At 66.9% G+C, this 55,591-nt stretch carries 51 protein-coding genes and 1 pseudogene (1 of these 52 cut by a window edge); 29 read left to right on the top strand and 23 right to left on the bottom strand.

The window, feature by feature from the left end:
• The 4 genes in view from QM682_RS03955 to QM682_RS03940 are tightly spaced (at most 60 nt apart) and all read left to right on the top strand, a layout consistent with a single transcriptional unit that may run on beyond the window.
• Positions 1-360: the 3' end of an ABC transporter permease gene (locus tag QM682_RS03955; protein ID WP_415127321.1), read on the top strand. 639 nt of this gene lie to the left of the window's left edge; the window shows 360 of its 999 coding nt (coding positions 640-999); the start codon falls outside the window, past its left edge; the stop codon is at positions 358-360.
• A gap of 26 nt (positions 361-386) precedes the next feature.
• The gene (locus tag QM682_RS03950; protein ID WP_415127319.1) at positions 387-1,331 is read left to right on the top strand and encodes an ABC transporter substrate-binding protein; all 945 of its coding nucleotides are present in this window, start codon (positions 387-389) and stop codon (positions 1,329-1,331) included.
• 60 nt (positions 1,332-1,391) lie between these two features.
• Positions 1,392-2,669, top strand: a complete 1,278-nt coding sequence (locus QM682_RS03945; RefSeq protein ID WP_415127317.1) for an L-fuconate dehydratase — start codon at positions 1,392-1,394, stop codon at positions 2,667-2,669.
• On the top strand, positions 2,669-3,439 hold the full coding sequence (locus QM682_RS03940) for an SDR family oxidoreductase (protein WP_415127315.1): 771 nt from the start codon (positions 2,669-2,671) through the stop codon (positions 3,437-3,439). Before QM682_RS03945 ends, QM682_RS03940 begins: the two co-directional genes overlap by 1 nt.
• 4 nt (positions 3,440-3,443) lie before the next feature.
• On the opposite strand, the gene QM682_RS03935 is transcribed toward QM682_RS03940, so the two are convergent.
• A complete protein-coding gene (locus QM682_RS03935) occupies positions 3,444-4,004 on the bottom strand; it encodes a TetR/AcrR family transcriptional regulator (RefSeq protein ID WP_415127313.1) in 561 nt (186 codons plus the stop codon).
• Positions 4,005-4,084: 80 nt separating this feature from the next.
• On the opposite strand from QM682_RS03935, the gene QM682_RS03930 reads away from it, so the two are divergent.
• The 4 genes from QM682_RS03930 (at position 4,085) to QM682_RS03915 (ending at position 7,954) form a co-directional block, all read left to right on the top strand.
• The gene (locus QM682_RS03930) at positions 4,085-5,560 is read left to right on the top strand and encodes an MFS transporter (protein WP_415127311.1); all 1,476 of its coding nucleotides are present in this window, start codon (positions 4,085-4,087) and stop codon (positions 5,558-5,560) included.
• A 334-nt stretch (positions 5,561-5,894) separates the two neighbouring features.
• Positions 5,895-6,272, top strand: a complete 378-nt coding sequence (locus QM682_RS03925; protein WP_415127309.1) for a hypothetical protein — start codon at positions 5,895-5,897, stop codon at positions 6,270-6,272.
• 71 nt (positions 6,273-6,343) lie between these two features.
• A complete protein-coding gene (locus QM682_RS03920; protein ID WP_415127307.1) occupies positions 6,344-7,318 on the top strand; it encodes a copper chaperone PCu(A)C in 975 nt (324 codons plus the stop codon).
• A 108-nt stretch (positions 7,319-7,426) separates the two neighbouring features.
• Complete coding sequence (locus QM682_RS03915) at positions 7,427-7,954, top strand: cell wall hydrolase (RefSeq protein WP_415127305.1); 528 nt, start codon at positions 7,427-7,429, stop codon at positions 7,952-7,954.
• Here QM682_RS03915 and QM682_RS03910 read toward each other — a convergent pair.
• Together QM682_RS03910 and QM682_RS03905 are read right to left on the bottom strand one after the other, a co-directional pair.
• Positions 7,951-8,922, bottom strand: coding sequence for a bile acid:sodium symporter family protein (locus QM682_RS03910; protein ID WP_415127303.1), 972 nt, complete (start codon positions 8,920-8,922; stop codon positions 7,951-7,953). The genes QM682_RS03915 and QM682_RS03910 overlap by 4 nt on opposite strands.
• A gap of 382 nt (positions 8,923-9,304) precedes the next feature.
• The gene (locus QM682_RS03905; RefSeq protein ID WP_415127301.1) at positions 9,305-9,655 is read right to left on the bottom strand and encodes a DMT family protein; all 351 of its coding nucleotides are present in this window, start codon (positions 9,653-9,655) and stop codon (positions 9,305-9,307) included.
• Between the two features lie 130 nt (positions 9,656-9,785).
• Between QM682_RS03905 and QM682_RS03900 the strand changes: the two genes are divergently transcribed.
• Positions 9,786-10,772, top strand: coding sequence for a helix-turn-helix domain-containing protein (locus QM682_RS03900; protein ID WP_415127299.1), 987 nt, complete (start codon positions 9,786-9,788; stop codon positions 10,770-10,772).
• Between the two features lie 94 nt (positions 10,773-10,866).
• Here the strand turns inward: QM682_RS03900 and QM682_RS03895 are convergent, their stop codons facing one another.
• The gene (locus tag QM682_RS03895; protein WP_415127297.1) at positions 10,867-11,817 is read right to left on the bottom strand and encodes a nucleoside hydrolase; all 951 of its coding nucleotides are present in this window, start codon (positions 11,815-11,817) and stop codon (positions 10,867-10,869) included.
• Between the two features lie 86 nt (positions 11,818-11,903).
• A complete protein-coding gene (locus tag QM682_RS03890) occupies positions 11,904-12,641 on the bottom strand; it encodes a copper homeostasis protein CutC (RefSeq protein ID WP_415127295.1) in 738 nt (245 codons plus the stop codon).
• A 122-nt stretch (positions 12,642-12,763) separates the two neighbouring features.
• Between QM682_RS03890 and QM682_RS03885 the strand changes: the two genes are divergently transcribed.
• From QM682_RS03885 to QM682_RS03865, 5 genes are read left to right on the top strand one after another with little or no spacing between them, the layout of a single operon-like run.
• On the top strand, positions 12,764-13,690 hold the full coding sequence (locus tag QM682_RS03885; protein WP_415127293.1) for an ROK family protein: 927 nt from the start codon (positions 12,764-12,766) through the stop codon (positions 13,688-13,690).
• On the top strand, positions 13,687-14,922 hold the full coding sequence (locus QM682_RS03880; RefSeq protein WP_415127291.1) for a class II D-tagatose-bisphosphate aldolase non-catalytic subunit: 1,236 nt from the start codon (positions 13,687-13,689) through the stop codon (positions 14,920-14,922). The genes QM682_RS03885 and QM682_RS03880 overlap by 4 nt, the downstream gene beginning before the upstream one ends.
• Positions 14,916-16,019 carry an N-acetylglucosamine-6-phosphate deacetylase gene (locus tag QM682_RS03875; protein ID WP_415127289.1) on the top strand — a complete coding sequence of 368 codons (1,104 nt, stop codon included), beginning with the start codon at positions 14,916-14,918 and terminating at the stop codon, positions 16,017-16,019. Before QM682_RS03880 ends, QM682_RS03875 begins: the two co-directional genes overlap by 7 nt.
• Positions 16,016-17,014, top strand: a complete 999-nt coding sequence (locus QM682_RS03870; protein ID WP_415127287.1) for a CobW family GTP-binding protein — start codon at positions 16,016-16,018, stop codon at positions 17,012-17,014. The genes QM682_RS03875 and QM682_RS03870 overlap by 4 nt, the downstream gene beginning before the upstream one ends.
• Before the next feature lie 53 nt (positions 17,015-17,067).
• A complete protein-coding gene (locus QM682_RS03865; protein WP_415127285.1) occupies positions 17,068-18,351 on the top strand; it encodes a lytic murein transglycosylase in 1,284 nt (427 codons plus the stop codon).
• Positions 18,352-18,370: 19 nt separating this feature from the next.
• Here the strand turns inward: QM682_RS03865 and QM682_RS03860 are convergent, their stop codons facing one another.
• The 3 genes from QM682_RS03860 to QM682_RS03850 all read right to left on the bottom strand — a co-directional run bounded on the left by QM682_RS03860 (position 18,371) and on the right by QM682_RS03850 (position 21,804).
• The gene (locus QM682_RS03860) at positions 18,371-18,754 is read right to left on the bottom strand and encodes an acyl-CoA thioesterase (protein ID WP_415127283.1); all 384 of its coding nucleotides are present in this window, start codon (positions 18,752-18,754) and stop codon (positions 18,371-18,373) included.
• Between the two features lie 118 nt (positions 18,755-18,872).
• Positions 18,873-20,261, bottom strand: coding sequence for an L-cystine transporter (locus QM682_RS03855; RefSeq protein WP_415127281.1), 1,389 nt, complete (start codon positions 20,259-20,261; stop codon positions 18,873-18,875).
• A 232-nt stretch (positions 20,262-20,493) separates the two neighbouring features.
• Positions 20,494-21,804, bottom strand: coding sequence for an MFS transporter (locus QM682_RS03850; protein WP_415127279.1), 1,311 nt, complete (start codon positions 21,802-21,804; stop codon positions 20,494-20,496).
• Between the two features lie 202 nt (positions 21,805-22,006).
• Between QM682_RS03850 and cyoA the strand changes: the two genes are divergently transcribed.
• From cyoA to QM682_RS03825, 5 genes are read left to right on the top strand one after another with little or no spacing between them, the layout of a single operon-like run.
• Entirely contained in the window at positions 22,007-23,215 is a 1,209-nt protein-coding gene (gene cyoA, locus QM682_RS03845) for a ubiquinol oxidase subunit II (RefSeq protein WP_415127277.1), read from the top strand.
• 13 nt (positions 23,216-23,228) lie between these two features.
• Complete coding sequence (gene cyoB / locus QM682_RS03840) at positions 23,229-25,238, top strand: cytochrome o ubiquinol oxidase subunit I (RefSeq protein WP_415127275.1); 2,010 nt, start codon at positions 23,229-23,231, stop codon at positions 25,236-25,238.
• A 4-nt stretch (positions 25,239-25,242) separates the two neighbouring features.
• The gene (gene cyoC, locus QM682_RS03835) at positions 25,243-25,860 is read left to right on the top strand and encodes a cytochrome o ubiquinol oxidase subunit III (RefSeq protein WP_415127273.1); all 618 of its coding nucleotides are present in this window, start codon (positions 25,243-25,245) and stop codon (positions 25,858-25,860) included.
• Positions 25,860-26,240, top strand: coding sequence for a cytochrome o ubiquinol oxidase subunit IV (gene cyoD, locus QM682_RS03830; protein WP_415127271.1), 381 nt, complete (start codon positions 25,860-25,862; stop codon positions 26,238-26,240). The genes cyoC and cyoD overlap by 1 nt, the downstream gene beginning before the upstream one ends.
• Positions 26,237-26,968, top strand: coding sequence for an SURF1 family protein (locus QM682_RS03825; protein ID WP_415127269.1), 732 nt, complete (start codon positions 26,237-26,239; stop codon positions 26,966-26,968). The genes cyoD and QM682_RS03825 overlap by 4 nt, the downstream gene beginning before the upstream one ends.
• Here QM682_RS03825 and QM682_RS03820 read toward each other — a convergent pair.
• The 3 genes from QM682_RS03820 to otsB are packed head-to-tail and all read right to left on the bottom strand — an operon-like array spanning position 26,965 to position 30,862.
• Complete coding sequence (locus tag QM682_RS03820) at positions 26,965-28,332, bottom strand: alpha,alpha-trehalose-phosphate synthase (UDP-forming) (protein WP_415127267.1); 1,368 nt, start codon at positions 28,330-28,332, stop codon at positions 26,965-26,967. The genes QM682_RS03825 and QM682_RS03820 overlap by 4 nt on opposite strands.
• Positions 28,329-30,116 (bottom strand): glycoside hydrolase family 15 protein, encoded by a 1,788-nt coding sequence (locus QM682_RS03815; protein ID WP_415127265.1) that lies wholly within the window; start codon positions 30,114-30,116, stop codon positions 28,329-28,331. The genes QM682_RS03820 and QM682_RS03815 overlap by 4 nt, the downstream gene beginning before the upstream one ends.
• Positions 30,113-30,862, bottom strand: a complete 750-nt coding sequence (otsB, locus tag QM682_RS03810; protein ID WP_415127263.1) for a trehalose-phosphatase — start codon at positions 30,860-30,862, stop codon at positions 30,113-30,115. Before otsB ends, QM682_RS03815 begins: the two co-directional genes overlap by 4 nt.
• A gap of 220 nt (positions 30,863-31,082) precedes the next feature.
• Between otsB and ada the strand changes: the two genes are divergently transcribed.
• Positions 31,083-32,156 carry a bifunctional DNA-binding transcriptional regulator/O6-methylguanine-DNA methyltransferase Ada gene (gene ada, locus QM682_RS03805; RefSeq protein ID WP_415127261.1) on the top strand — a complete coding sequence of 358 codons (1,074 nt, stop codon included), beginning with the start codon at positions 31,083-31,085 and terminating at the stop codon, positions 32,154-32,156.
• Here ada and QM682_RS03800 read toward each other — a convergent pair.
• Positions 32,153-32,332 (bottom strand): hypothetical protein, encoded by a 180-nt coding sequence (locus QM682_RS03800; protein WP_415127259.1) that lies wholly within the window; start codon positions 32,330-32,332, stop codon positions 32,153-32,155. The genes ada and QM682_RS03800 overlap by 4 nt on opposite strands.
• A gap of 169 nt (positions 32,333-32,501) precedes the next feature.
• Between QM682_RS03800 and QM682_RS03795 the strand changes: the two genes are divergently transcribed.
• The 3 genes from QM682_RS03795 to QM682_RS03785 all read left to right on the top strand — a co-directional run bounded on the left by QM682_RS03795 (position 32,502) and on the right by QM682_RS03785 (position 36,459).
• Positions 32,502-32,750 carry a YetF domain-containing protein gene (locus tag QM682_RS03795; protein WP_415127257.1) on the top strand — a complete coding sequence of 83 codons (249 nt, stop codon included), beginning with the start codon at positions 32,502-32,504 and terminating at the stop codon, positions 32,748-32,750.
• A 142-nt stretch (positions 32,751-32,892) separates the two neighbouring features.
• On the top strand, positions 32,893-35,109 hold the full coding sequence (gene katG / locus QM682_RS03790; protein ID WP_415127255.1) for a catalase/peroxidase HPI: 2,217 nt from the start codon (positions 32,893-32,895) through the stop codon (positions 35,107-35,109).
• An 84-nt stretch (positions 35,110-35,193) separates the two neighbouring features.
• Positions 35,194-36,459 (top strand): glycerate kinase type-2 family protein, encoded by a 1,266-nt coding sequence (locus tag QM682_RS03785; RefSeq protein ID WP_415127253.1) that lies wholly within the window; start codon positions 35,194-35,196, stop codon positions 36,457-36,459.
• 340 nt (positions 36,460-36,799) lie between these two features.
• Here the strand turns inward: QM682_RS03785 and QM682_RS03780 are convergent, their stop codons facing one another.
• The 3 genes from QM682_RS03780 to QM682_RS03770 form a co-directional block, all read right to left on the bottom strand.
• Positions 36,800-37,645, bottom strand: a complete 846-nt coding sequence (locus QM682_RS03780) for an aldo/keto reductase (RefSeq protein WP_415127251.1) — start codon at positions 37,643-37,645, stop codon at positions 36,800-36,802.
• Positions 37,646-37,794: 149 nt separating this feature from the next.
• A complete protein-coding gene (ilvD, locus tag QM682_RS03775; protein WP_415127249.1) occupies positions 37,795-39,630 on the bottom strand; it encodes a dihydroxy-acid dehydratase in 1,836 nt (611 codons plus the stop codon).
• A gap of 231 nt (positions 39,631-39,861) precedes the next feature.
• A complete protein-coding gene (locus QM682_RS03770) occupies positions 39,862-40,491 on the bottom strand; it encodes a hypothetical protein (protein ID WP_415127247.1) in 630 nt (209 codons plus the stop codon).
• Positions 40,492-40,746: 255 nt separating this feature from the next.
• Here QM682_RS03770 and QM682_RS03765 point away from each other — a divergent pair, with 255 nt between their 5' ends.
• Positions 40,747-40,995, top strand: a complete 249-nt coding sequence (locus tag QM682_RS03765; RefSeq protein WP_415127245.1) for a hypothetical protein — start codon at positions 40,747-40,749, stop codon at positions 40,993-40,995.
• Here the strand turns inward: QM682_RS03765 and QM682_RS03760 are convergent.
• On the bottom strand, positions 40,992-41,861 hold the full coding sequence (locus tag QM682_RS03760; RefSeq protein ID WP_415127243.1) for an oxidoreductase: 870 nt from the start codon (positions 41,859-41,861) through the stop codon (positions 40,992-40,994). The genes QM682_RS03765 and QM682_RS03760 overlap by 4 nt on opposite strands.
• 140 nt (positions 41,862-42,001) lie before the next feature.
• Positions 42,002-42,133 carry a hypothetical protein gene (locus tag QM682_RS03755; protein WP_415127241.1) on the bottom strand — a complete coding sequence of 44 codons (132 nt, stop codon included), beginning with the start codon at positions 42,131-42,133 and terminating at the stop codon, positions 42,002-42,004.
• A 339-nt stretch (positions 42,134-42,472) separates the two neighbouring features.
• On the opposite strand from QM682_RS03755, the gene QM682_RS03750 reads away from it, so the two are divergent.
• Positions 42,473-44,761, top strand: coding sequence for an Orn/Lys/Arg decarboxylase N-terminal domain-containing protein (locus QM682_RS03750; RefSeq protein WP_415127239.1), 2,289 nt, complete (start codon positions 42,473-42,475; stop codon positions 44,759-44,761).
• Positions 44,762-44,806: 45 nt separating this feature from the next.
• Here the strand turns inward: QM682_RS03750 and QM682_RS03745 are convergent, their stop codons facing one another.
• Entirely contained in the window at positions 44,807-46,360 is a 1,554-nt protein-coding gene (locus QM682_RS03745) for an MDR family MFS transporter (RefSeq protein WP_415127237.1), read from the bottom strand.
• A gap of 131 nt (positions 46,361-46,491) precedes the next feature.
• On the opposite strand from QM682_RS03745, the gene QM682_RS03740 reads away from it, so the two are divergent.
• Together QM682_RS03740 and QM682_RS03735 are read left to right on the top strand one after the other, a co-directional pair.
• Positions 46,492-47,007 (top strand): MarR family winged helix-turn-helix transcriptional regulator, encoded by a 516-nt coding sequence (locus tag QM682_RS03740; protein ID WP_415127235.1) that lies wholly within the window; start codon positions 46,492-46,494, stop codon positions 47,005-47,007.
• Positions 47,008-47,426: 419 nt separating this feature from the next.
• The gene (locus QM682_RS03735; protein ID WP_415127233.1) at positions 47,427-49,391 is read left to right on the top strand and encodes a bifunctional 2',3'-cyclic-nucleotide 2'-phosphodiesterase/3'-nucleotidase; all 1,965 of its coding nucleotides are present in this window, start codon (positions 47,427-47,429) and stop codon (positions 49,389-49,391) included.
• A 13-nt stretch (positions 49,392-49,404) separates the two neighbouring features.
• On the opposite strand, the gene QM682_RS03730 is transcribed toward QM682_RS03735, so the two are convergent.
• The 5 genes from QM682_RS03730 to rocF all read right to left on the bottom strand — a co-directional run bounded on the left by QM682_RS03730 (position 49,405) and on the right by rocF (position 54,451).
• Positions 49,405-50,379: a TerC family protein gene (locus tag QM682_RS03730; RefSeq protein ID WP_415127231.1), complete on the bottom strand. Its 975-nt coding sequence runs from the start codon at positions 50,377-50,379 to the stop codon at positions 49,405-49,407.
• A gap of 160 nt (positions 50,380-50,539) precedes the next feature.
• Complete coding sequence (locus QM682_RS03725; protein WP_415127229.1) at positions 50,540-51,274, bottom strand: GNAT family N-acetyltransferase; 735 nt, start codon at positions 51,272-51,274, stop codon at positions 50,540-50,542.
• Positions 51,271-52,398 carry an o-succinylbenzoate synthase gene (gene menC, locus QM682_RS03720; protein ID WP_415127227.1) on the bottom strand — a complete coding sequence of 376 codons (1,128 nt, stop codon included), beginning with the start codon at positions 52,396-52,398 and terminating at the stop codon, positions 51,271-51,273. Before menC ends, QM682_RS03725 begins: the two co-directional genes overlap by 4 nt.
• 66 nt (positions 52,399-52,464) lie before the next feature.
• Entirely contained in the window at positions 52,465-53,514 is a 1,050-nt protein-coding gene (locus QM682_RS03715; RefSeq protein ID WP_415127225.1) for an ornithine cyclodeaminase, read from the bottom strand.
• A 10-nt stretch (positions 53,515-53,524) separates the two neighbouring features.
• Positions 53,525-54,451: an arginase gene (rocF, locus tag QM682_RS03710; RefSeq protein ID WP_415127223.1), complete on the bottom strand. Its 927-nt coding sequence runs from the start codon at positions 54,449-54,451 to the stop codon at positions 53,525-53,527.
• 110 nt (positions 54,452-54,561) lie between these two features.
• Here rocF and QM682_RS03705 point away from each other — a divergent pair, with 110 nt between their 5' ends.
• Entirely contained in the window at positions 54,562-54,999 is a 438-nt protein-coding gene (locus QM682_RS03705) for an Lrp/AsnC family transcriptional regulator (RefSeq protein ID WP_415127221.1), read from the top strand.
• A 144-nt stretch (positions 55,000-55,143) separates the two neighbouring features.
• Positions 55,144-55,591 (top strand): annotated as a pseudogene (locus QM682_RS03700) (IS5 family transposase); the annotation flags it as partial.

The raw sequence follows: 55,591 nt of genomic DNA, 5'->3' as shown, positions 1-55,591 counted from the left end.
GAGGCCGTGCGCCTGTCCGGCGTCGACACCGACCGCTGGAAGATGGCGATCTATGCGCTGGCGGGCGGCATCTGCGGCATCGCGGGCCTGCTGATCAGCAGCCGGCTCAACTCGGCGCAGCCGGCGCTGGGGCTGGGCTATGAGCTTGAGGCGATCGCGGCGGTGGTGATCGGCGGCACCTCGCTTTCCGGCGGGCGCGGCACCATCCTCGGCACGCTGATCGGCGCGCTGATCATGTCGGTCCTGACCAACGGGCTGCGCGTCATGTCGGTCGCGCCGGAATGGCAGACGGTCGTTACCGGCTTCATCATCATCGTCGCGGTCTATGCCGACCAGCTTCGGCGCCGCGGCGCGCAATGACCACCGTGAACATCAGGGAGGAACACATGTTCACAAGACGCGCGTTGATGGGGGCGGTCGCGGCCCTTTCCCTGCTGGGCGGGGGGCAGTCGGCTTTCGCCCAGGACAGGATGTATGTGGCGCTGATCTCCAAGGGATTCCAGCATCAGTTCTGGCAGGCGGTCAAGCAGGGCGCCGACAGGGCCGGCACGGATCTGGGCGTCGAGGTCAGCTTCGACGGCCCCGACAACGAAACCCAGGTGGACAAGCAGATGGACATGCTGGCCGCCGCGCTGGCCAAGAAGCCCGCCGCCATCGGCCTGGCCGCGCTGGACAGCCAGGCGCTGATCCCGCAACTGAAACAGGCCCAGGCCGCCAAGATCCCCGTCATCGCCTTCGACTCGGGCGTCGAGGGCGATATTCCCGTGGCCACCGCCTCGACCGACAATCTGGCGGCCTCGGCGCTGGCGGCGGACAGGATGGCCGAACTGCTGGGCGGCGAGGGCCGGATCGCCGTCATCGGCCACAGCCAGACCTCGACCACCGGCATCGACCGCCGCGACGGCTTCCTGAACCGGATCAATGAGAAATATCCCCAGATCGAGGTGGTCGCGACCGAATACGGCGATGGCGACCAGTTGAAATCGACCGAGATCACCAAGGCCATCCTGGCCGCCAATCCCGACATCAAGGGGATTTTCGGCACCAATGAAGGCTCGGCCATCGGCGTGCTGAACGGCGTGCGCGAGATGGGCGCGAAGATCGTGGTGATCGGCTTCGATTCCGGCAAGGCGCAGAAGGACGCGATCCGCGATGGCGTGATGGCGGGCGCGATCACCCAGAACCCGGTGGGCATCGGCTATGAGACGGTCAAGGCCGCCGTCGCCGCCGCCAGGGGCGAGGCCGTGCCGAAGCGGATCGATACCGGCTTTTACTGGTATGACAAAAGCAACATCGACGATCCGAAGATCGCCGCCGTGCTTTACGACTGATGACCTGCCCGCCCCGGTCATGGCGCCGGGGCGGGCGCAACCGATTGGCAAGGCGAGGCAATGACCAAGATCACCGATCTGCGCACGGTGGATGTGCGCTTTCCGACCAGCGCGCAACTGGATGGCTCGGACGCGATGAACCCCGACCCGGATTATTCCGCCGCTTATGTCATCCTGGAGACGGACGGGCCGCACCGGGGCCACGGGCTGACCTTCACCATCGGGCGCGGCAACGAGATCTGCGTCGCGGCCATCGAGGCGCTGCGGCCTCTGGTCGTGGGGCTGGACCTTGGCTGGATCGCCGAGGACATGGGCCGGTTCTGGCGCCACATCACCGCCGACAGCCAGTTGCGCTGGATCGGCCCGGACAAGGGCGCGATCCATCTGGCGACGGGCGCGGTGGTGAACGCGGTCTGGGATCTTTGGGCCAAGTCCCAGGGCAAGCCGGTCTGGCAACTGGTGGCCGAGATGTCGCCCGCCGAACTGGTGCGCTGCATCGACTTTCGCTATCTGACCGACTGCATCACCCCCGAGTGGGCGCTGGATTTCCTGACCGAACAGGCCGGGGACAAGGCCGCGCGCATCGAGACGCTGAAGGCCGAGGGCTATCCCTGCTACACGACCAGCGCGGGCTGGCTCGGCTATGGCGACGACAAGCTGCGCCGCCTGTGCCGCGAGGCGGTCGATGCCGGTTTCCGCCACGTCAAGATGAAGGTCGGCCGCGACCTTGAGGACGACATCCGCCGCCTGACCATCGCGCGCGAAACGGTCGGCCCCGATGTCGCGCTGATGATCGACGCGAACCAGGTCTGGGAGGTCGATCAGGCCATCGACTGGGTCAGGCGGCTGGCCTTCGTGAACCCCTGGTTCATCGAAGAGCCGACCAGCCCCGACGACATCGCCGGCCATCGCAGGATCCGCGAGGGCGTGGCCCCGGTCCAGGTCGCGACCGGCGAGATGTGCCAGAACCGCATCATGTTCAAGCAGTTCATCATGGAGGGCGCGATCGACGTGGTGCAGATCGACAGTTGCCGCATGGGCGGGCTGAACGAGGTGCTGGCCGTGATGCTGATGGCCGCGAAGCACGGGCTGAAGGTCTGCCCCCATGCCGGGGGCGTGGGCCTGTGCGAATATGTCCAGCACATGTCGATGATCGACTATCTGTGCATCGCCGGCACGCGCGAGGGCCGCGTGATCGAATATGTCGATCACCTGCACGAGCATTTCCTGGACCCCTGCACCATCATCGACGCGGCCTATATGCCGCCGTCCATGCCGGGCTTTTCCATCGAGATGCGGCCCGAAAGCCTGGAAACCTATCGCTTCCGGGGCGCGTGATGGACCTGCATCTGCAAGGCCGGGTGGTGGTGGTGACGGGCGGCGGCTCGGGCATCGGGGCGGGGATCGTCGATGTCCTGGCCGAAGAGGGTGCGCGCCCCGTCATCCTTGCCCGCCATGCGCCGGATCCCGGCTGGCTGGGCCGGGTGGGCGCGGATTTCGTCCAGGCGGAACTCTCGGACGAGGGCCAGTGCAAGGCGGCCGTGGCCCGGATCCGCGCCCGGCACGGCGCGGTGCATGGGCTGGTCAACAACGCGGGCGCCAATGACGGCGTGGGGCTGGGCAAGGGGCCGGCGGCCTTTCGCGCGAGCCTGGACCAGAATCTGGTCCATTACTTCACCATGGTCGAGCTTCTGGCCGAGGATCTGAAATCCAGCCGGGGCGCGGTGGTCAACATCACCTCGAAGACGGCGCTGACCGGGCAGGGGGGCACCTCGGCCTATGTCGCGGCCAAGGCGGCGCAACTGGGCCTGACGCGGGAATGGGCGGTCGAGTTCCTGCCCTATGGCGTGCGTGTCAACGCCATCGTCGTGGCCGAGGTGATGACGCCGCTGTATCGCCGCTGGCTGGACACGCTGCCCGATCCCGAGGCGGCGCTTGCGGCCATCGCCCGCCGCATCCCGCTTGAGGCGCGCATGACCACCGCGCGCGAGATCGCCGATAGCTGCGCCTTCCTGCTTTCGGACCGTGCCAGCCATACCACGGGGCAATGGCTGTTCGCGGATGGCGGCTATACCCATCTGGACCGCGCCATCGGCGGCCTGCGCTGACGGTTCAGCCGCCCTCGCGGGCCGGCTCTTGCGCCAAAGCCAGCATATCGGCGAAAAGCAGCCGCCATTGCCGCGCGTCCAGCTCGACCAGGCCGAAAGCCTTCAGCAGGAACGCCCCCTCTCCGGCCAGGAAGGCCAGGGCGACGCGGCGATCCTGCGGGTCGTCCAGGTCCAGCCCGGCCAGCCGCGCGTTATACCAGTCGCGGCTTTGCGTTACCTCGTCGGGATGTTCCAGCAGCGCCGTCATCATCACCGCCGAGCGCGAATGCTCGGTCTCGTCATGGTCGCGCGTCACGGCCAGATGGCCCCGGATCACCTGGCGCGGCGAAGGATCGGGGCCGGTATGGGCGGCGACCTGGGCATCGAAGCTTTCGCCCCAGCGCAGGATCATGGCCCGGATCAGCTTTTCCTTGGTGCCGAAGCAATATTGCACGCCGCTTTTGGTGATGCCGGCGGCCTTGGCCACGGCGTCGAAGGTCAGCCCGGCGGCGCCGGTCTGCACCACCAGCGCCTCGGCGGCGTCCAGAACCTTGTCGCGATCGATGCTGCGCGGTCTTCCGGCCATCGGCCCTCTTTCATTTCAATACGGATGTATTTATATGGGGGGTGAAATCGCCCACCCCCTGACCCCGAGGTAGCACAGTCATGTCGCCCCGTAACCGTTGGCTTGTCCTTTTCACCGTGTCCAGCGCGCTGTTCCTGATCGTGATCGACATGACGGTGCTTTACACCGCGTTGCCCCGCCTGACCCATGACCTGGCGGCGACGGCGACGCAGAAGCTTTGGATCGTCAATGCCTATCCGCTGGTGGTGGCGGGCCTGCTGCCGGGTTTCGGCACGCTGGGCGACCGGCATGGGCACAAGCGCATGTTCCTGGCCGGGCTTGCGGTCTTTGGCGCGGCTTCGGCGGTGGCGGCCTTCGCGCCCGCGCCCGGAGTGCTGATCGCCGCTCGCGTGCTTCTGGCGGCGGGGGCGGCGATGATGATGCCCGCCACGCTGTCGCTGATCCGGCTGACCTTCCTGGACGAGAAAGAGCGCGCCTTCGCCATCGGCGTCTGGGCCGCCGTCGCCTCGGGCGGGGCGGCGCTGGGGCCGGTGCTGGGTGGGGTGCTGCTTGAGCGGTTCTGGTGGGGCTCGGTCTTTCTGATCAACCTTCCCGTGGTGGGTCTGGCCCTGGCGCTGGGGTCGGTCCTGCTGGTCAACCGGCCCGGAGACCGCAGCCGGCCCTGGGATTTCGCCGGTTCGGTTCAGGTGCTGGTCGGGCTGGTGGGCCTGATCTATGCGATCAAGGAAACCGCCAAGGCCAGGCCGGAATGGGATCACGCGGTGCTGGCTTCGGTGCTGGGGATCGCGGCGCTGACGCTGTTCGTGCGGCGCCAAAGGGCCAGCGCGCATCCGCTGATCGACTTTCGCCTGTTCCGCAATCCCCGCTTCAGCGCCGGGGTGGCGACGGCGCTGGTCGCCTCGTCGGCGCTGATCGGGGTCGAACTGGTCTTCAGCCAGCGGCTGCAACTGGTGCTGGGTCACTCTCCGCTTGAGGCCGGGCTGCTGATCCTGCCCATCCCGCTGGCCGCCTTCCTGGCCGGGCCGCTGACGGGGATCATGCTGCCGCGCCTGGGCGCGGTTCGGGTGCTGTGGTCTGCGCTTTTGCTGAGCGGGCTGGGGCTGGCGGGCTATCTGGCCACGCTCTCGGGGCCGGCAGGGTTGTGGCTGGCGATGCTGGCGGTCCTGGGCTTTGGCGCGGGGGCGGCGATGACGGCGGCCTCGGGCGCGATCATGTTGTCGGCGCCCGAGGATCGGGCGGGCATGGCGGCCTCGGTCGAGGAGGTCTCCTATGAGCTTGGCGGGGCGCTTGGCATCGCGGTGCTGGGCAGCCTGATGTCGGCGCTTTACACCCGCGCAATGGCTTTGCCGCCCGGCATCGCCCCGCAGGCAGGAGACAGCCTGGACGAGGCGCTGATCCAGGCCGCGCGGCTGGACCCGCAGCGGGCCGAGGAACTGGCCCGCATCGCGCGGGCGGCCTTCGAGCAGGCGTTTCTGGGCGTGGTCGCGGTGGCGACGGTGCTGCTGATCGGCACGGGGCTGCTGATCCGGCATCGCCAGCCGCGCCAGGCCGTTTAAGGGGCAGGGGCGGCCGCCGGGACCGCCCCCATGTCCCTCCACCACAAGAGACAGCTATCCCCCACCACAAGGGATGGGCATAGCTTGTATACAACTCAAGATAGAATCAACCGCCGATCTTCATGATTTGTCAGGGCTGCGGCCTGCGCGAAGGAGCGGTCCGGCCACCGCTTGGCCTCCATGACTTTTCCGGCCCGCCAGGGATGTCGCGTGCCGCCATGGCCACGGCGGCCGGGGTCGTGCTAAAGTGGGAAAAAGGCCGGAAAGGGAAAGGCGCGCGCGGGGGATGACAGGGCAGGGACGGGCATATCCGCGCCGCCTCGGGGCGTGGCTCATGGCGCTTCCCTTCATGCTGCTTTCGCTGATGGCGCCGGGCACGATGCCGGTGCCGGACCCGGCGGGCCAGAGTTTTCTGATCGTCCTTTGCGCGGGACATGCGCCGGTGCGGATGGTGCTGGACGCGCAGGGCAATGTCGTGCCGCTGGATGAGCTTCCGGCGCGGGAAAAGGACGCGTCCGGCGCGCGGTCCGGCTTGCCCTGCGCCTGGGCGGCGGCGCATGGCCAGCCGCTGTTTCTGGCGCGGGGCGCGGCCCAGGCCGCGGTCATCGTCCCGCCGCCGCGCCCCATGCAGACCGGGGCCGCGCCCGCCGCCGCGCCGCGCCTGGCGCTGGCGCCGCGACCCATGGCACGGGGGCCGCCGCCGGCGGGATAGCACATGCCCTGATCCGGCCCTGATCCGGCCCGGCCCCGGTCGCGGCCCCCTTCCTGCCAATGAGAGACATCATGACCCCTGAAACCCTTCGGGCCGCGCTGATCTGCGCCGCCCTCGGCGCCCTTTCGCCGGTGCCGGCGATGGCCCATGCCAGTCTGCAACCGGCCGAGGCGCCCGCCGGCAAGACCTATCGCGCCGTGATCGGCATCGGTCATGGCTGCGACGGCCAGGCCACCCAAAGCCTGCGCGTGCTTTTGCCGGACGGCTTTTATGACGCCAAGCCCATGCCCAAGCCCGGCTGGTCGCTGCACATCGGGCTTGGCCCCTATGCCAAGCCCTTCGACGATCACGGCACCCTCAGGACCCAAGGCGCGCGCGAGATCACCTGGTCGGGCGGCGCGCTTGAGGATGACTGGTTCGACGAATTCACCATTCGCGGCCGCATTGGTCCCGAAGTTGCGCCGGGCAGCCGGCTGTTCTTCCGGGTGGTGCAGGAATGCGCCCAGGGCCGCGCCGAGTGGACTGATACCAGCGGCGGCCCGGATGCGGCCCATCCCGCGCCCTTCGTCACCGTGACCGCCGCCGCCGCGCCGCACCAGGCGGGTCCGGCCCAGGTGACGCAGGGCGATCTTGCGCTCGGCCAGGGTCTTGTCCGGGCGACGCCGCCCGGCGCGCGGCTTGCCGGGGGCTTTCTGGCCATCGCCAATGCGGGCGCCGCCGATGACCGGCTGCTTGCGGCCTCGTCTGAGGTGGCGGGCCGGGTCGAGATCCACGAGATGACCATGCAGGGCGATGTCATGCGCATGCGTCCTTTGCCCCAGGGCCTGCCGATCCCGGCGGGAGGTCGCGTGCTGCTGCGGCCCGGTGGCACGCATCTGATGTTCATGGACCTGAAGCGGCCTCTGGTCGAAGGCGAAAGCGTGCCTTTGGTGCTGGACTTTCAGCGGGCGGGCCGCGTGGTCCTGTCCCTGCCGGTCGGCCCGCGCGATGGGGGCATGCCCGATGCGCGGGGCCAGGATCACGGTGCCGAAGGTCACGACCACTGATCGCGCGCGCAATAGAATTTGTGCGCGCGGCTCGCTTCGCTTAGCCTGCCGGAGGCGCAGGACGCGCCCCCGGCAGTCAAGAAAAGAACGAGCAGTCAAGAAAAGAAGATGAAAATGTCGCGCAAGAAAATCCTGCTGGCCCTGGCGGGGGGCCTCTCTGCCCTGCTGTCCGGTTGCGGCGGCGGCGGCTCTCGCCTGTCCGAGATGGAATGCATGCAGCGGGCCATGTATTTCGAATCCGTCCGCTCCAGCCGCGAAGGCATGATCGCGGTCGGCAGCGTGGTGATGAACCGGGTCAATTCCGGCCAGTATCCCCGCAGCGTCTGCGGCGTGGTCGGCCAGAAGAACCAGTTCGCGCCGGGCGTCCTGACCAAGCCGATGAGCGACCGCTCGGTTCCTCTGGTGCGCGAGGCGGCCCGCGCCGTCATGCGCGGCGAGCGTCATCCCCAGATCGGCAATGCCATGTTCTTTCACGCCGCGAATCGCCGCTTCGGCTATGACAACATGCATTACGTCCTGGTCGCGGGCGGGAACGCCTTTTACGAAAAGCGCCGCCCCGAACTGGTGACGCAGCCCGTGCCGCCCCAGCCGGGTCGCAGGGCCGGGTCGGGCGGCTTCTTCCGCCTGCCCTTCTAGGAGGGAACTGGCGAGGGGCGCCGGGCATAGCGTTGGGCGATCACCGCGCAGGCCATGAGCTGGATCTGATGGAACAGCATCACGGGCAGCACGATGGCGCCCACGCCAGCGGCGGGAAAGATCGCATTGGCCATCGGCACGCCGCTGGCGAGGCTTTTCTTGGAACCGCAGAAGACGATGCTGATCTCATCCTCGCGGGGAAAGCCCAGGAAGCGCGCGCCATAGGTCGTCAGCGCCAGCACCAGCACCAGGATCAGCACGTCCAGCACCGCGACCACGGCCAGGTCGCGCCATGAGAACTGGTGCCAGATTCCCTCGGCCACCGCATGGCTGAAGGCCAGATAGACCACCATCAGGATCGAGCCGCGATCCACCGGCATCAGCAGCTTCTTGCGGGCGCGGACCCAGTCTCCGATCCAGCGTTGCAGTGCCTGGCCCAGCAGGAAGGGCAGCAGCAGTTGCAGCATGATCTTCTGGACCGCATCCAGCGAAACCCCCGAGGACGAGCCGGCCGACAGCATCAGCCCGACCATCAGGGGCGTCAGGAACACGCCCAGGATGTTCGAGACCGAGGCGGCGCAGATCGAGGCCGGCACATTGCCGCCCGCCATCGAGGTGAAGGCGATCGAGCTTTGCACCGTCGAGGGCAGCAGGCACAGATAGAGGATGCCCAGATACAGCGGATGCGGCAGCAGGCTTTCCGGCAAAAGCCCCACCGCCAGCCCGATCAGCGGAAAGACGCAGAAGGTGACGGCCAGGATCGTCCCCTGCAACCGCCAGTTCAACATCCCCGCCCGCACCGCCGAAGGCGCCAGCCGGGCGCCGTGCAGGAAGAAAAGAAGCGCGATGGCAAGATCCGTGGCGATGCCGAACCCTTCGGCGAAGCGCCCCCGCGCCGGCAGGATCGAGGCCAGGACCACCGTTGCGATCAATAGAAGCGTGAATCCGTCGGGCAGGAAGCGGCGCATGGTTGTCCTCATTGCTTGCGGCCGTTCTCGCGCATCCCGGCAGAGGATACAAACGATAAGCTGTATCGGGCCGGACAGGGCGCGGGGGCTTGTCGAAGGATTTGGCAGAGGTCTGATTTGGCGGAAGTCTGGGCATACGGAAGTCTGGGCACGCGGGGGCGCCCGGCTGTCGGTCGGCGGTTTCCCCCGGGCAATTCCGCCGGACCAGAGGATCAGGCCATGACGCGCCATGACCTTTGGTCCCCCGCGACATGCCCCGGCAGGAGGCTCCGCGCGAATCGTCCGGGAGCCATCCCCCCGGCATGGAGGATGAGCGCCGGGAGCCCGAGAAGGCGGAGGAAGGGCCCAGGCCCTCGGATGCCGTCCGAGCCGCCGGGCGGGGTCAGTTCCCGATCGGTCCCTTGAAGACGAAGAAGGCGCCGAGGCAGATCAGCCCGAAGCCGATGGCGTGGTTGATCGTCAGCCTTTCGCCCAGGTAAAGCACCGAGAAGATGGCGAAGACGATCAGGGTGATCACCTCTTGCATGGTCTTGAGCTCGGCCGCCGAATAGACCTGATGGCCGATCCGGTTGGCCGGCACCGCAAGCCAGTATTCGAAGAAGGCGATGCCCCAGCTTGCCAGCACCACGATCCAGAGCGGTTGGTTGCCGAATTTCAAATGCCCATACCAGGCGAAGGTCATGAAGACGTTCGAGAGGATCAGAAGCAGGATGGGCAGGATCGAGGCGGGCATCATGTCACCTGGCAGAGGGGGCGGGCCCGCCGTTGCTAGGCCGGGCGGGGGCGGCTAGGCAAGCCCCATGCGGCTGGATCGGGGCGCTTTCGGCGATGTCCTTGGGGCGGGCATCGGCTAGGCTTGCCGCATGAGCCCGTCGATTCCCCCGCTGCCCGATCAGGATGGGCCGCCGTCCGCCCTGTTGCCGCGGCCCGCGGACTGGCTGGCTGCGCAGCAGGCGCTGTCGGGATTGCTGGCGCGGGCCTCGGGCGCGGTCGGGCGGCTGGACGCGACGCTTTCGGCGCTGCCCGCGCCGGCCCAGGCGGGTGCCATCCGCCGGCTGGCGCTGATCGAGCTTGAGGCGATGTTCTGGGCGCAAGGCACGCCTCTGCGCCGCGAGGAGATCGGCCGCGAGGCGATGGACGCCCGCGCCGGCACCGATCTTGAGGCGATGCGGCTGGCACGCTGGGGCCTGCGCCGGCTGGAGGGGCAGGGCGCGCTGGCCGATCTGCGCGGTTTCCTGGGACTGCACCGCGCCGAGGCGCCGGCCCTGAGTGGGCTGATCGCGGCGCGGCCCGTGGGCGATGCGTTCGATTCGGGGGCACGCGAGTTTCTTGCCGCAGCCGGCACGCTTGCGGGCATCGAGCCCGCCGCGCGCGCCCCCGCGCTGCGCGCGGCCTGGCGCCTGGCGGATCTGTCGGCCCCCGAATGCCTGGTCGAGCCGGCCTGCTGGACCGGCCGGGACATGGCCTTGGGCTGCGAGGCGCTGCAATTCGTTCCCCTGGGCCGGCATGGCCGCGCGGTCTGGATCGACGGTGGCCCGGCGCTGGACCGGATGCGCCGCCAGCTTGAGGCGGTGCATCAGGGCGCGCAGGAGGCCCGGCGCGAACTGATGCGGGTGCGGGACTGGGCCGCGCGCGCGCGCCTTGCCGCCGTCGGGATCAAGGGCGAAAACCCCGCCCGCGTGATCGAGGCCCTGGCCGCCCATCCCCTGATGAGCGCGGCCATGGTCGAGCAGGTCACGGGCATCAGCCGCGACACCGCCGAGCGGCTGCTGACCCGCCTGCGCGATCTTGGCCTGGTGCGCGAGATCACCGGCGCGCGACGCTTCCGGCTGTGGACGGCGGGGGGCTGAGGCCGGGTTTCCTGGGGCCGATTTTCCTGGGGCCGTGGTTCAGGCTGTGTGATCGGGCACCAGCGTTCAGGCACCAGCGTTCAGGCGGTGGCGTTCAGGCGGTGGCGCTTCCCGGCCCCTGGACCCGCGCGGCATCGCGGATCACGTCCAGAAACAGTGCCTTGATCCGGGCCGAATCGCATTCCAGCGCCACCTGATGATGCGCCCGGCCCTGAGGCTGGTCGGGCGCGCGGATGGTGCGGCCGATCTGCTCGCCTTCGAGCACGCATTCCAGCGCCGCCTCCTCGAAGCGGAACAGTTCGGGGTGCAGGCAGGCGATCACGGCCATCGGATCGTGCAGCGCGCAGCCCTCATGCCCGACCGAGGCGTAGAAATCCAGATAAAGCCCCGACATTCCGTCCAAGAGGCCGCCGTCATGGGGCGCGGCCTCGGCCAGTTCGGCGAAATCGCGCGCGATCATCTGCGTGCGCATGGTCACGTCCAGCCCGATCACCGTCACCTTGGCGCCCGAACGCAGCACGACCTGAAGGGCATGCGGGTCGTGCCAGGCATTGGCCTCGGCCCAGGGAGAGATGTTGCCCGGCGCGTCCAGGGCGCCGCCCATCAGCACGATCCCGCGCAGGTTGGTCGCGAATTCGGGGTCAAGCTTCAGCGCCTCGGCGACATTGGTGATCGGGCCGACGGGGCAGAGCGTGATCTGGCCCGGCATCTCGCGCGCGAGGCGGGTCATGAACTGGGCCGCGTTCTCGGGCGCGGCCTGGCGGTCGGGCTGCATCGGGGGCAGGTGGCCGAAGCCGTTCTCGCCATGGATATGGGTCGGGAAATCCATCGGCGGCAGTTCCAGCGGGCGGGCGGCGCCCTCGGCCACGGGAATGTCGAGGCCGCAATGCTCGACCAGGGCCAGCGCGTTCAGGGTCGCGGTCTGGACCGGGACGTTGCCGAATACCGTGGTCAGGCCCAGAATTTCGATTTCTGGATGGCGGGCGGCAAAGATGATCGCCATGGCATCGTCGATGCCGGGATCGGTGTCGATCAGGATCTTCATGGCCGCTTCCCCGCTATTGCCGTTGGGCCAGAACTAGCGGCGGCGGGGCTGCCGCGCAAGCCTTGGCTGGGCCGCGCGCCCCGGCGTTAGCCCGCATCCCGGCCCATCGCCGCATCCATTGCGGCGCGCAGCCGGGCCACCTGGGCGGCGCTGGTTTGCGGGCGCCGGCCGGGAATGCCCAGCACCTCGGTCCGGGGCTGGTCGGGCAGGATCTCGGCGCAGGCGGCGTGCAGGTCGTCCGCGCCCGCGCGCAGAAGCGGCCCTGCGGTCTCGGGGGTCACGCTGCGGCCGCCGGCCATGATCTGGATCCGGCCGGCGGCGCGGAGGGCCAGGCGGGCGATGGCGCGGACGGGATCGGCCGGCGCGCTCAGATTGCCGCCGGCGGTCATGATGCGGGTCAGGCCCAGGCCCGCGGCCTGATCCAGCGCCTGGTCCAGGTCGGGCGTCATGTCGAAGGCGCGATGCAGCACCACCTCAAGCCCCGTTGCCGCGTCGCGCAGGCGCGCCAGGTTTTCCAGATCCAGCCGCCCGTCGGGATGGCTGGCCCCGGTCACGATCCCTGCAAGCCCGGCCTCGCGGATGGCGGCGATATCGTCGAGCGCCGCCCGCATCTCGGCGGCGTCATAGACGAAGCCGCCCGCGCGGGGCCGGATCATCGCCAGCACCGGCACCGGGGCCTGCCGGGCCAGGCGGATCAGCCCCGGCGAGGGCGTCAGCCCGCCGGCGGAAAGCGCGGCGCAAAGCTCGATCCGCTGCGCGCCGCCCTGGATCGCGGCGGCAAGGCCCGCCGGGTCATCGACGCAGATCTCAAGCAGGTGGGTCATCGGGCCTCCGGTCCTTCGCATCGGCGGCGATTATGCCGCGCCTTGGGGCAAAGCTGCAAACGGATGGTTGACGCGCGGCGCGCGGGGCGCAACCTGACCCGCGTGGCAAGGGGGCGTGAATCATGGCGGGCGTGACCAGCGGGGCGATAGATCTGGGCGGCACCAAGATCGAGGCGCGGCTTTTCGACGGCGCCATGCGCACGCTGGCGGTGCGGCGCGTGCCGACCCCGCGCGACAGTTTCGATGCCTTCCTGGCGGCGCTGGTGGCGCAGATCCGCTGGATGGAAGGGCAGGCGGACGATCCCGCCCTGCCGGTGGCGATCGCCATCGCCGGGCTGATCGACCCGCAAAGCGGCGTGGCGACGGCTGCGAACCTGCCGGTCTCGGGGCGCAGGCTGGGGGCGGAACTGGCGCGTGCCCTGGGCCGCGCCCTGCCGCTGATCAGCGATTGCATGGCTTTCGCCTATTCCGAGGCGCATGGCGGCGCGGCCGATGGCGCGGCGACGGTGCTGGGCCTGATCCTGGGCACCGGGGTCGGGGCGGGGCTGGTCGTCTCGGGGCGGGTGCCGCCGCGCCATGCGGGCCTCGCGGTCGAGATCGGCCATCTGGGCATGCCCGCCCGTGCCCTGGCCCGCCACGGCCTGCCGGCCTGGACCTGCGGCTGCGGGCGCCCGGCCTGCCATGAGACCTATATCGCCGCTCCCGGCCTGGCGCGGATCGCGGAATGGGCCGGGCTGGCGCAAACCGATCCGTCCCGACTGGCCGCCGATCCAGCCGCCGCCGCCGTCATGCGGATCTGGGCCGACCTGACGGCCGAGATGCTTTATGCCGCGCAACTGATGCTGGATCCCGATGTGATCGTGCTGGGCGGCGGCCTTTCGAACATCCCCGACCTGCCCGAAACCCTAGGCGCGGGCCTGGCGCGGCTGCGGCTGGGCCAGGCGCGGCTGCCCGCGATCCGGGTGGCGATGCATGGCGACAGCTCGGGCGCGCGGGGCGCGGCGCTGATGGCGCGCGATGGCCTGTCCCTGGCGGGAGCGCCGGCATGAGCGACCTGCTGACCCCGATCATCCGCGCCGTGCGCAAGCAGATGGGCCCGGCGATTCCGGCGGTCTGCTCGGCCCAGCCCGACGTGATCGCGGCGGGGCTGCGGCTGGCGCGCCACGCCGCCATGCCCGCGCTGATCGAGGCGACCTCGAACCAGGTCAACCAGTTCGGCGGCTATAGCGGCATGACGCCGGGCGATTTCGCCGCCTTCCTGCGCGATGTCGCGGCCGAGCATGACCTTGGCGACGTGCCCGTGATCCTGGGCGGCAGTCATCTGGGGCCGCAGGCTTGGCGCGCCATGCCCGCCGAGGCCGCCATGGCCCATGCCGAACTGATGGTCGCCGATTACGTCCGCGCGGGGTTCACCAAGATCCATCTCGATTGCTTCCCCGGCTGCCAGGACGAGGCGCCGCGCCTGGACGACGATCTGGCTGCCGCCCGCGCCGCCCGGCTGGTGCGGGTCGCCGAAGCCCATGCCCCCGATCCCGAGGCGCTTTGCTATGTCATCGGCACATCGCTGCGCGGGACCGAGGAAACCACGCCCCAGCCGCCCGACGAGGCCGCGCGGATGCTGGCCGCGCATGAGGCGGCCTTTGCCGAAGCCGGCGCCGCATCCGCCTGGAAGCGGCTGCGGGGGCTTGTGGCGCAGCCGGGCCTGGGCTTCGGCGCGACCCAGATCGACCGCTTCGACATGAGCCAGCCCGACCTGCTGAGCCCTGTTCTTGACGGAAACGAGCGTCTGGGCTTTGAGGCGCATGGCACGGATTACCAGCCCGCCCCCGTCTATCCCGACCTGACGCGGCGCAATTTCGCGATCTTCAAGGTCGGCCCGGCGCTTAGCTTCGCCTGGCGCGAGGCGCTTTACGCGCTGTCCCATATCCGTGAATGGATGGACGGCAGCCCGCATATCTCGCAGGGGATGGAAGATCTGATGCTGGAACGCCCCGAGCTTTGGCAGTCCCATTATCATGGTCCGGCCCGGACCCAGCGGCTGCTGCGCCATTTCAGCTATGCCGACCGCATCCGCTATTACTGGCCCCAGGCCCGCGCCCAGGTGCAAGAGCTTTGCGACAGCCTGGACGCGACCGGCGTGCCCCAGCCCCTGCTGCTGCAATACCTGCCCCCCGAGACCCTGGCCCGTGCCGCCCGCCTGGATCTGCCCCCCGCCCGCGCCATTCTGCAAGCCCATGTCGAAGAAACGCTGATTGCATATTACCCGGAGGAGACATGCTGATCGCGGCGGATCGGCTATGGGACGGCGGCGGCCTGCGTGCTGGTCTGGCGATCCAGACCGACGGCCGGGCGGTGACGGCGCTGCGCCCCCTGGGCGGCGACACGCCCGACGCGCGGGTGCCGCTGCTGATGCCGGGCTGCACGGATTTGCAGGTGAATGGCGGCGGCGGGGTGCTGTTCAACGTCCAGCCGGACCGCGCGGGGCTTGCGGCGATCGCCAGGGCGCATCACCGCCTGGGCACGGCGCGGATCCTGCCCACGCTGATCACTGACGCGCCCGAGGCGATGGAGGCGGCGGCCGATGCCGTCATCGCCGCCATGACTGGCCCGGACCCCTTGCCGGGGATCGAGGGCATCCATCTGGAAGGCCCGCATATCGCGCCCGAGCGCCGGGGCACGCATGAGGCGCGCTTTATCCGGCCGCTGGACCGCCGGACGCTGGACGTGCTGGCGCGGCTGCGCGCGGCGGGGGTGCCGGTGCTGCTGACGCTGGCCCCGGAACGCACGGATCCCGCGCTGCTGCGCGAGGCGGCGGGGCTGGGCGTGGTGATCTCGGCGGGGCACAGCATGGCCGACGCCGAGCAGACGCGGCGGGCGCTGGCCCAGGGTGTCACGATGTTCACCCATCTTTTCAACGCCATGCCCCAGATGACCTCGCGCGAGCCGGGGATATTGGCCGAGGCTATTCTGTCGGATGCCTGGTGCGGGATGATCGCGGATGGCATCCATGTCTCGGCCCAGATGCTGAGGCTTGCGATGCGGGCGCGGGGGCGGGCGGATCGCTGTTTCCTGGTCTCGGACGCGATGCCGACCGTGGGCGGGCCGCCGCATTTCCAGCTTTACGACATGCGGATCGAGGTGCGGGACGGCGCGCTGGTCAATCCGCAGGGCGCGCTGGCGGGGGCGCATGTCGACATGCTGGAATCGCTGCGGCGGCTGATCGCGCTGACCGGCCTGCCGCTTGAGGCCGCGATTCCCATGGCGACCGACCTGCCGCGTCAGGCCATGTGCCTGGCCCCCCTGCGCGTCGCCCCCGGCACGGCGCTGCGCGATCTGGTGGCGCTGGATGGCGGGCTGCGCCTGATCGCCCTGCCATGAGCCAGCTTCCGGTCTTTCTGCTGACCGGCTTTCTGGGCGCGGGCAAGACGACGCTGCTGAACCGGCTGGTCTCCGGGCGGCGCGACACGGCGCTGGTGATCAACGAATTCGGCCTGGTGCCCGTCGATCACCACCTGGTCCGCCAGGGACGCGAGCGGCCCGTCGTGACCACCACCGGCTGCATCTGTTGCAGTGCCGGCAGCGATCTGCGCGGCTCTCTGAACGAGTTGCTGCATGGCAGGGCTTCCGGCGCCCTGCCTGAATTCTCGCGCGTGATCGTCGAGACGACGGGGCTGGCCGATCCGGCGCCGATCATCAACAGCCTGATCCCCGGCGGCCTGCCCGCCATGGGGCTGCGCGATCACGCGGTGGCGCGGGCGTTCCGGCTGTCCTCGGTCATCGCGGTGGCGGATGTGCAGGGGATCGGCGCGGCGCTGGACGCCCATCCCGAGGCGCTGCGCCAGATCGCCATGGCCGACCATCTGGTGCTTAGCCATACCGACCTTGCCCCGCCCGGCGACTGGCCGGCGCGGCTTGCCGCGATCAATCCGGGCCTGAACATCCATGATGTCGCGACGCTGGATCCCACCTTCCTGCTGGCGCCGGGCAGCTATTCGGCCCTGGGCAAGGGCCGGGACGCGACCCGGTGGCTGCACGCCGAGACGCCTCGGCACGCCCCGGATCTGGCCGCCCTGAACCGCCATGGCGCGGTCGAGGCGCTGGTGCTGACCGGCGGCCCCCCGCGCGACCGCGCCGCCTGGCAGGCGCTGATCGGGGATCTGGCGTGCCAGCCGGGGCTTTTGCGGATCAAGGGCATGTTGCGGGACGGGTCGGACCCCGCCCGGCCGCTGATCGCCCATGCCGTGGGCCACCGCGCCTATCCCCTGGTCCAGGCCCCGGACTGGCCGGATGACAGCCCCGAGACGCGGCTGGTCGTCATCGGCGCGCATCTGAAGGCCGAGGCCCTGCGCCGCCGCTTCCTTGCGCGTTTCTAGGGGTTTCGGCCCCGGCTGCTACACGCTAGGCTGGTGCGAAAAGAGGAAGCAGCATGCGCATTTCATTCAGGCAATCGGCGGGCCTCGGGGCCCTGGTGCTGGCCTTGGCTTCTTGCGGGGTCGGCAGCTACGCGCCGCGTCCGGGCGGCGTCGCCCCCGCCAGCCAAGAGATCAAATGGGGCCGCAACCAGAACCCGCCCCCCGCCAAGGTCGCGGGGCTGAACAACTGGATCGAAAGCTTCAAGTCCCAGGCCCGCGCCCAGGGCATCGGCGAGCAGACGCTAAGCTTCGCCTTCCGCGATGTGGTCTATAACCCCGAAGTGGTCCGGCGCAGCCAGAACCAGGCCGAGTTCAAGAAATCGCTTTGGGAATATCTGGAAAACGCGGTCTCGGAGAAACGCCAGACCAATGGCCGCGCGGCGCTTGCGCAATATGGCGGCGTGCTGAGCCGCGTCGAAGCGGCTTACGGCGTGGACAAGGAAGTCGTCACCGCCGTCTGGGGCATGGAATCCACCTATGGCGAGCGGCGCGGCGACCTGCCGCTGATCGAGGCGCTGTCCACCCTGTCCTATGAAGGGTATCGCGGCGATTTCTTCCGCAGCCAGCTGATCGCGGCATTGAAGATCTTGCAGGCGGGCGACATCGACCCGGCGCATATGACCGGAAGCTGGGCGGGTGCGATGGGGCATACCCAGTTCATCCCCACGACCTACCTGGCCTATGCCGCCGACTTCACCGGCGACGGTCGGCGTGACATCTGGTCGAACGATCCCAGCGATTCGCTTGCCTCGACGGCGAATTACCTGGCGAAGTCGGGCTGGCAGCGCGGCCTGCCGGCGGCGGTCGAAGTGACTCTGCCGCCGGGCTTCAACACCGGGCTGGCGGGCAAGGGCAAGCGGCGCGCGGTCTCGGAGTGGCAGGGGATGGGGGTGCGTCAGGCGACCTCGCGGCCGCTGCCGCCTGCGGGCACCTCGACCGAATTGCTGGTGCCGGGGGGCGCGGATGGCGCGGCCTTCCTGATCACCCGCAATTTCCACGCGATCCTGCGTTACAACAATGCCGACAGCTATGCGCTGGCCGTCTCGCATCTGGCCGACCGGCTGAAGGGCTATCCGGGGCTGGCCAATCCCTGGCCCGCCAGCCATCCCGGCCTGCGGATCGAGCAGCGCAAGCAGATGCAGGAACTGCTGACCGCGCGCGGCTTCGATACGCAGGGCGTCGATGGCAATGTCGGCTCGAACACCACGAACGCGATCCGTGCCTATCAGCAGTCGCGCGGTCTGCCCGTGACCGGAGAGCCTACGGCGGCGCTGCTGGACCAGTTGCGGCGGGGCTGACCCGCCGCATGGCGCCCGGTCAGGGCCGGCTGATCGGGCGGGCGGCGCCGTTTTCGTCCAGCGCGACGAAGGTGAAGGTGGCTTCGGTCACCTGCTGGCTGTCGTCGCGATGACGCTCGCGCCGCCATGCCTCGACATGGATCTGCATCGAGGTGCGCCCCAGCTTCACGATCTCGGCGTAAAGGGAAACCTCGTCGCCGACCTTCACGGGGCGGTGGAACTTCATCCCCTCGACCGCGATGGTGGCGCTGCGGCCGCGTGCGGTCAGCGCCGCGACCGAGCCGGCGGCAAGGTCCATCTGGCTCATCAGCCAGCCGCCGAAGATGTCCCCGGCGGGGTTGGTGTCGGCGGGCATGGCGATGGTGCGGATGGTGGGGCTGCCGGGTGGGTGGCTGTCGAGCATCGTGGACTCCTGGCTGGGCGTTCCATGCCAGTTAACCCGACGGCGGGGTTTGAGAAAACTGAAATCCGCCGGGGCCATGGCGAACCGGCCCCCCGCGGCGGGCCGGTCCGGTCGCGGTTCAGGCGCTTTGCAACTCGCCATCGTCGCGGCTGGCCAGAACCTTGCGGTCGGTCTGGCCCAGAAGCTGCGATGTGACCGTTCCCGCCGTCATCGAGCCCGAGACGTTCAGCGCCGTCCGGCCCATGTCGATCAGCGGCTCGACCGAGATGAGCAGCGCGACCAGCGTGACCGGCAGGCCCAACGCGGGCAGCACGATCAGCGCGGCCATGGTGGCGCCGCCGCCAACCCCGGCGACGCCCGCCGAGGACAGCGTGACGATGGCCACCAGCGTCGCGATCCAGGCCGGATCCAGCGGGTCGATCCCCACGGTCGGCGCGACCATCACAGCCAGCATGGCCGGGTAAAGCCCGGCGCAGCCGTTCTGCCCGATGGTCGCCCCGAAGCTGGCCGAGAAGCTGGCGATGGTCTGCGGCACGCCCAGGCGGCGGGTCTGCGTTTCCACGTTCAGCGGAATCGTCGCCGCGCTGGAGCGGCTGGAGAAGGCGAAGCTGAGCGCGGGCAGGGCCTTGCGGAAGAAGGCCAGCGGATTGACCCCGGTCAGCGCCAGCAGCACCGCATGGACCGCGAACATGATTGCCAGGCCGATATACGAGGCCACGACGAATTTCCCCAGGTTCAGGATGTCGGCCGCGTTCGAGGTCGCCGCGACCTTGGCCATCAGCGCCATGACCCCGAAGGGGGTCAGCGCCATGATCAGCCGCACAAGCTGCGCGATCCAGCTTTGCAGCAGGTCGATCAGCGACAGCAGCGCCTGGCCCTTGGCGGTGTCGCGCTTGACCAGGCGGATGGCCGCCACGCCCAGGAAGGCCGCGAAGACCACCACCGCGATGATCGAGGTGGGGTTCGCCCCGGTCAGGTCGGCGAAGGGGTTTTTCGGGATGAAGGACAGGATCAGTTGCGGCACGCTGAGATCGGCGACCTTGGGGGCGTAATTCGCCTCGATCGCGCCCAGGCGGGCGGTTTCGGCCGCGCCCTGGGCCAGACCCTCGGCGGTCAGCCCGAAGGCCAGCGACATGGCGACGCCGACCAGCGCCGCGATGGCCGTGGTCAAAAGCAGCGTGCCCAGCGTCAGCACCGAGATCTTGCCGAGCGCCGAGGCGTCATGCAGTTTCGCCACCGCGTTCAGGATCGCCACGAAGACCAGCGGCATGACGATCATCTGCAAAAGCTGCACATAGCCGTTGCCGACGATATTGGTCCAGTTGATCGTGGTCTTCAGCGCCTCGGACTGGTTGCCGTAGACCATTTGCAGGGCGATGCCGAACAGCGTGCCCAGGATCAGGCCGGCAAAGACCCGCGCCGACAGCGACAGGTCGGAGCCTTGCAGCCGGAACAGCGCGAACAGCAGCAGGACAAAGAGGAACAGGTTGATCAGCACTGGCGCCATGACGCTTCTCCGGCAGGTATCGGGAAGCCTAGATTCTAGCCAGCCTGCGCGGCGAACTTAAGGGTGCCGCGAAAATAAGCATAGCCTTACGCCTGGATGCCTGATCCCGGTGATTCCGTTCCATGCTGAGGGGGCGCGGGGGAACGAAATCCGCCCCCTGACGGCGCCCGCCATGAAAAAACGCCCAAGCCTGGGCCAGGGCGCTGATTCTCTTGCGATTCGATGGGGCGGATCAGTGGGCGCTGAATTCCAGCCGGCGGGCGAACCACAGCGCGGCGACGGTGCAGAGCGAGCCGGAGAGCAGGTAAAGACCGGCGGCGGGCAGGCCCAGCCAGGCGGACAGACCCAGCGCCGCCAGGGGCGCGAAGCCCGCGCCGAAAAGCCAGGCCAGATCCGTCACCACGGCGGAACCCGTATAGCGGCGCTGCGGCGCGAAAAGCGAGGCGACCGCGCCCGAGCTTTGCCCAAAGCTGATGCCCAGCACGATGGCGCCCACGGTCATGTAGACGGCTTCGCCCAGCTTGTTGCCCGACAGCAGCAGCGGCGCGATCAGCGCGAAGACGGCGATGGCGATGGCGCCCCGGAACAGCAGTTTCTGGTGGCCCATGCGATCCGCGAGGATGCCCGAGGCGATGATGGCAAGAAAGCCCCAGCCCGCCGCGATGGCCTCGATGATCAGGAAGCCGGCGGGGTTCTCGTTGGTATAAAGATAGACCCAGGACAGCGGGAACACCGTCACCATGTGAAACAGCGCCAGGCTCGCCAGCGGCACGAAGGCGCCGACAAGGATGGTGTAGCCATCTTGCGAAAAGGCCGCGCGAAAGCTTGAAGGCTTAAGCTGAAGCGACTGGAATGCCTCGGTATATTCTGGCGTCACCACGATGCGCAGCCGCGCGAACAGCGCCACGACGTTGATCGCGAAGGCCACGAAGAACGGATAGCGCCAGCCCCAGTCCAGGAAATCCGCCTGCGACATGTTCATCAGCAGATAGGCGAAAAGCAGGCTGGCCACGCCCAGGCCGATGGGTGCGCTAAGCTGCGGGATCATGGCGTAAAAGCCGCGCTTTCCCTTGGGCGCATTCATGTTCAGCAGCGAGGGCAGCCCGTCCCAGGTGCCGCCAAGCGCCAGCCCCTGGCCGATTCGCAGCAGGCAAAGCGCCCAGATCGAGGCCGCGCCGATATCCTCGTATGAGGGGATCAGCCCCATGCCCACGGTCGAGGTGCCCAGGAGCAGCAGCGCCAGCGTCAGCTTCATGCCCTTGCCGCGTCGCCGGTCGATGACCGTGAAAAGGGCGGTGCCCAGCGGGCGCGCCAGGAAGGCCAGGGCAAAGACCGTGAACGACCACAGCGTGGCGGTCAGCGGATCGGTGAACGAGAAATAGCGTGCCGGGAACACGATCACCGAGGCGATCGCGAATACGAAGAAGTCGAAGAATTCCGACGACCGGCCGATGATGACGCCGACCGCGATGTCGGAGGGCGAGACGTGAAGCTCGGCCGCTTCGTCCGGCAGGTCGGAGGAGGAAGGAGTTGCTGCGCTCATGTCTGGCTGACCTCGTTGGGAGCACCCGGCGGCGAGGGGTGGAATGTGCAAACTGTGACTTGCCCGTCAAATCCCAAGGACGAACTCGGGATGCAAGCAAATAATGATGTGGCAAATTGTCCTATGTCTGTCCATTCTTGATTTACCTAGTTAAGGATAAATCCGAATCCCGCCGTCCTTCATCAGGAGAGGTTACACTCTCATGCGTATACTCGCCCGCCCGATGTGGCCTGCCATGTCGCTCTTTGGTTTCCTGGCCCTGGCCGGCTGCAAGATGGAGGTGCTTCGCCCCTCCGGCGATGTCGCCGAGCGTCAGAAGGATCTGCTGCTGGTCTCGACCGGCCTGATGCTGCTGATCATCATCCCGGTGATGGTGCTGACGGTGCTGTTCGCCTGGCGCTACCGCGCCTCGAACCGCCAGGCCACCTACCGGCCCGACTGGGACCATTCGACCAAGTTCGAACTGGTGATCTGGGCGGCGCCGCTTTTGATCATCATCTGCCTTGGCGCGCTGACCTGGGTTGGCACGCATCTTCTGGATCCCTATCGCCCGCTTGACCGCCTGTCGGCCAGCCAGCCCGTCCCGGACGAAGAGCCGCTGCGGGTCGAGGTGGTCGCGCTGGATTGGAAATGGCTGTTCATCTATCCCGAGCAGGGCATCGCCACGGTGAACGAACTGGCCGTGCCGACCAACCGCGAGATCGAGTTCTCGCTGACCTCCTCGACGGTGATGAACGCCTTCTACATCCCCGCCATGGCCGGCATGATCTACGCCATGCCCGGCATGGAGACCAAGCTGCACGGCGTGTTCAACAACGCGGGCGAATACCAGGGCCTGGCCTCGCATTATTCGGGGCATGGCTTCTCGGGGATGCGCTTCAAGACCCATGCCGTGGACCGCGACAGCTTCGACGCCTATGTCGATCAGGCCCGCGCCAATGGCGGTGTGCTGGATCGGGCCAAATACCTGGAACTTGAGGTTCCCAGCGAGAATGCCAAGCCCCAGACCTTCGCCCAGGTCGATCCCGAACTGTTCGACCGCGCCGTGAACATGTGCGTCGAACAGGGCAAGATCTGCATGGCCGAGATGATGGCGCTTGACGCGCGCGGCGGCACCGGCATGGCCGGGACCGTCAACATGGCGCAACTGACCCGCGACACCGAGATCCGCCGCGGCTCTGTCCGGCCTGTCCTGGGCGTCGAGCCCTTCATGGTGACGGGCTTCTGCACCCCCGAGGATTCGGCCAGGATGTTCGCCGATCTTCGCACGAACGACCCCGTGACCCGTATCGACCAGGCGCCCATGCGCGGCCTGTCGCTGCCCCGCCCCCAGAACCGCCTTGGCATCATGGACATGCCTCGGACCATCCAGGACGCGCGGCGAGACAACGCCGTCGAGCCCCAACTCTGAGCCGGAGTCCGGAATGGCTATTCCTACCAATGTCGAAACGACCTTCCTTTTCGGGCGCCTGAACTGGGACGCCATCCCCAAGGAGCCGATCGTCCTTGCCACCTTCGTCGTCGTCGCCATCGGCGGCGCGGCGCTTCTGGCGGTGCTGACGAAATTCAAGCTCTGGGGCTATCTCTGGCATGAGTGGTTCACTTCGGTCGACCACAAGAAGATCGGGATCATGTATATGATCCTGGGCCTGATCATGTTCGTGCGCGGCTTTGCCGACGCGGTGATGATGCGGATCCAGCAGGCCTGGGCCTTCAACGGCTCCGAGGGCTATCTGAACGCCCATCACTATGACCAGATCTTCACGGCGCATGGCGTCATCATGATCTTCTTCGTGGCGATGCCCTTCGTCACCGGGCTGATGAACTATCTCGTGCCCTTGCAGATCGGCGCGCGGGACGTGTCCTTTCCGTTCCTGAACAACTTCTCGTTCTGGATGACGGTGGGCGGCGCGGTGATCACCATGGCCTCGCTGTTCGTGGGCGAGTTCGCGCAGACCGGCTGGCTGGCCTTCCCGCCGCTGTCGGGCATCCATTCCAGCCCCTGGGTCGGGGTGGACTATTATATCTGGGGCCTTCAGGTCGCGGGTGTCGGAACGACGCTTTCGGGTATCAACCTGATGGTCACCATCCTGAAGATGCGCGCGCCCGGCATGACCCTGATGAAGATGCCGGTCTTTACCTGGACCTCGTTCTGCACCAACATCCTGATCGTCGCGACCTTCCCGATCCTGACCATGACGCTGATCCTGCTGACGCTGGATCGCTATGTCGGCACCAATTTCTTCACCAATGACCTTGGTGGGAACCCGATGATGTATGTCAACCTCATCTGGATCTGGGGCCACCCCGAGGTTTACATCCTGATCCTGCCGCTGTTCGGGGTCTATTCCGAGGTCACCGCGACCTTCGCGGGCAAGCGCCTGTTCGGCTATACCTCGATGGTCTATGCGACGGTCTGCATCACGGTGCTGAGCTATCTGGTCTGGCTGCACCACTTCTTCACGATGGGCTCGGGCGCCTCGGTGAACTCGTTCTTCGGGATCACCACGATGATCATCTCGATCCCGACCGGGGCCAAGATCTTCAACTGGCTGTTCACCATGTATCATGGCCGCATCCGCTTCGAACTGCCGATGATGTGGACCGTGGCGTTCATGCTGACCTTCGTGATCGGCGGTCTGACGGGCGTGCTTCTGGCCGTGCCGCCGGCGGATTTCGTGCTGCACAATTCGCTGTTCCTGATCGCGCATTTCCACAACGTGATCATCGGCGGCGTGCTGTTCGGCCTGTTCGCGGCGATCAACTTCTGGTGGCCCAAGGCTTTCGGCTTCAAGCTGAACGTCTTCTGGGGCAAGGTCAGCTTCTGGTTCTGGGTCATCGGCTTCTGGTTCGCCTTCATGCCGCTTTATATCCTGGGCCTGATGGGCGTGACCCGCCGGATGCGCGTCTTCGACGATCCCAGCCTTCAGATCTGGTTCATCATCGCGGGCTTCGGTGCCTTCCTGATCGCCTGCGGCATCGGCGCGATGTTCGTCCAGTTCGGCATCTCGATCTGGAAGCGCAACGACCCGGCCTATCGCGATGTGACGGGTGATCCCTGGAACGGGCGCTCGCTGGAATGGGCGACCTCTTCGCCGCCGCCCTATTACAACTTCGCCTTTACCCCGGTGATCCATGGCCTGGATGCGTGGTGGGACATGAAGGCCGTGGGCGCGACGCGTCCCCAGGCGTCCTATATCCCGATCCATATGCCGCATTACACCGGCAGCGGGGTGATCCTGGCGGGGCTCTCGACCGTCTTCGGCATGGCGATGATCTGGTATATCTGGTGGCTCGCGGTGCTGTCCTTCGCGGCGCTGGTCGGCTTCGCGATCTATCATACCTTCAACTACAACCGCGATTATTACGTCCCAGCCGAGGAGGTCCGCGAGACCGAGGAACTGCGCGACCGCCAACTGGCCCAGGGAGTCTGAAGCAATGAGCGTGACCAAACTGCACAGCCCCGAGGCGTATTGGGAAACCGAGCCGCATCACCACCCGGACGGCGCGTCGACCAATATCGGCTTCTGGGTCTATCTGATGAGCGACTGCCTGATGTTCGCGGTGCTTTTCGCGGCATTCGGCGTGCTGCATGGCAACCTGGCCGCCGGGCCGGGGCCGAAGGACCTGTTCGACCTGGAGCTGGTGGCGCTGAACACGGCCATGCTGCTTCTGTCCTCGATCACCTTCGGCTTCGCGATGCTGCGGGCACATGCCCAGGACAAGACCGGCGCGCTGCGCTGGCTGGCGGTGACGCTGTTCTTCGGCCTGTGCTTCCTGTCGATCGAGCTTTACGAGTTCGCCCACCTGATCCACGAGGGCGCGGGGCCGCAGCGTTCGGCCTTCCTGTCCTCGTTCTTCGCGCTGGTCGGCACGCACGGGCTGCACGTCGCCTTCGGTTCGATCTGGCTGGTGACACTGGCGGTGCAGATCCGCAAGTTCGGCCTGACCGGGGCGAACCTGCGGCGGCTGGGCTGTCTCAGCCTGTTCTGGCACTTCCTTGACCTGATCTGGATCGGGGTCTTCTCGATCGTCTATCTGCTGGAGATGATCTGATGGCGCATGAACATCACCATGGCCATGATGCCCATCATCACGACCACCATGACCATGGCAGCGTGAAATCCTATGTCACCGGCTTCGTCCTGGCCGCGATCCTGACCATCATTCCCTTCTGGCTGGTCATGGCCGGCGGGTTCGAGAGCCGGGGCCTGACCATCGCCGTCGTGATGATCTGCGCCGTGGTGCAGGTGCTGGTGCATATGATCTTTTTCCTGCACATGACCAGCAGCCAGGAAGAGGGCTGGACCCTGATCTCGACCGTCTTCACTGCGGTGATCGTGATCATCGTCCTGGCCGGCTCGCTTTGGGTCATGTTCCACATGACCACCAACATGATGCCGCAGATGAATCACGAATTGCAGGTTCTTCAGTGACGGCAGGCGCGACGCGAAGGTCGCGCCTGGCCCGCAACCTGATGGCGCTCGCCGCACTGGCGGGCGTCGTTCTGTTTTGCGGGCTGGGGATCTGGCAGGTCCAGCGGCTGCAATGGAAACTCGACCTGATCGCCCGAGTCGAGGCGCGGCTGTCCGCGCCGCCCGTGGCCGCGCCCGGTCCCGGCGACTGGGCCGCGCTGAGCGAGCAGGCCGACGAATATCGCCGGGTGGCGCTGCGCGGGAGCTATGACTATTCCGCGGAAACGCTTGTTCAGGCGGTTACCGAGCGGGGAGCGGGCTTTTGGGTCATGACCCCCCTGGCCGCCGATCAGGGCTTTACCGTCTGGATCAACCGGGGCTTCATCCCCGGCGAACGCCGCGCCCCCGAAGACTGGCTGCGCCCCGAGGGGATGCAGCAGGTCACGGGCCTGCTGCGGGCAAGCCAGCCGCATGGCGCCTTCCTGCGCAAGAACGATCCCCTGGCGGATCGGTGGTATTCCCGCGACGTTCAGGCGCTGTCCCAGCGGCAGGGCCTGGCAGGGACGGCGCCTTATTTCATCGACGCCGATGCCGGGCCGGATGCTTCGGCGCTGCCCATGGGCGGGCTGACCGTGGTAAGCTTTCGCAACAGCCATCTCAGCTATGCGCTGACCTGGTTCGCCCTGGCCATCGGCCTGGCGGTTGCGGGCTGGTATGTGCTGTTCCGCGCCGAGCCGCCGCGGGACTAGGCGGCCGGGCGGGCAGGCTCGGTCAGGTCGCTCAGGAAATCCTCGGCCCAGACCGTGACCGGATAGGCGGTCAGCCGCGCCATCATCCGGGCGTGGCGCTCGCGGCGCTCCTCCAGCGGCATGGTCAGCGCGCGGGCCAGCGCATTCGAGACATCCTCGACATCATGCGGGTTCACGATCAGCGCGTCGGTCAATTCGTATGCCGCGCCGGCGAATTGTGACAGGACCAGCACGCCGGGGTTCTCGGGGTCTTGCGCGGCGACGAATTCCTTGGCGACCAGGTTCATGCCGTCGCGCAGCGGCGTGACCAGTCCGACCTTGGACAGCCGGTAAAGCCCCGACAGCAGGCTATGGCTGAAGGCGCGGTTGATATAGCGCACGGGCACCCAGTCCAGCGTGCCATAGCCGGCGTTCAGGCGGCCCGCGCGCTCGGCCACCTCTTGCTGGATGCGGGCGTAACCCTCGATCCCGCTGCGCGAGGCGGGGGTGATCTGTAGGAAGCTGACGCGCCCGTGCAGGCCGGCGTGATGTTCCAGTAGATGCTCGATGGCGCGCAGCCGTTCGGGCAGGCCCTTGGAATAGTCCAGCCGGTCCACCCCGATCACCATGTCGCGCGGACCGAAACGCTTGTGCAACTCCTTGATCCGGGGCAGTTCCTGCGCCCGCCGCGCGCGGGCCACGAAGGTCGCGGTGTCGATCGAGATAGGATAGGCTCCGATCCGGGTGCCGCGCGGCTCGGCCAGCGCCTCAAGCCGGCCGCGCGCCGCATCCAGCGCGGCGCGCAGGTTGCGGGCGTCGGCGCCGGTCTGCAAGCCCACCACGTCATAGGCCAGCATCGCCGCCAGGAAGCGATGCGATTGCGGCAGCGCGCGGAGCAGGTCCTGGGCGGGCCAGGGAATATGATGAAAATAGCCGATCCGGTTTCGGACGCCCCGCGCGCGCAGCGCCTGGGCCAGCGGGATCATGTGATAGTCATGCACCCAGATGACATCTTCGGGCCGGATGATCCCCATCAGTGCTTCGGCGAAGCGGTCGTTCACCGCCATGTAGCGATCCATCGCCGGTCGGGTATATTCCAGCAGGTCGGCGCGGTAATGGCAGAGCGGCCAAAGGACCGAGTTCGATATCCCCTCGTAATAGCCAGCGATCTCGGCGGGGGTCAGGTCGATGGCGGCATAGGTGATGCCGTGATGCTCGTGCAGGCGCGGGGTCGGATCGGGCTTCTCGACCTGCTGACCCGACCAGCCCAGCCAGACCCCGCCGCGCGATTTCAGCGCGGCCTCAAGCGCGACGGCCAGGCCGCCGGCGGCGACGCCCTTGCCAAGCGCGGGCAGGCGGTTCGAGACGACGACAAGGCGGTTCATACGACATCCTCCCAGGGACGCGACAGCTTCGTCGCCGCATTGATCAGCCCGACCATGGAATAGGTCTGCGGGAAATTGCCCCAAAGCTGGCGGGTTTCGACATGCACATCCTCGGAAAGCAGCCCCAGCGCGTTGCGCTGCGCCAGGACCGAGACGAAGATCTCGCGCGCCTCGTCGTGGCGGCCCAGCCGGCAAAGCGCGTCGATCAGCCAGAAGGTGCAGACGGTGAAGGCGGTCTCGGGCGTGCCGAAATCGTCGGGGGCCTTGTAGCGGAAGAGGTGATGGCCCTGGCGCAGCTCGCGCTCGATGGCGGCCACGGTCGAGACATAGCGCGGGTCCCTGCCGGTGGTGAAGCCGATCTCGGTCATCAGCAGCAGGCTTGCGTCCAGATCGTCGCCCCCGAAGGCCATGACATAGGCACCCAGATCCGCATTCCAGCCATAGGTCTCGATGGCTTCGCGGATCTTGGCGGCCTCGCGGCCCCAATGGATGGCGCGGTCGTTCAGCGTCAGGTGCCGTGCGATCCGGGCCAGCCGGTCGCAGGCACCCCAGCACATCAGCGCGGAATGGGTGTGGATGCTTTCGCGGGTGCGGAATTCCCACAGCCCGGCATCGGGGGTGTTCCAGCGCGCGACGGCCTGCTCGCCCAGGGTTTCAAGCCGCCGGAACAGATCCTCGCCGCCCAGGCGCGGCAGGCGGGTGTCGAAGAAGCACTGGCTGACGGCCAGGATGACCGAGCCATAGCCGTCGTTCTGGACCTGGCGATAGGCCGCGTTGCCGCGACGCACCGGGCCGTTGCCGCCGAAGCCCGCAAGGTGCGGACAGGTTTCCTCGGGCAGAACCCGCTCATGCCCCAGGCCGAAAAGGGGCTGCATGTAGCCGTCGGGCGAGCCGGTCGCCAGATTCAGCACATAGTCCAGATAATCCTCCATCGTCTTGGTGACGCCCAGGCTGTTCAGCGCCTTGACGGTGAAGAAGCTGTCGCGCAGCCAGCAGAAGCGGTAATCCCAGTTCCGCCCCGTGGCCTGGTATTCGGGGATCGAGGTGGTCAGCGCCGCGACGATGCCGCCGGTCTCCTCATATTCGCAAAGCTTCAGCGTGATCGCGGCGCGGATCACGGCCTCCTGGTAGTCGGGCGGGATGGACAGGGCGCGCACCCAGTCCGACCAATAGTCCTGCGTCCGCTCCAGGAAACGGGCGGCGATGGTCTGGGGCGCGTCGGTCAGGGGCTCGTCCGGCCCCAGCAGAAAGACCTGCGGCCGGTCCAGCAGGAAAGGCGTCTCGTTCAGCAGGAATTCGATCGGGGCCGAGGTCGTCAGCCGCAGCACCTGATCCCCCAGCATGTAGCGCAGGTGGTTCGAGCCGCGATGCACCTGCGCCGCGTGTTCGCCATAGCCATGGCGCGGGCGTAGCCGCGTGGTGATGCGGGGCATGCCCTCGATGGGCTCGACGATGCGGACCAGGACGCGGCCCCGGAACATGCGGCCCCGGTCGTGAAAGCGGGGCATGAAGTCGATGATGCGCAGGCTGTTGCCGTGTCCGTCGACCTGGACCGTCTCAAGCACGGCGGTATTACGGCGATAATGCTGGCGGCATTCGCGCATCGCGTCGCAGCGGATCGACCAAAGCCCTTCGTCCGGCCCGGCCTTGGGTTGCAGCAGGCTGCAAAAGACCGGATCGCCGTCAAAGCGCGGCAGGCACATCCAGGCAACATCCCCCGTCCGCGTGACCAGCGCCGCCATCGAGGCATTGCCGATCAGGCCCAGTTCCAGATCCGCGCTCATGCGAGCCTCCGTTCCAGCCATTGCGCCAGCGCCCGCGGGCCGGACAGGCGGTGATCGGCCTGCATCTCGCGCTCGCCCAGGGCCACGGCGATACCGCCCAGCTCGCGCGCGGCGAAAAGCATGGGCGTGTCGTTCAGGTCGTCGCCGAAGGCCACCGGCCTGCGTCCCGCGAAGGGCGGCATTCGCATGAAGCGGCGCAGGGCCGTGCCCTTGTTCCCGCCCGAGGGGCGAAGCTCGGCCACGAATTTTCCCGGCTGGATCTGCCAGTCCGGGCCAAGGGCGGCGTGTGTGCGGGCGATGGCCTTGATCATCGGGGCTTCGGCTTCGGGCGCCGCGCGCCAATGCAGCGCAAGGCCCTGGCCCTTGTCTTCCAGCACCGCGCCCGGATGGGCATCGGCCAGGGCTTGCAGATCCGCCAGCAGCGGGCGCACGGCGGCCTTGCGCCGGGTGATGTCGGCCGGATCGGGGCGCGCGCCATCGGGGAAATCGGTGCCGTGCAGGCCGGCCACGGGAATGGCGTCGCCCACGCGCCCGATGATCTCGTGGCGGCCGCGCCCGGTGATGATCGCGACCGCGCCGCCGGTGCGGGCGCTTAGCCGCAGCAGGTCATGGGCCAGGCGCGGGTCCAGGACCGTGTCGGCGGGATCGGCGCTGAACTCGGCCAGGGTGCCGTCGAAGTCGAAGAAGAAGGCGTGGCGGCTCAGATCCAGCGTTTCCAATGTTGCGGCGATATCCTGCACGTCCATGTGGTCCTTTCTTTTCGCATGGTCCCGGGCGCGTTGCCTTGGCCCCGCCCAGGGTCAAGCCCGTGGAATGGAACAAGTTCCCCCCGGCGGGTTCGGTTCTGTCCCCGCTTTGGGACCGGCGGCGTGGATCCGCGTGCGAATTCGGCAGCAATCCGCCGGATGCGGAACCGCGCGCGGGACGCTAAGCCTATATCCATCAGCAGGCCGGGGGTGCGATGCCATGACGATGGATCAGGATCAAAGCAGCGGGGCGGATCCGCGCTGGCAGGCGGTTGTCACCCGCGACGAGGGGGCGGATGGCAGCTTCGTCTATGCGGTGCGGACAACGGGGGTCTATTGCCGGCCCTCATGCCCATCGCGCCATGCCAAGCGCCGGAACGTGGTCTTCTATGCCCTGCCCGAGCAGGCCGAGGCGGCGGGCTATCGCCCCTGCCTGCGCTGCCATCCGCGCGGCCAGTCCCCGGCCCAGGCCAATGCCGCGCTGATCGTGGCCGCCTGCCGCATGATCGAGGCGGCCGAGACGCCGCCCTCGACCGCCGATCTGGCGCGGCGCATCGGGCTTAGCCCCTATCATTTTCACCGGCAGTTCAAGTCCCGGACCGGGATGACGCCCCATGCCTATGCCCAGGCCCATCGCGCCGGGCGGCTGCGGGCGGGGCTGGCACAGGCCGAAAGCGTGACCCAGGCGATCTACGATGCCGGTTTCGTCTCGGCCAGCCGGTTTTATGAGCAATCGGCCGCGATCCTGGGCATGAGCCCCGGCGAATACCGCAAGGGCGCCGCCGACCTGCCGATCCGCTTCGCGCTGGGGCAATGCGCGCTTGGCGCGATCCTGGTCGCATGCAGCCCGCGCGGGGTCTGCGCCATCTCGCTGGGCGATGCGCCCGAGCCGCTTCTGGCCGAGTTTCAGGACCGTTTTCCCAGGGCCGAACTGATCGGCGGCGATCCCGAATTCGAGGCGCTGGTCGCCCAGGTCGTGGGCTTTGTCGAGGCGCCGGGAACGGGGCTGGACCTGCCCTTGGATATTCGCGGCACCGCCTTTCAAGAACGGGTCTGGGCCGCGTTGCGCCAGATCCCCGCGGGCGAGACGGTCAGCTATGCCCAGCTTGCAGCCCGTATCGGCGCGCCTCAGGGCCATCGCGCCGTGGCCGGGGCCTGCGCGGCCAATACGCTTGCCGTCGCGATCCCCTGCCATCGGGTGGTGCGCAGCGATGGGGCGATCTCGGGCTATCGCTGGGGCGTGGCGCGCAAGCGCGAGTTGCTGGCGCGCGAGGCCGCGACCGAAGCGCCCTAGCGTCCGCGCTGGACGAACAGCGCATAGCCCAGATACAGGCCGGCGGCGGCGAAGATGATCGCCCAGAAAAGCGCGCCGCTTGTGATTTCGACCACGGCCCAGGCCAGGGGGGCCAGGACGCACAGGATGCGCACCCAAAGCGCATTGAAGAACGGGGCATTCGGATCGACTAGCATGGCCCAGTCCTAGCGCGGATCGCGCCCGCTGGGAAGGTGCCCCGGAACTGCCTTGTGATCTTGCCGTTACGCTTGGCGCCCGGAAGGGGCGCGGGGCAGGCGATGTCGCAGGATTTGCGGCGCATCTTCATGGGCGATGTGGAGCTGGGCTTCGTGATCGAGATCTGTTTTGCGCACCGTCGCCACCGATGGCCGCATCGACAGGCGCAAGCTGGCCGGCCAGGGCATCGGCGTGCCGGAACCGTATCTGAAGCTGCGCGACAAGAGCGTGACCGATATTTGCGAGATGCGCTTTGCGGTGCTGGAGCCGAACGGCGTCCTGTCGGTCCCGACCCGTGACAAGGCGGCCGAGGCTCAGGGCCTGGGGCTGTTCCAGCCCCCGGCCATCCCCCGCACCCGAGATGCCGATGCTCTATAACAAGCAATTATGATGTGGATCACAAATTACAGCTTAATATGATGATGGGCCGGAGCTAGAGTTCCTTTCGAAACGCGAGTCACCCAAGGATCGCCGCCCATCCGGGGCGGATGCATTTAGGGCCGCAAGCAAGGAGATCCTCATGGACGGTAATAACGTGAAATCTGGGGGTTGCCCAGTCATGCATGGCGGCAATCCCAGTGTCCGCCACTCGGCGCGCTCGAACCGGGATTGGTGGCCGAGCCAGTTGAATCTGAAGATCCTGCACCAAAACAGCGATCTGCCCAATCCGCTGGGCGCCGGTTTCGACTATGCCGAGGCGTTCAAGACGTTGGATCTGGATGCCGTGAAGGCCGACCTGCGTGCGCTGATGACCGACAGCAAGGATTGGTGGCCGGCCGATTGGGGCCATTACGGGCCCTTGTTCATCCGCATGGCCTGGCACAGCGCCGGCACCTATCGCACCGCCGACGGCCGGGGCGGGGCGCGCGCAGGCGCGCAGCGTTTCGCGCCGCTGAACAGTTGGCCGGACAACGCGAACCTGGACAAGGCACGCCGCCTGCTTTGGCCGATCAAGCAGAAATACGGCAACAGCCTGTCCTGGGCCGACCTGCTGATCCTGACCGGCAACGTGGCCCTGGAATCCATGGGCTTCAAGACCTTCGGCTTCGCCGGCGGCCGTCCCGATGTCTGGGAACCGCTGGAGGACATCTATTGGGGTTCCGAGACCGAATGGCTCGCCACCAGCGACAAGCCCAATAGCCGCTATTCCGGCGACCGCGAACTGGCCAGCCCCCTTGCCGCCGTGCAGATGGGCCTGATCTATGTGAACCCCGAGGGGCCGGATGGAAATCCCGACCCGCTCGCCTCGGCCCGCGACATCCGCGAGACCTTCAAGCGCATGGCGATGAACGACGAGGAAACCGTCGCCCTGATCGCCGGGGGCCACACCTTCGGCAAGACCCATGGCGCGGGCGATGCCGCGCTGGTCGGCGCCGATCCCGAGGGCGGCACGCTGGAGCAGCAGGGCATGGGCTGGGCCAGCTCCCATGGCACCGGCATGGGCGGCGATGCGATCACCTCGGGGCTGGAAGTGGTCTGGACCCAAAAGCCGACCGAATGGACGCATCTTTTCTTCACCAACCTTTTCGGCTTCGAATGGGAACTGACGAAATCCCCGGCCGGCGCCTGGCAATGGAAGCCCAAGGATAACGGCGGCGCGGGCACGGTGCCCGACGCGCATGATCCGGCCAAGCGCATCGCGCCGTCGATGCTGACCTCGGACCTGGCGCTGCGGATGGACCCGATCTATGGTCCGATTTCGCGCCGTTTCCTGGAGAACCCGGACCAGTTCGCCGATGCCTTCGCGCGGGCCTGGTTCAAGCTGACCCATCGCGACATGGGACCGAAGGTGCTTTACCTTGGCCCGGAGGTTCCGGCCGAGGATCTGCTGTGGCAAGATCCGCTGCCGCCGGTCGATCACCCGCTGATCGACGCCGCCGACGTGGCCGGCCTGAAGGCCAAGGTGCTGGCATCGGGCCTGACCGGGGCTGAACTGGTGGCGACGGCCTGGGCCTCGGCCTCGACCTTCCGCAGCTCGGATTTCCGGGGCGGGGCGAATGGCGCCCGCATCCGTCTTGCACCGCAAAAGGATTGGGAGGCGAACCAGCCCCAGCAACTGGCGAAGGTTCTGTCCGTGCTGGAAGGCATCAAGGCCGAATTCGATGCGCAGGGCGTCAAGAAGGTCTCGCTGGCCGACCTGATCGTGCTGGCGGGCGATGCCGCGGTCGAGGCCGCGGCCAAAACCGCCGGCCAGGATCTGGCGCTGTCCTTCCATCCCGGCCGGGTGGATGCCACGCAAGAACAGACCGATGTGGAAAGCTTCGACTGGATGGAGCCTTTGGCAGACGGGTTCCGCAACTATCAGCGCCAGAAATACAACGTTCCCTCCGAGGAACTGCTGGTGGACCGCGCCCAGCTTCTGGGCCTGACCGCGCCCGAGATGACGGTGCTGGTCGGCGGGTTGCGCGCATTGGATGCGAATTGGGATCACAGCGCGCATGGCGTCTTTACCGACCGTCCGGGCCAGTTGACGAATGATTTCTTCGTCAACCTGCTGAGCATGGACACGGTGTGGAAGGCGCAGTCCGACGAGCAGATGCTGTTCGACGGCACCGACCGCAAGACCGGCGCGCCGAAATGGACGGCGAGCCGCGTGGATCTGGTGATCGGCTCGAACTCGCAACTGCGCGCCATCGCCGAGATCTATGCCCAGGACGACGCTTCCGGCCGTTTCGTGCAGGATTTCGGCCAGGCCTGGTCCAAGGTTATGAACGCCGACCGCTTCGATCTGCGCTGACAATTGACGGGCGCGCCGGCGAAAGCGGCGCGCCCCTTTTCATTTCCCTTCCCGCTGCGCAAGATCATGCGCAGGAGGAAGCCCATGTCCCAAGATCCCGCCTTGCTGCGCCGCCTTTTCGACAGGGCGGTCGAGGCCGCCGATCCGATGCGCTCGCTGGCCGGGTTTCTGCCATCGCGCCCTGCGGGCCGGGTTCTGGTGATCGGCGCCGGCAAGGCCAGCGCCCGCATGGCCGAGGCGGTCGAGGCCGCCTGGGGGCCTTGCGAGGGGCTTGTCATCACCCGCTACGGCCATGAGCGTCCCACCCAGGGCATTCGCATCGCCAGCGCCGCCCATCCCGTGCCGGACCAGGCGGGGGTCGATGCCACGGGCCGGATGCTGGACCTGCTGCGCGGTTTGGGGCCTGACGATTTCGTGCTGGCGCTGATCTCGGGCGGTGCCTCGGCCCTGCTTTGCGCCCCCGCGCCGGGGGTGACGCTGGATCAGAAGCAGGCGGTGAATGCGGCGCTTCTGGCCTCGGGCGCGCCGATCGACCGGATGAACACGGTGCGCAAGCATATCAGCCGGGTCAAGGGCGGCCAGCTTGCCGCCGCCGTCTGGCCCGCGCGGATGCTTTGCCTGATGATCTCGGACGTGCCGGGGGACGATCCGGCCTATATCGGCTCGGGTCCCACGGTGGGGGATCGCTCGACCCCGCAGGATGCGCTGGCGGTGCTGCAAGATTGGCGGATCGAGGTGCCCCAGGCGGTCCGCGATGCGCTGGCGCAAGGCAGCGGCGTGGTGGCGCCCGGCGATCCGCGCCTGTCTCGGGTGGAAAACGTGATCTATGCCGCCCCCCGCCAATCGCTTGACGCCGCCGCCGCCCTGGCGCGCGGCCTGGGCCTTGCGGTCGAGATCCTGGGCGACGACCTGCAAGGCGAGGCGCGCGAGGTCGCCCACGCCCAGGCCGATCTGGCCCGGCGGCGGCAGGCGGTAATGCGGCCGGGCGATGCGCCGCTGGTGATCTTTTCGGGCGGCGAATTGACCGTGACGCGGCGGGGTGACGGCATCGGCGGGCCGAATGCCGAGTTCTGCCTGGCGCTGGCCCTGGCTTTGCAAGGCGCGCCGGGCATCCATGCGCTGGCCTGCGACACGGATGGGGTCGACGGCGCCGCCGAGGTCGCGGGCGCGGTGATCGGGCCGCAGACCCTGGCCCAGGCCCGGACGGCGGGGCTGGACGCCCGGCAGGCACTGGATCGCAACGATGCGCATGGCTTTTTCGGCGGATTGGGCGCGCAGGTCGTGACGGGGCCGACATTAACCAATGTCAACGACTTCCGGGCCATTCTTGTGAAACCACCCGAGGTCTGAAGGCCCCGTATCGCGTGCCCATGCCCATGCTGTGCCCATGCCCGAGCCGTGACAGTGCCGGTCCGAAAACCGAAAGCGTTCCGCAGGTTCAGCGCGTGGTCCCCCGGCTGGTGACTGCAAGGCGGCTTGCCTGCCCCATGCATCCTTTTGTTATTCCTGCCGCTGATCCGCCGGGCAGATGGTGCGGATATGCTTTGCCCGGCCAGGATGCGGGCCGATACAAGGTCGGATGCGGCGAGCCTGGCGGACCTGGGCTGGCGGATCTGGGCTGGCGGGCCACCCTTGGGAGTGGCCCCCGCGCCGGGCGGGTCATTCCACCGCCTTGACCTCGCGCGCTTTTTCAGAACTCTTCGTAGATCGCCGGATCCTGGTCCTTGTTGCGGCCATCGGGACGGGCCAGGGTGGCGATTCCGGCCATGTCCTGCGGACTTAGTTCGAAGTCGAAGATCGACAGGTTCTCGACCTGGCGCTGGGACGAGGCCGCTTTGGGGATCGGCAGCGAGCCGATCTGCACATGCCAGCGCAGGATGACCTGCACCACGCTGCGGCCCAGCCTTTGGGCGATCTGGGCGATCACGGGTTCCTGCAAGACGCTGTTGCCGCGACCGATGGGACTCCAGCCTTGGCTCACGATGCCATGGGCCTTGTCATAGGCCAGTTGCTCGGGCTGGGGGAAATAGGGATGCAGCTCGATCTGGTTGACCGCCGGGGTCACGCCGCTTTCGGCGATCAGCCGGTCCAGATGCTCGGGCAGGAAGTTGCAGACCCCGATGCTGCGGATCAGCCCGCGCTTGCGCGCCTCGACCAGCGCGGCCCAGGCTTCGGGGTAAAGTCCCCGCGCGGGGTTCGGCCAATGGATAAGATACAGATCGTAATAATCCAGCCCCGCACGATAAAGCGATTCCTCGACGGTGATCAGCGCGGCGTCGTATTGCTGGTGCCGCCCCGGCAGTTTCGAGGTTACGATCAACTGATCGCGCGGGACGCCCGATTGCCGGATCGCCTCGCCAAGCGCGCCTTCGTTTTCATAGTTGAAGGCGGAATCCAGCAGGCGATAGCCGTTGCGGATGGCCTGGGCCATGTCCTTGGCCCCTTGCGCGCCGTTCATCTTGTAGGTGCCGAAGCCGATGGCCGGGATCCGGGTGCCGTCGTTCAGGCGCAGTTGCGGGATCTGTTCGGGATGCATGCGTGGCTCCTTGTCCATGGCCGGGGCGAGACGCCCGGCGATGCGAGGGGAAAGCGCCGGCCCGTGGGAAAGGGTTCCCGCATGGCGGGCTTGCGGGCCGAGAAGGCCCCGCCGCGTCCTGGCGGGGCCCTGAGCGGATATAGCGGGCCTTATTCCGGCAGGATGCGCACCGCGCCCTTATCGGCCGAAGCTGCGAAAGCGGCATAGGCTTTCAGCGCCGTGGTGACGTTGCGCTTGCGCGGCTGGGCGGGTTTCCAGCCCAGGCGGTCCTGCTCTGCCCGGCGCGCGGCCAGTTCCTGATCCGAGAGCTTCAGGTTGATGGTGCGGTTCGGGATGTCGATCTCGATGATGTCGCCGTCGCGCACCAGGCCGATGGCGCCGCCCTGCGCGGCCTCGGGCGAGGCATGGCCGATCGACAGGCCCGAGGTTCCGCCCGAGAAGCGCCCGTCCGTGATCAGCGCGCAAGCCTTGCCCAGGCCGCGCGATTTCAGATAGCTGGTCGGATACAGCATCTCTTGCATTCCAGGCCCGCCCTTGGGGCCTTCATAGCGGATCACCACAACGTCGCCGGCCTGGACCTTCTTGCCCAGAATGCCGCTGACTGCCGCATCCTGGCTTTCATAGACCACGGCGGGGCCGGTGAATTTCAGGATCGACTCGTCCACGCCGGCCGTCTTCACGATGCAGCCGTCCAGCGCGATATTGCCCTTCAGCACCGCCAGGCCCCCATCCGCCGTGAAGGGCGAGTTGACCGAGCGGATGACGCCGTTCTGCCGGTCCAGGTCCAGCGTGTCCCAGCGCGCCTGCTGCGAAAAGGCCACCTGCGTCGGAATTCCCCCCGGCGCGGCCCGGAAGAAGTCATGCACCGTTTCGCTGTCGGTGCGGCTGATGTCCCAGCGGTCGATGGCCTCGCCCAGGGTGGGGCTGTGGACCGTGGGCGTATCGCGATGGATCAGCCCGCCGCGCTCAAGCTGGCCCAGGATCGCCATGATGCCGCCGGCGCGGTGGACATCCTCCATATGCACGTCCTGCTTGGCGGGGGCGACCTTTGCCAGGCAGGGCACCTTGCGGCTGAGCTGGTCGATATCGGTCATGCCGAAATCGATCCCGCCCTCATAGGCGGCGGCCAGGATATGCAGCACCGTATTGGTCGAGCCGCCCATGGCGATGTCCAGCGACATCGCGTTTTCGAACGCCTTCTTATTGGCCACATTGCGCGGCAGAACCGAGGTATCGTCCTGTTCGTAATAGCGCTTCGCCAGGTCCACGACGACATGCCCCGCCTCGACGAAAAGCCGCTTGCGGTCGGCATGGGTGGCCAGGGTCGAACCGTTTCCGGGCAGCGACAGCCCCAGCGCCTCGGTCAGGCAGTTCATCGAATTCGCGGTGAACATGCCCGAGCACGAGCCGCAGGTCGGGCAGGCCGAACGCTCGATCACCTTCACGTCCTCGTCCGAGACGTTTTCGTCTGCGGCGGCGACCATGGCATCCACCAGGTCCAGGGCATGGGTCTTGCCATGCATGACGACCTTGCCGGCCTCCATCGGTCCGCCCGAGACGAAGATGGCGGGGATGTTCAGCCGCATCGCCGCGTTCAGCATGCCGGGGGTGATCTTGTCGCAATTGCTGATGCAGACCATGGCATCGGCGCAATGCGCGTTCACCATATATTCCACGCTATCCGCGATCACCTCGCGCGAGGGCAGGGAGTAAAGCATCCCGTCATGGCCCATGGCGATGCCGTCATCCACGGCGATGGTGTTGAACTCCTTGGCAATGCCGCCCGCCGCCTCGACCTCGCGCGCGACCAGTTGGCCCAGGTCCTTCAGATGGACATGGCCGGGCACGAATTGGGTGAAGGAATTGACGATGGCGATGATCGGCTTGCCGAAATCGCCGTCCTTCACGCCGGTCGCACGCCAGAGGCCACGGGCCCCTGCCATATTGCGGCCATGCGTGGTGGTCCGGGAGCGATAGGCTGGCATTGCGTAACTTTCCTGCTGTGCGGATGCCGCCCGCAAGGTGAGCGGCGATCCAAGGGTGATGGGGCGAAGCCGACACGATGTCAAATACCGAATCGATCAAACGCACCGCCCCCCGAATGCATTCAGGGGGCGGGTTTGTTTGCCTTTATACCATCACCGTCGCCACAATCCCATCCCACCTGCCCCCCGCGACGCCTGCCCAATCGCAGGCGACCGCCGGGATCGCAGGGCCTAATGCCAGGCCGGGGAGCGGGGTTTCAGCAGGGCGATGATCTGGTCCATCTCCCGGATCTCGGGGTCGGTCCAGCCCGCGCGCGACAACCGCAGGGTCAGGGCCTCGTCCGGGGCGGATTGCCGCAGCCGACGCCAGGTATGCTCCAGCGCGGTCGCCAGCCGGTCGCCCAGCCTTTCGCGCAACTGGTCGCGCATGCGATAGCGCGCCTGGGCGGGCGGCTCTTCCAGCAGGCGATGCGCCTCGGCCAGCACGGCCTGGCTAAGGTCGCTGCCGGACATCCATTCGGACCCCAGACCTGTCGCGTCCTTCTGGCTGTCGGCCAGCAATTCGATATATTGCGCCTGCCGCGCATGGCCGCTCAGGATCGCGGCGAAGGCCGCGATGGCGCGCCGCTCCCATATGGTGAAAAGGCCGGGACGCGCGGGATATAGCAAAGCGGTCGCGCTGGGGCGGGGGGATACCTCGACCGGCTGGCGGTTCAGGCCCAGCATGCGCTGGCCAAAGCCGCGCAGATGGTCCAGCATGCCGCGCGTTGCCGCTCCGCCGCTGGTCAGCGATGGCCCCCAGCGTCCTTCCATGTCCGAGACCGACAGGAATGAGCTGCGTTCGACGGATTTGAGATACATGGCCTGAACTCCTGATGCTATCGCCATGAGATGCAAGATAGGGGCGCGCCGAAGAAAAGACGATAGGTAAGGTCGTTTTAAATTGCCCCCTCTGATAGATGGTTTTTCCGCCTATGCGGATGGCGAAGAAAATTTCCGTTGCCGGATGGCAAAAACCGGGTCTTTCGGCCGATGCGGCGGCGTGCCCCTTGGACAGACGGGTTTTGTCGACTGATCGAATCGTGTATCTTGCCCGCATCGATGCAGGAGAAGCCGATGACGATTCAAAGCCCCGTTGCCCCAGACCTGGCCCGCCCCGAGACGGGAGAGCTTTTTTCGGTCCGGCTGGTTGACCTGCGCACGGGCCAGGTGCCGCGATTGAACGGTATCCCGCTGAGCATCCTGACCCATGCGCCGCGCGCGGCGGTGGGTCAGTTGATGCGGGGGCGTGATCGCAGTATTTGGCGGGCCGAGATCGAGCCGCTGCATAGCGGCGCGGGCAAGCGCAGGACGGTGACCGCCTAGGCCGCGCCGGCCAGCCCGTCCAGTGCCCGCAACTGCTCGGGTGCAAGGGTAAGGCTGGCCGCATCCAGATTCTCGCGCAGATGGTGGCGCGACGAGGTGCCGGGGATCAGCAGGATGTTCGGACCGCGCGCCAGAAGCCAGGCCAGCGCCAGCTTCTGGGGCGTGGTTTCCGCTTCGGCGGCCAGCCGTTCCAGCCCCGAGGATTGCAGCGGCGTGAAGCCGCCCAGCGGGAAGTAGGGGATGTAGGCGATGCCCTCGGCGGCAAGCGCGTCGATCATCGCGTCGTCCTGGCGATGGACCAGGTTGTAATGGTTCTGAACGCAGACGATCGGCGCGATGTCGCGGGCGATGCGCAATTGCGCGGCGCTGACGGTGCTGATGCCGATATGGGCGATCAGACCCTGTTCCTGCATGTCGCGCATGACGCGCATGGGGGCGGCGATATCGTCCTCGGGTCCGCCCATGCGCAGGTTGACGATGGGCATCCGTGGCAGGTCCAGCCGGTCCAGATTGTCCTGGACCGAGCGGCGCAGGAAGTCGCCGTCGCGTTGCAGGATCCAGTCGCCCTTGTCGTTGCGCCAGGCACCGATCTTGGTAACCAGAACCAGTTCAGTCGGATAGGGCGCCAGCGCCTGGCGGATCAAGTCGTTGGTGACATGGGGACCGTAGAAGTCGCTGGTGTCGATGTGATCGACCCCCAGCGCCACCGCCTCGCGCAGGACGGCCAGTGCCTCATCGGGGTCTTTCGGCGGGCCGAACACATGTGGACCGGCCAGTTGCATGGCGCCATAACCCATCCGGTTCACCGAAAGGCCGCTGTCGGGAAAAGTGAAGCGGCCAGCGGCCGCCGCGGGGTTCTGGGTCATGGTCAAGTCCATCCTGCCGGGCATCCTGTCTGGAGCTATCCGGGAAAAAGCAAGCGGCGGGAAGATCCCGCCGCCCGATTTCCTGGAAACCCCGGTCGCCGTCAACAGACGCCGGCGAATCTTGATGTCGCTAGAGGTGGTCAGGCCGACCCCTTCATGTCAGACGACTTGGCCTTGGGCTCTTCCTCGAGCACGCCGTTGGCGCCTTTCAGCCGTTGCCGCTCTTCGATCAGGGCGCGCTTCAGCGCCATTTTGAACGAGTTGCTTTTCATCCCAGATCCTCCCGTTACAATGGCAGCGAGAGTGCTGCGCAACATAACAACCCTAGCACCAATCGCGAAGTATTTCACTTATGAAATGTCTCGCGAGGGGATTTTCCCTGGTCCAGGTCGAAACTGCCCAAGAAATCGGCGTCCACAAGGCGGATTTTCGGGCGGATGGGCGGAATCGGGGATGACGCCAAGGCGGAGGATCCGCCGCGCTCGCGCTTTGCGGGACAGGCTCTCTTGACGGCGCTGCCATCAGGGGAAAGAAACGCAGCCAAACCGGACGCGGGCGGTAACCACCTTGGGCCAAGCGCGTTCCGCCGGAAGTCCCCTCAGGAGGAACGCATGAAATTCCGCTTTCCCATCGTCATCATCGATGAGGATTTCCGCTCCGAGAACTCGTCCGGCTTCGGCATCCGCGCGCTGGCGCAGGCCATCGAGGACGAGGGATTCGAGGTGCTGGGCGCGACCAGCTTCGGCGATCTGTCGCAATTCGCCCAGCAGCAGTCACGCGCCTCGGCCTTCGTGCTCTCGATCGACGACGAGGAATTCAGCCCCGGCCCGGAACTGGATCCGGTGATCGTCAACCTGCGCAGCTTCATCGAGGAGGTGCGCTGGAAGAATGCCGATGTCCCGATCTATGTCTATGGCGAGACGAAGACCTCGCGCCACCTGCCCAACGACATCCTGCGCGAATTGCACGGGTTCATCCATGCCTTCGAGGACACGCCGGAATTCGTCGCCCGCCATATCATCCGCGAGGCCAAGACCTATCTGGAAGGGATCCAGCCCCCGTTCTTTCGCGCGCTGCTGGATTACGCCGAGGACGGGTCCTATTCCTGGCATTGTCCGGGCCATTCGGGCGGGGTCGCCTTTCTGAAAAGCCCCATCGGCCAGATGTATCACCAGTTCTATGGCGAGAACATGCTGCGCGCCGATGTCTGCAACGCGGTCGAGGAACTGGGCCAGCTTCTGGAACATAATGGCGCCATCGGGGCTTCGGAACGCAATGCGGCGCGGATCTTCAACGCCGATCACTGCTTTTTCGTGACCAATGGCACCAGCACCTCGAACAAGATGGTCTGGCACCATACCGTGGCGCCGGGGGATGTGGTCGTGGTGGACCGCAATTGCCACAAGTCGATCCTGCATTCGATCATCATGACCGGCGCGATCCCGGTCTTTCTGAAGCCCACGCGCAACCATTTCGGCATCATCGGCCCGATCCCCTACAGCGAGTTCGAGATCGAGACGATCCAGGCCAAGATCCGCGCCAATCCCCTGCTGCAAGGGGTGGATGCCGCGACCGTCAGGCCGCGCATCCTGACGCTGACGCAATCGACCTATGACGGCGTGCTTTACAATACCGAGGTGATCAAGGGCATGCTGGACGGCTATGTCGAGAACCTGCATTTCGACGAGGCATGGCTGCCCCATGCCGCGTTTCATCCGTTCTACGGCAGCTATCACGCGATGGGCCGCAAGCGCGCCCGCACGCGGCATTCCGTGACCTATGCCACGCAGTCGATCCACAAGCTGCTGGCCGGGATCAGCCAGGCCAGCCATGTGCTGGTCCAGGACAGTCAGTCGATCAAGCTGGACCGGCATCTGTTCAACGAATCCTACCTGATGCACACCTCGACCAGTCCGCAATATTCGATCATCGCCAGTTGCGACGTGGCCGCCGCGATGATGGAGCCGCCCGGCGGGACCGCGCTGGTCGAGGAATCGATCCTTGAGGCGCTGGATTTCCGCCGCGCCATGCGCAAGGTCGATGACGAATTCGGAGAGGAGGATTGGTGGTTCAAGGTCTGGGGGCCGGATGAGCTTGAGGAGGAGGGCATCGGCCGCACCAAGGACTGGGTTCTGCGCCGCACCGATGCCGATGGCGTTCAGCGCGACGGCGAGGATGCCTGGCACGGCTTCGGCGACATGGCGCCCGGCTTCAACATGCTGGATCCGATCAAGGCCACGATCATCACTCCCGGTCTGAACATCGACGGCCGCTTCGAGGATTGGGGCATTCCCGCCAGCATCGTCACCAAATACCTGGCCGAGCATGGCGTGGTGGTCGAGAAGACGGGGCTTTACAGCTTTTTCATCATGTTCACCATCGGCATCACCAAGAGCCGCTGGAACACGCTTCTGGCCGCGCTTCAGCAGTTCAAGGACGATTACGCCAAGAACCAGCCGATGTGGCGGATCATGCCGGAATTCTGCCAGAAGCAGCCGCGCTATGAACAGATGGGCCTGCGCGACCTGTGCCAGCATGTCCATGCGCTTTACGCCAAATACGACGTGGCGATCCTGTCCACCGAGATGTATCTAAGCGACCTGACCCCGGCGATGAAGCCCAGCGAGGCGTTTTCGCATATCGCGCGCCGCACGACCGAGCGTGTCGCCATCGACGAGCTTGAGGGGCGCATCACCACCAGCCTGGTGACGCCCTATCCTCCGGGCATTCCGCTGCTGATTCCGGGCGAGGTATTCAACGCCAAGATCGTGCAATATCTGCGCTTCAACCGCGAATTCGCCCGCGAATGTCCGGGGTTCGAGACCGACATCCACGGTCTGGTGCAAGAGATCGGCCCCGACGGACGAGTGCATCACTATGCCGATTGCGTGGCGGAATAAAAATGTTCAGATGCAACATATTGCATCTGATATGTAAGGTGTTTTCTAGATGGCCTGGGCCGCCGCCGGGGTTGGTTCGGCCTGGTTGCCGGGCTGCTGCTCGGGCATTGTGGGGGCCAGCCGTGCCGGGCGCAGCAGGACCGCGGCCAGAAAGCCCAGGGCGGTGATCAACACGGCGGCCAGATAGACCCAGGCGAAGGCCCCGCCATAGGCGGCCGCGACCGCCTGGTGCAGCGGCGCGGGCAGCGCGGCCATCCGGTCGGGCGTCACCTGCGCCATGTCGCCCGCGCCCTCGATATGGGCGGCGGTCAGCCGATCCGTCAGGATCGCGCCATAGACCGAGATCGCAAGCGAGGCGCCCCCCATCCGGGCCAGCGTCACCGCGCCCGTCGCCGCCCCCACGTCGCGGCTTGGCGCGCTGACCTGGACGCCGATCACCGGACCCTGCTGTCCCAGGCCGATGGCGATGCCCTGGCACAGCAGCAGCGCCGCGATGATCCAGAAAGGCACCCCCTGCCGCAGCAAGGACAGCCCGAACAGGCACAGAATCGCCAGGCCCTGCCCGATCACCATCCACGGCTTGTAGCGCCCCGTGGCCGCGATCAGCCGCCCCGCCGTCAACGAGCCGAGGGCGATCCCGCCCGTCACGGCGATGAAGAACAGCCCCGCCGAGGCCGGCGACAGGCCCGTGGTCATTTGCAGAAACAGCGCGTGATAGTTCACCATGCCGATACCGATGCCGCCGCTGGTGGCCGCGACGATCAGCAACAGCGCGAAATTGCGGTCCGCGAAAAGGTGCGGCGGGATGATCGGCTCGGGCGCGCGGCGCTCGATCCGCAGCCAAAGGGTCAGCGCCAGGGCCGAGATCGCCGGCAGGGCCAGCGCGGTGGGCGCCAGAAGCGAGCCGAAAAGCGACTGGCTGTCGGCCCAAAGCACGATCCCGGCGATAGCCAGGGCCAGCGTCGCGGCACCCTTATAGTCGATGCGGGGCTGACGCTCGGGGCGGCGATAGGGCAGCAGCAGCGCCAGCCCCGCCACCGCCAGGATGCCGATGGGCAGGTTGATCAGGAAGATCGAGCGCCAGCCCAGATACTGGCTCATCGTGCCGCCCAGAGTCGGCCCGACCGCGCCCGACGCCATCAGCACCAGGCTTGCAAAGCTTTGATATTTTGCTCTTTCGCGCGGGGCGAACAGATCCGCGTTGATCGAGAAGATCGAGACCATGATGCCGCCTGCCCCCAGCCCCTGGAAGGCGCGCGCGGCGATCAGGCTTGCCATCGACCAGGCCATGCCGCACAGGACCGAGCCCAGCGTGAACAGCGCCACCGCGAAGATCATCACATATTTGCGCCCGAACAGGTCGCCCAGCTTGCCATAGACCGGCATGATCGCGCTTTGCGCCAGCAGATAGGCCGAGCCGATCCAGCCGAAACGCTCGACCGCGCCGAATTCGCCGACAATGGTGGGCAGCGCGGTCGAGACCACCTGCATGTCCAGCGTCGCCATGAACATGCTGAGCATCAGAAAACTGAAAATGACCATGCGGCGCGATTGCGTCAGCCCCGAAGGGTCCCGAAAAGCTTGATTTGTATGTGGCATCGGCGCAGACTTTATGGGGCGCGAAGGAAAAGCGTAGGAGAAATGGCGCGGAAAGGGGCGCCTCGCGCCAGTATCGCGCGTGTATATGTCCCATAAGAATATATGTCAACAGCATATTTATGGAGGCGGCCATGACTGGGGCAGGCGAGCACGAGATCGAGCGGATATCCTCGGCCATGGGGCGGTTTCGCATTCTGGTCGGGCGGCGGGTGATCAGCCGCATCGCGCTGGCCAATGTGGCGCCCAGCCTGGACATCTCGGATCTGGATGTGCTGAGCCTCGTGCCGGGGCGCGAGCCTTCTGCGGTGCAGCGGGTCATGGTTGTGACCGAAGAGGTCTCGGTCGGCGATATCGCGCGCTATCTGCGCATCGATCCTTCGCGCGCCAGCCGGCTGATCGCGGATCTGGTGCAGCAGGGCTTCCTGCTGCGCGAGGCGGCTCAGGACGATGCCCGCCGCGCCGTGCTTCGCCGCAGCGACACGGGCGACCGCATCTTCGCCGAGATGCAGAAGGTCAAGTATGAGCTTTTGGTCGCCATCGTCGGCGACTGGCCCGATCAGAAGCGCGCCGCCTTCGCCGAAAGCTTCCCCGATTTCGTCAGCGCGCTGGAAGGCGAACTGGCCAATCGGACGGCCGAGGAGCCCTAGCTGTTCAGTCCCGGCACGCATGCGGGTCGGCGCGGCGTCCGGTCGCAGCCGCGCCGCGCGACATATCCAGGCGGGTCACGCTGCCCGGACCCTATCGGATGCCATTCAGCGGGTCTTGCGGCAGGGCATGGGCATGGGCATGGTCGCCCTCGACGTGACCGCCCCCAATGTGACCGTAGCCCATGACCTTCATAGCCTTGACCACGACATGGGGACAAAGCCTGCTCGGGCGGTATTTCGCCATGGTGACGCGGGCCGGTCGCCAGTCATGCCCTATCTGGCCCAGATCATGGCGGCATCATGGAGCCAGCGGGGGCGGGCGGCAATCGGCGCGATACCGCCCTGCCGCGCCGCCTTGAAGTTGCATCCCGGCCTTCGCTGCCCTTATCCTGACCGCATAGCAGCAGGAGAGAACCAGGATGACCATTTCACGCCGCCATTTCCTGATCGGCTCGGCAGGGGCGACGCTTGCGGCGATGCATCCCTTCTCGGTCCGGGCGCAGGCGGGACAGGCGCATCTGCGCATCCTGTCCACCACTGACGTGCATTGCCACGTCTATCCCTATGATTATTACGCCGATAAGGAAAACGACACGGTGGGCCTGTCGCGCACGGCAAGCCTGATCCAGGCGATCCGGGCCGAGGCCACGAATTCGATCCTGGTCGACAATGGCGATTATCTGCAAGGCAACCCCTTGGGCGATTTCATCGCCTATCGCCGGGGCATGAAGCCCGGCGACGTGCATCCCGTCATCGCCGCGATGAACGAACTGGATTACGATGCCGGCACGGTCGGAAACCATGAATTCAACTATGGCATCCCGTTTCTGGAGCATGTGAACCAGACCACGAATCGCCCTCTGGTCTGCGCCAATTTCGCGCGCGGGCTGGGGGCCGATCCCACGCAGGATGATCTGTTCTTCCAGCCCTATGTCGTTCTTGAGCGTCAGCTTGCCGATGGTTCGGGCCAGACGCGGCCGATCCGCATCGGCCTGATCGGCTTCGTGCCGCCCCAGATCATGCAATGGGACGCGGGCCATCTGGCGGGCCATTTCCAGACCCGCGACATCGTCGAGGCCGCCCGCGCCTGGGTGCCGAAGCTGCGGGCCGAGGGGGTGGATCTGGTCGTGGCGCTGTCGCATTCCGGCGTCTCGACCGATCCCTACGCGCCGGGGATGGAGAACGCCTCGTATCATCTGGCCGATGTCGAGGGGATCGACGCCATCGTCATGGGCCACGCGCATCGCGTCTGGCCGGGCGACGATTACGAGGGCGAGGGGCTGGACCCCGCGACCGGCCGGATCAAGGGCAAGCCGGCGGTGATGGCGGGCTTCTGGGGCTCGCATATGGGGCTGATCGATCTGATGCTGGAACATGACGGCGCGGGCTGGAAGATCGTCGAAGGCGCCTCGGAAGTGCGGCCGATCTATCTGCGCGGCGAGGATCGCAAGATCACCCCGACGGTGGGCGATGTGCAGGCCGTGCTGGACGCCGCCCGGCAGGGTCATGAGCAGACGCTGGAATATGTCCGGGCCGAGGTCGGCATGACCGATGCGCCGCTTTACAGCTATTTCGCCCAGGTGGCCGACGATCCCTCGGTCCAGATCGTGTCGCTGGCGCAGCTTTGGTATGTGGCCGAGATGCTGAAGGGCGGCAAGCACGAGGGCCTGCCGATCCTGTCGGCCGCCGCGCCCTTCAAGGCCGGGGGCCGGGGCGGCCCGGATTACTATACCGATGTCGCGGCGGGGCCTCTGGCGATCAAGAACCTGGCCGATCTGTATCTTTATCCCAACACCTTGCAGGCGGTGCGGGTGAAGGGCGGCGATGTCAAGGAATGGCTTGAGCGCGCGGCGGGCATGTTCAACCAGATTACGCCCGGCGCCCAGGACGCGCCGCTGCTGAACGCCGATTTCCCGGCCTATAATTTCGATACGATCGACGGGGTCAGCTATGTCATCGACCTGAGCCAGCCCTCGAAATACGACCCGGCCGAGGGGGGCGTGATCAACCCCGAGGCCAGCCGCATCCGCGACCTGACCTATCACGGCATCGCCCTGGATCCGGCCGAGGAGTTCATCATCGCGACGAACAATTACCGTGCCTCGGGCGGGGGCAAGTTTCCGGGCGCGGACGGCAGCACGGTGGTGCTGGCCGCCCCCGACACCAACCGCGACGTGCTTTTGCGCTATGTGCGCGAGCAGGGGACGATCTCGCCCTCGGCGGATGCGAACTGGCGCTTCGCCCCGATGGAGGGCACCACCGTCATCTTCGAGACAGGCCCCAAGGCGCGCGACTATCTGGAGGCCGTGCGCGCGCGGGGCCTGAAGATCGAGGAGGCGGGCGAGGGCGAAGGCGGCTTCTCGCGCTTCCGCATCTCGCTTTGAGCATTGCCGGGGGTCAGGCCGCCGCCTGGCCCCTGGTCTTCCAGACCGAGAACAGCACGCCCGCGCCCAGGATGGCGAAGGTGATGCCCAAGGACCAGCTTGGCGGGAATTTCTGCCAGCCCATCAGATCCGCCACGAAGATCTTGGAGCCGATGAAGATCAGCAGCGCGGACAGCGCGTATTTCAGATAGGCGAAGCGGTGCAGGATCGCCGCCAGCGCGAAATACAGCGCCCGCAGGCCCAGGATCGCGAAGATGTTCGAGGTATAGACGATATAGGGATCGGTGGTGATGGTGAAGACCGCCGGGACCGAGTCGACCGCGAAGACCAGGTCCGCGATCTCGATCAGGACCAGCGCCAGCAGAAGCGGCGTCGCATGGCGGCGCGGCCGGCCCGAGGGGTCGGGGCGCTTGACCATGAAGGCGTTGCCGTGCAGTTGATCGGTCACGCGAAAGCGGCGCTTGATGAATTTTAGCACGGGGTTCCGGGACAGGTCCGGCGCCTGCTCGCCGACGAACAGCATCTTGACGCCGGTAAAGGCCAGAAACAGCGCGAAGATATAAAGCACCCAATGGTAGTTCGCGATGATGCCGGCGCCCAGGCCGATCATGATCCCGCGCAGCACGATCACGCCCAGGATGCCCCAGAACAGCACCCGGTGCTGATACTGGCGCGGCACCGCGAAGAACCCGAAGATCAGCGCGATGACAAATACGTTGTCCATGGCCAGGGTCTTTTCGACCACGAAGGCGGTCAGGTAATCCGCCGTCGGCTCCCAGCCCATCTGCCAATAGACGAAGCCCGAAAAGCCCAGGCCCAGCAGGATATACATCGCCGAGAGGCGCAGGCTTTGCGCCACCCCGATCTGGTGGTCGCCGCCCTTGTGCAGCACGCCCAGGTCGAAGGCCAGCAGCGCCGCGACCAGGCCGATGAACAAAAGCCACATCCAAAGCGGCTTGCCCATGAACAGTATCAGCAGAATTTCCATATGTCGTCAGACCTCATGCGTTTGCGCGAACGGCATCGCGAGGTCTGCCAACAAGCTGCCGGGCTGCCATCGAGATGCTCTCGATGCGGTCCGACATGGCGTGCTTGCACGTCAGAGGGGCCCGGCCCGCCCCCGCCATATGGGGCCGGCGGGCGGGCGTTCAAGTCCCGGCGGGCGGGTTCATGTCCGGTCCCAGCAGATAGGCTGGGCCGTCGCGGTCGAAGCCGGTGATGCGAAGGCCCTGGGCGAAGGCATCGCGCAGCGCCGCGCGCAGCGTCAGGCGCCGGTCCAGCGCCTGCGCCGGATCCTGGGCCAGCAGGGCGTCCAGATCGCGGGGGATGGGCAGGCGCAGGACATGATGATGATGGGGCGCGGGCGCCGCGCCCGCCGCCAGGGCCGCGACATGCGGCGCGTCCAGCCGCCAGTCCACCCGCAGCCGGTCCGAGGGCAGGCCCGCGTTGATCCCCTGCATCGCGCCGTAATAGTCTTCGAGATAGGTCCCGCAAGTGCCACCCAGGGCCGAGATGTTCAGGCCGGCATTCACCGCGCGCAAGGGATCGTAGGTCCAGCGCACAAGCGTGATCCCACGCGCAAGGCACCAGTCGCGCTGGAACCATTTCAGCCGCAGGCCCAGCTTCAGACCCCGCGCCTCGGGCAGCACGGCCAGCCGGTGCGAATGCTGGATGCCCGGCGCGGCGCTGGGAAAGGCGAACAGGAAGCCCAGCATCCGCCCGTCCAGGAAGGCCCCGGCGACCAGCCCCCCTTCATGCTGGATCGCCAGCATCAGGTCGGCATTGTCGGCCGGATCGTTCTTGCCCCAGACGGCGCGTTGCAGATCCTCGGAATGTTTCAACTCGGCCCGAGAGGCCAGTTCGCGCAGGATGGGCCGGCTCATGCGCGGATCATCTCGGCGGCCGAGGAAACGCTGTCCAGGAAGGGCCGGTCCAGCGTCACGCCCAGGCCCGGCCCATGGCGCGGCACCGCGATCAGGCCATTTTCGGCCTCAAGAGGCTGCTCGACTATATCCCTTTTGAAATAGCGACTTGCCGATGAGATGTCGCCCGGTTTCAAGAAGTTTTGCAGGCTGGCCAGGTGGATGTTCTGCGCCCTTCCGATGCCGGATTCCAGCATGCCCCCGCACCAGACCGGCACGTCGAAGGCCGCGCAAAGGTCGTGGATGGCGCGGGCCTCGGCGAAGCCTCCGACGCGGCCCACCTTGATGTTGATCACCCGGCCCGCGCCCGCGACCAGCGCCTTGCGCGCGTCGCCGGCCGAGCGGATGCTTTCGTCCAGGCAAAGCGCGGTCACCAGGTGGCGCTGCATCTGGGCGTGGTCGATGAAATCGTCGAAGGCCAGCGGCTGCTCGATATAGTCCAGCGCGAACCCGTCCATCGCCTTCAGCACCGCCAGATCGCCCAGGCGGTAATCGGCATTGGCATCGACCGTCAGCCTGGCATCGGGATATTCGGCGCGGACGGCGGCAAGAAGCGCCAGGTCATGGCCGCGGCGGATTTTCAGCTTGATGCGCCGATAGCCCGCCTCAAGCGCGGCGCCGACGCGGGCTATTGTCGTGGGGATGTCGGCGATGCCCAGGCTGACGCCGACCTCGACGCGGTCGCGGACCCCGCCAAGCGCCGCTGAAAGCGGCAGGTTCAGCGCCTTGGCCCAAAGATCCCACAGCGCCATCTCGACCATGGCCTTGGCCATGCGGTGACCGCGCCAGGGGGCCAGCAGCGGCCCAAGCTGGGCGGGGCTGTCGAACCGCCGCCCGATCACCTGGGGCAGCAGCGCCTGGCGCAGGAAGGCAAGGGCTGCGGCCTGCGTTTCCTCAAGATAGTCCGGCAGCGGGTCCATGACGCCCTCGGCATGGCCCTCGATTCCCTCGGCGCGCAGGGTCAGCAGCGGAAAGACCTTCTCGGTCATCGTGCCGGTCGAGATGACGAAGGGCGTCAGCAGCGGCAGGCGGACGATGCGCAATTCCGCCGTTTCGATGCGGATACCGGGGAAAACAGGGGACATGCGGCGCCTTGGGCTGTTCGGGACGGGTTGGCCCGGCTTGCGGCCAATCCGTGCCAGGGGCAAGGGTCAGGCGGTTCCGGCCCGCAGGATCATGCCGAAAAGATCGCGCGGATCGTCGGGGTCGGCGATCATGTCCAGGTTCTGGTAAAGTCCCGACTCGGTCAACCGCAAATGGACATAGCGCAGGGCGCTGAAATCCTCGATGGCGAAGCCCACGCTGTCGAAAAGCGTGATCTGGCGCGCATCGGTGCGGCCCGGCGCCTGGCCCAGGATGACCTGCCACAACTCGGTCACGGGATGGTCGGGGGCAAGCTGCTGGATCTCGCCCTCGATCCGGGTCTGGGGCGGATATTCGACAAAGATGCCCGAGCGCAGAAGGATGTCGCGATGCAGTTCGGTCTTGCCGGGGCAGTCGCCGCCGACCGCGTTCAGATGAACGCCCTGGCCGATCATGTTGTCGGTCAGGATGGTCGCAAGCTGCTTGTCGGCGGTGCAGGTCGTGACGATCTGCGCGCCCAGGATGGCCTCTTCGGCGGTCCGGCAGGGGGTGACGGTCAGGCCGCGCCCGGTCAGATTGCGAGCGCATTTTTCCGTCGCCGCGGGGTCGATGTCGTAAAGCCGCACCTCCTCGATGCCGCAAACGGCCTTCATGGCCAGGGCCTGGAACTCGGCCTGAGCGCCGTTGCCGATCATCGCCATCACCCGCGAATCCCTGGGCGCCAGCCATTTCGCGGCCATGGCGCTGGTCGCGGCGGTGCGCAGCGCGGTCAGGATGGTCATCTCGGACAGCATGACCGGATAGCCCGTCGCCACATCGGCCAGAAGCCCGAAGGCCGTCACCGTCTGCAAGCCCCGCTTGGTGTTCGAGGGGTGGCCGTTGACATATTTGAAGCCATAGGTTTCCCCGTCCGAGGTCGGCATCAACTCGATCACCCCGATATCGGAGTGGCTGGCCAGGCGCGGGGTCTTGTCGAACAGCGGCCAGCGGCGGAAGTCGGCCTCGATCTCGGTTGCCAGGTCGGTCATCATCTGCTCGACGCCGACATGCAGCACCAGGCGCAGCATGTTCTCGACGCTGACGAAGGGCAGGAATGCCTGTTGGGAAGGTTTCAGCATGACAGGATACTCAGTTGAAGCTGCGGGTGGGACGATCAAAGACCTTCTTGCCCATCAGCGAGCCGGCCAGGTCGACCATCAGTTTCGCGGTGCGGCCGCGGACATCCAGGAAGGGGTTCAGTTCCACCAGATCCAGCGAGGTCATCAGCCCGGATTCGTGCAGAAGCTCGCAGACCAGATGCGCCTCGCGGAAGGTGGCGCCGCCGGGAACCGTGGTGCCCACGGCGGGCGCGATCGAGGGGTCCAGGAAATCCACGTCAAGGCTGACATGCAGCATCCCGTCCTCGGCCCGCACTTCGTCCAGGAAGTCGCGCAGGGGGGCTATGACGCCACGTTCGTCCAGAACGCGCATGTCGTTCATGCGGATTTCCGATTCCAGCAGTGCGGCATGCTCGGCCGGATCGACCGAGCGGATGCCGAAAAGGCAGATCCGCCGCTGCGGGACCGGCGCGGGAAAGGGCGGGAATGCCTCGAAATCCGGGCGGCCCGCGACATAGGCGACGGGCGTGCCGTGCAGGTTGCCGCTGATCGTGGTGCGCGGGGTGTGATAGTCGCTATGCGCGTCCAGCCATAGCAGGAACAGCGGCCGGTCCTGGCGCGCGGCATGTTCCGCCGCCCCGGCCACCGTGCCAAGCGCCAGGCTGTGATCGCCGCCCAGAACCAGAGGCATCCGGCCCTGGTCCAGCGCGTCACCGACCGTCTCGCGCAGCGCCGCCGTCCAGGCCAGCGTCTGCGGCAGTTGATCGACCACCGGGTTCGCACATTTGGCCTGGGGCAGCGCCTTCAGGCGCAGATCGCCCAGGTCCTGAACCTCATGCCCCATCTCGGCCAGGGTCGTGGCAATGCCTGCCACGCGATAGGCCGCCGGACCCATCAGGCATCCCGGGCGGCGCTGGCCGCTATCGACGGGCGCCCCAACGAGCGTAATCTTTGTCATCCTGCTCTCCTTTGCGGGGCAAGGATGGCGGGGGGTAGGGGTGACATCAAGCGGATTATCGGCTAATTTGCGTAGTCATATGACCAATATGAAAAGTGTAATAGCCCATTATGGACGATCTGGATCAGCGACTGATGGCCGAGCTGCGGCGCGACGGGCGCGCGGGAATCTCGGATCTGGCGGATCGTCTGGGGGCCAGCCGGGCCACCATCCGCAGCCGCCTGGAGCGGTTGAAGGCCGAGGGCGAGATCGTGGGCTTCACCGCCCTGACGCGGTCGGACCTGTCCGAGGCGCCGGTGCGCGGGCTGATGCTGATCGGGATCGAGGGGCGGGGCGCCGACCGCATCATGGCGCGCCTGACCGGCATGCCCGCCGTAAAGGCGGTGCATTCGACGAACGGCAAATGGGATCTGATCGTCGAGTTGGCGACCGAGTCCCTGGCCGAGTTCGACGATGTGCTGCGCCGGATCCGCGATCTATCTGGTGTTGCGACTTCGGAAACGAATTTGCTGCTGTCGACGCGCCGGGCGGGGGGCGGGCGGGGATAGGCAGTCGGAGATAGGAAAAGGGCTGCTCTTGGGGGCGGCCCTGTCTGTTCTGCGCGGGCAGCGGCTGGTTACCGTCAACTCGGGCGATTTCCTTCACGGTGATGACCCGGTAATGCTTCAAGCCCAAACGAGAAAAGCCCCCTTGGGGGCTTCGCCCGGATGATGGAGGGGCTGGCTCCGGAGGCTCCGGACCGGACGACGATCATGATTGATGCGACCCATCTGAAAGCGCACCGACGTCATCCAGCCTGCGGCTCAAAAAAGGGGGCGCGGGCGCCTGATCGGCCGCACGAAAGGCGGCATGAACACCAAGCTGCACGCCGTGACCGATGCGCAGGGGCGACCCATCCGTTTCTTCATGACGGCTGGACAGGTCAGCGGCTACACCGGCGCCATGGCCTTGCTCGGCAGTCTGCCCAAGGCCGACTGGCTCCTGGCTGATCGGGGTTACGACGCCGACTGGTTCAGGGAAGCCTTGAAAGACAAAGGGATGAAGGTCTGCATTCCGGGCCGGAAGAACCGCAAGACGCCCATCAAGCACGACAAGCGCCGCTACCGGATCGAGAACATGTCCGGCAAGCTCAAGGATTGG

Source organism: Paracoccus sp. (in: a-proteobacteria) (assembly GCF_047605025.1).
Lineage (GTDB): Bacteria > Pseudomonadota > Alphaproteobacteria > Rhodobacterales > Rhodobacteraceae > Paracoccus.
The sequence above is the reverse complement of the archived record's forward strand: the minus strand, read 5'-3'. Positions and strand labels throughout refer to the sequence as shown.

Excerpts from the sequence above, each read along its gene's own strand:
- QM682_RS03950 (WP_415127319.1), top strand. The coding sequence starts at position 387 with ATGTTCACAAGACGCGCGTTGATGGGGGCGGTCGCGGCCCTTTCCCTG.
- QM682_RS03945 (WP_415127317.1), top strand. The coding sequence starts at position 1,392 with ATGACCAAGATCACCGATCTGCGCACGGTGGATGTGCGCTTTCCGACC.
- QM682_RS03940 (WP_415127315.1), top strand. The coding sequence starts at position 2,669 with ATGGACCTGCATCTGCAAGGCCGGGTGGTGGTGGTGACGGGCGGCGGC.
- QM682_RS03935 (WP_415127313.1), bottom strand. The coding sequence starts at position 4,004 with ATGGCCGGAAGACCGCGCAGCATCGATCGCGACAAGGTTCTGGACGCC.
- QM682_RS03930 (WP_415127311.1), top strand. The coding sequence starts at position 4,085 with ATGTCGCCCCGTAACCGTTGGCTTGTCCTTTTCACCGTGTCCAGCGCG.
- QM682_RS03925 (WP_415127309.1), top strand. The coding sequence starts at position 5,895 with ATGGCGCTTCCCTTCATGCTGCTTTCGCTGATGGCGCCGGGCACGATG.
- QM682_RS03920 (WP_415127307.1), top strand. The coding sequence starts at position 6,344 with ATGACCCCTGAAACCCTTCGGGCCGCGCTGATCTGCGCCGCCCTCGGC.
- QM682_RS03915 (WP_415127305.1), top strand. The coding sequence starts at position 7,427 with ATGAAAATGTCGCGCAAGAAAATCCTGCTGGCCCTGGCGGGGGGCCTC.
- QM682_RS03910 (WP_415127303.1), bottom strand. The coding sequence starts at position 8,922 with ATGCGCCGCTTCCTGCCCGACGGATTCACGCTTCTATTGATCGCAACG.
- QM682_RS03905 (WP_415127301.1), bottom strand. The coding sequence starts at position 9,655 with ATGCCCGCCTCGATCCTGCCCATCCTGCTTCTGATCCTCTCGAACGTC.
- QM682_RS03900 (WP_415127299.1), top strand. The coding sequence starts at position 9,786 with ATGAGCCCGTCGATTCCCCCGCTGCCCGATCAGGATGGGCCGCCGTCC.
- QM682_RS03895 (WP_415127297.1), bottom strand. The coding sequence starts at position 11,817 with ATGAAGATCCTGATCGACACCGATCCCGGCATCGACGATGCCATGGCG.
- QM682_RS03890 (WP_415127295.1), bottom strand. The coding sequence starts at position 12,641 with ATGACCCACCTGCTTGAGATCTGCGTCGATGACCCGGCGGGCCTTGCC.
- QM682_RS03885 (WP_415127293.1), top strand. The coding sequence starts at position 12,764 with ATGGCGGGCGTGACCAGCGGGGCGATAGATCTGGGCGGCACCAAGATC.
- QM682_RS03880 (WP_415127291.1), top strand. The coding sequence starts at position 13,687 with ATGAGCGACCTGCTGACCCCGATCATCCGCGCCGTGCGCAAGCAGATG.
- QM682_RS03875 (WP_415127289.1), top strand. The coding sequence starts at position 14,916 with ATGCTGATCGCGGCGGATCGGCTATGGGACGGCGGCGGCCTGCGTGCT.
- QM682_RS03870 (WP_415127287.1), top strand. The coding sequence starts at position 16,016 with ATGAGCCAGCTTCCGGTCTTTCTGCTGACCGGCTTTCTGGGCGCGGGC.
- QM682_RS03865 (WP_415127285.1), top strand. The coding sequence starts at position 17,068 with ATGCGCATTTCATTCAGGCAATCGGCGGGCCTCGGGGCCCTGGTGCTG.
- QM682_RS03860 (WP_415127283.1), bottom strand. The coding sequence starts at position 18,754 with ATGCTCGACAGCCACCCACCCGGCAGCCCCACCATCCGCACCATCGCC.
- QM682_RS03855 (WP_415127281.1), bottom strand. The coding sequence starts at position 20,261 with ATGGCGCCAGTGCTGATCAACCTGTTCCTCTTTGTCCTGCTGCTGTTC.
- QM682_RS03850 (WP_415127279.1), bottom strand. The coding sequence starts at position 21,804 with ATGAGCGCAGCAACTCCTTCCTCCTCCGACCTGCCGGACGAAGCGGCC.
- cyoA (WP_415127277.1), top strand. The coding sequence starts at position 22,007 with ATGCGTATACTCGCCCGCCCGATGTGGCCTGCCATGTCGCTCTTTGGT.
- cyoB (WP_415127275.1), top strand. The coding sequence starts at position 23,229 with ATGGCTATTCCTACCAATGTCGAAACGACCTTCCTTTTCGGGCGCCTG.
- cyoC (WP_415127273.1), top strand. The coding sequence starts at position 25,243 with ATGAGCGTGACCAAACTGCACAGCCCCGAGGCGTATTGGGAAACCGAG.
- cyoD (WP_415127271.1), top strand. The coding sequence starts at position 25,860 with ATGGCGCATGAACATCACCATGGCCATGATGCCCATCATCACGACCAC.
- QM682_RS03820 (WP_415127267.1), bottom strand. The coding sequence starts at position 28,332 with ATGAACCGCCTTGTCGTCGTCTCGAACCGCCTGCCCGCGCTTGGCAAG.
- QM682_RS03815 (WP_415127265.1), bottom strand. The coding sequence starts at position 30,116 with ATGAGCGCGGATCTGGAACTGGGCCTGATCGGCAATGCCTCGATGGCG.
- otsB (WP_415127263.1), bottom strand. The coding sequence starts at position 30,862 with ATGGACGTGCAGGATATCGCCGCAACATTGGAAACGCTGGATCTGAGC.
- ada (WP_415127261.1), top strand. The coding sequence starts at position 31,083 with ATGACGATGGATCAGGATCAAAGCAGCGGGGCGGATCCGCGCTGGCAG.
- QM682_RS03800 (WP_415127259.1), bottom strand. The coding sequence starts at position 32,332 with ATGCTAGTCGATCCGAATGCCCCGTTCTTCAATGCGCTTTGGGTGCGC.
- katG (WP_415127255.1), top strand. The coding sequence starts at position 32,893 with ATGGACGGTAATAACGTGAAATCTGGGGGTTGCCCAGTCATGCATGGC.
- QM682_RS03785 (WP_415127253.1), top strand. The coding sequence starts at position 35,194 with ATGTCCCAAGATCCCGCCTTGCTGCGCCGCCTTTTCGACAGGGCGGTC.
- QM682_RS03780 (WP_415127251.1), bottom strand. The coding sequence starts at position 37,645 with ATGCATCCCGAACAGATCCCGCAACTGCGCCTGAACGACGGCACCCGG.
- ilvD (WP_415127249.1), bottom strand. The coding sequence starts at position 39,630 with ATGCCAGCCTATCGCTCCCGGACCACCACGCATGGCCGCAATATGGCA.
- QM682_RS03770 (WP_415127247.1), bottom strand. The coding sequence starts at position 40,491 with ATGTATCTCAAATCCGTCGAACGCAGCTCATTCCTGTCGGTCTCGGAC.
- QM682_RS03765 (WP_415127245.1), top strand. The coding sequence starts at position 40,747 with ATGACGATTCAAAGCCCCGTTGCCCCAGACCTGGCCCGCCCCGAGACG.
- QM682_RS03760 (WP_415127243.1), bottom strand. The coding sequence starts at position 41,861 with ATGACCCAGAACCCCGCGGCGGCCGCTGGCCGCTTCACTTTTCCCGAC.
- QM682_RS03755 (WP_415127241.1), bottom strand. The coding sequence starts at position 42,133 with ATGAAAAGCAACTCGTTCAAAATGGCGCTGAAGCGCGCCCTGATCGAA.
- QM682_RS03750 (WP_415127239.1), top strand. The coding sequence starts at position 42,473 with ATGAAATTCCGCTTTCCCATCGTCATCATCGATGAGGATTTCCGCTCC.
- QM682_RS03745 (WP_415127237.1), bottom strand. The coding sequence starts at position 46,360 with ATGCCACATACAAATCAAGCTTTTCGGGACCCTTCGGGGCTGACGCAA.
- QM682_RS03740 (WP_415127235.1), top strand. The coding sequence starts at position 46,492 with ATGACTGGGGCAGGCGAGCACGAGATCGAGCGGATATCCTCGGCCATG.
- QM682_RS03735 (WP_415127233.1), top strand. The coding sequence starts at position 47,427 with ATGACCATTTCACGCCGCCATTTCCTGATCGGCTCGGCAGGGGCGACG.
- QM682_RS03730 (WP_415127231.1), bottom strand. The coding sequence starts at position 50,379 with ATGGAAATTCTGCTGATACTGTTCATGGGCAAGCCGCTTTGGATGTGG.
- QM682_RS03725 (WP_415127229.1), bottom strand. The coding sequence starts at position 51,274 with ATGAGCCGGCCCATCCTGCGCGAACTGGCCTCTCGGGCCGAGTTGAAA.
- menC (WP_415127227.1), bottom strand. The coding sequence starts at position 52,398 with ATGTCCCCTGTTTTCCCCGGTATCCGCATCGAAACGGCGGAATTGCGC.
- QM682_RS03715 (WP_415127225.1), bottom strand. The coding sequence starts at position 53,514 with ATGCTGAAACCTTCCCAACAGGCATTCCTGCCCTTCGTCAGCGTCGAG.
- rocF (WP_415127223.1), bottom strand. The coding sequence starts at position 54,451 with ATGACAAAGATTACGCTCGTTGGGGCGCCCGTCGATAGCGGCCAGCGC.
- QM682_RS03705 (WP_415127221.1), top strand. The coding sequence starts at position 54,562 with ATGGACGATCTGGATCAGCGACTGATGGCCGAGCTGCGGCGCGACGGG.